Origin of the sequence: Synechococcus sp. MIT S9509, from assembly GCF_047303035.1 — a bacterium.
GTDB lineage: Bacteria > Cyanobacteriota > Cyanobacteriia > PCC-6307 > Cyanobiaceae > Synechococcus_C.
The window spans coordinates 2262165-2319835 of record NZ_CP138940.1 but is presented as its reverse complement, the minus strand read 5'-3'; the positions used below and the strand labels follow the sequence as shown (position 1 = coordinate 2319835).

Genomic DNA, 57671 nt, shown 5'->3' with positions numbered 1-57671 from the left:
GTACTGCTCAGGCGCATGGCCAAGGATCTCGAAGAGCCAGCCGAGATTCAGCAGCCGCCCAAGCGCGAAGGCCGCAACATGATCATGTTCCTCACGCCGCGCAAAACGCCTCTGGCCAAGCAAGACGAAAAAGAGGAAGCAGCCAACAAGGCGGTTCGCACCATCACTGCACCGCCACGAGCCGCGGCCACCAGACAAGTTGGCAAACCGGCCGGTAACGGCTGAGCTTCGCCCTTTGGCGACAGGAGTGCTGGGGATCAGGGCAAGTCGAATGCATTCAAATCATCACGGCTGATCAGACAATCGATCATGGATTTTGAGCTGAATCAAGGACAGTTTTCCCTTGGCTGAAACCAGATTCACCCTTCTCTGGTCATCGAGTGCGTGCTTGAAGCCACACCTGGGAGTTGAGAAACATCCGGTAGAAACACTGGAAATGACGGTGAACACGGTGAGTTAGGGCAATTGGCATAGGGACACTGACCAGCAAGGCAATTGTCACCGCACCGCTGAGTCCTTAAGGTGGCCGCATCTTGATCTGACCCCACCGGCGTGCGATTCCACATCCAACAGGAAAGCGACATCCCGGCATCGACCCAGCTCTACAACCAGATCTGTTTTGCGATAGCAGCACGGCATTACCCGCCCGGCCACCGTCTTCCCAGCACCCGTCAACTGGCGATGCAGACCGGACTGCACCGCAACACGATCAGCAAGGTGTACCGCCAGCTTGAAACAGACGGCGTCGTGGAAGCGATGGCCGGCTCTGGCATTTACGTGCGCGACCAGCAAAAGCCCCGCGAAATCCGAACACCGATCAACATGCGCAACCGCGGGGTCACTGACCTCGACCGAGAAGTGCGTAAGTGCGTGGACGGCCTCCTGAATGCGGGCTGCACTCTCCAGCAGACAAGGGATCTGCTGACCCGCGAAATCGACTGGCGTCTGCGCTGCGGCGCCCGGGTGCTGGTCAGCACACCGAGAGAAGACATCGGAGCCTCAATGCTGATCACAGAGGAGCTTGAGCCGAATCTCGACGTTCCTGTGGAAGTGGTGCCGATGGAGGAACTGGAGAGTGTTCTGGAGAGTGCCAGCAACGGCACCGTGGTAACCAGCCGCTACTTCCTTCAGCCCATCGAGGAGCTGGCCAAGAAACACGGCGTGAGAGCCGTTGCCGTGGACCTCAATGATTTCCGCGAAGAGCTGGCCATGCTCAAGGAGCTTCGCCAGGGAAGCTGTGTGGGCCTCGTCAGCATCAGCCCGGGCATCCTGCGCGCCGCGGAAGTGATCCTGCACAGCATGCGAGGCAACGAGCTGCTGCTGATGACGGCCACTCCCGATGTCGGCAGCCGACTGCTGGCGCTGCTGCGGGCTTCCAGTCACGTGCTCTGCGATCGTCCGAGCCTGCCTCTGGTGGAACAGAGCCTTCGCCAGAATCGATCTCAACTGATGCGCATGCCGCAGGTGCATTGCGCCGAGAGCTATCTCAGCGGTGACACCATTGAGCTGCTGCGCAAGGAAATCGGCCTGCAAAGCGGCTGATGAAAGCCAACTGTCAAAATGGTGCTCTCACGCGTTGAGGTTGCGGCTCCAAGGCATGTTCAATCACATCCGGGCCGACCTGGCGATCATCCGTGAACGAGACCCGGCCGCACGCGGAGCATTGGAGATCCTGCTCTGCTACCCAGGCTTCCAGGCACTGACCCTGCACAGACTGAGCCATCGGCTCTGGCGCTCACGCCTGCCCCTGAAGCTGCCGGCAAGACTGCTGAGCCAGCTGGGACGCGGTCTTACCGGTGTGGAGATTCACCCTGGTGCCACGATCGGCCATGGGGTGTTCATCGACCACGGCATGGGCGTGGTCATTGGTGAAACCGCCAAGGTGGGAGACCGTTGTCTGCTTTATCAGGGGGTCACCCTGGGAGGCACAGGCAAAGACCTCGGCAAACGCCACCCAACACTGGGCACCAACGTTGTGATCGGAGCCGGCGCCAAAGTGCTCGGAGCCATTGAAGTGGGCGCCAACACTCGCGTGGGCGCCGGTTCAGTAGTGGTGCGCAATGTGGAAGCTGACTGCACCGTTGTGGGTATCCCTGGACGAGTGATTCATCAAAGCGGTGCACGGATCAACCCATTGGCCCATTCAGCTCTGCCTGATGCGGAAGCCAGCGTGATCCGCAATCTGATGGAGCGGATTGATCAGCTGGAAGGCCAGGTCAGAAGTCTTCAGGAGAATCTCAAGACCGTGGTCGTCTCGAGCGGTCGCTCACTGGGAGAGATCCGCAGTGGGGAGGCACAGAATCTCAAGGACAGAGAAATTCTTGAATTCCTCGGCGACTGAAGCCGATGAAAAATAAATTTGTATCCCCTGATTCCGCTCAAACCGACTGCGGCTGTGGCTGCGATTGCGGCGGAGCCGGCTGGAACATGAACATGGAATAAATCACATTCCGGCGCATATTGGTCATCATGTCCAGGAACATGTCGTAGCCCTCATTTTTATATTCAATCAGGGGATCTTTCTGTCCATAACCGCGCAGGCCAACGGATTCACGCAACGCATCCATCGCTTGTAGATGCTCTCGCCAGAGCGTATCGATCTGCTGAAGAATGAAGAACCGCTCCGCCTCGCGCATCAATCCAGGACGCTGCTGCTCAATCTGGCCTTCCTTGAGGTCGTAGGCATTACGCAACTGCTCCTGCAGGAAGGCCTTGAGCTCCTCCATCGACAAACCCTGAAGCTGGTCTGGCTTGAGATCTTCAAGCAGATAAACAAACTCCTGAACTTTGCTGACCAGCTGGGCAACGTCCCATTCTTCCGGTGGCAGATCCGGGTTCACATAGGCCTCAACAATCTCATTCATGGTGCGCTCGCCGTAGCCAACCACCTGCTTCTTGAGCTCGCGGCCATCCAGCACGCGCCTGCGTTCCGAATACACCGCCTTGCGCTGATTGTTCATGACCTCGTCATACTCAAACACCTGTTTGCGAATGTCGTAGTAGTAGGTCTCGACCTTCTTCTGGGCTCCCTCCAGGGAACGGGTGAGCATGCCGGATTCAATCGGCATATCCTCTTCAACACGAAACGCATTCATCAGGCCTGCCACCCGCTCACCGCCGAAAATGCGCAACAGGTTGTCGCCCAGTGAGAGGAAAAAACGGGTTGAGCCCGGGTCGCCCTGACGGCCGGCCCGACCGCGCAGCTGGTTGTCAACACGGCGTGATTCATGGCGCTCGGTGCCGATCACATGCAGGCCTCCCGACTCCCGGACCCGGCCCTCTTCCTGCTTCACCACCTCGTCGTATTCAGCCTTCACCATGGCGATCGCAGCCCGCAACGCAGCGATCTGTGGATCATCGGTGGGGGCCTTTTCAGCAGCGGTCGCAATCCTGTCCTCCAGCTCGATCACGCTCAGGGCACGGTCACCCCAGACCTTGACCAACTCTCTGGCGAGCTCGGCAAGAGCCTGATCGGTGGCGTCGGTGAGCTGACAGGGATAGAGGCTGCCGATCGCTTTCGCTTCGCTGGGGGCACTGCCATGGGGCCCGGAAGCTGGAGCTGCTGTGTCAGCGAAGCCATCACCGCCATCGGTGGAGCGTTGCAACGGCACCGGCGGACGATGACCGTCTTCCGGCCGCACGAGCCGGGGCAGCAGCACTTCCCGCAACTTCAAACGTGCCATGTAGTCGCTGTTGCCACCAAGGATGATGTCGGTGCCGCGACCGGCCATGTTGGTGGCGATGGTGACGGCGCCGGAACGACCGGCCTGAGCCACAATCTCCGCCTCACGCTCCACGTTTTCCGGCTTGGCATTGAGAAGGTTGTGAGGAATGTTCTGTTCCGCCAGCAGGGAGCTGAGCAGCTCACTCTTCTCCACGCTCGTTGTACCCACCAACACAGGCCGGCCCTGTTGATGCACTTCGGCGGTCTCCTGGGCCACTGCACGCCATTTGGCCTCTTCGGTCTTGTAGACCTGATCAACCCAGTCCTGACGAGCACGTACCCGGTTGGTGGGCACGATGGTGGTTTCGAGTTTGTAGGTCTTTTCAAACTCGGTTTCCTCGGTCTTGGCCGTGCCGGTCATGCCAGCCAAGCGCGGATAGAGCAGAAAGAAATTCTGGTAGGTGATCGAGGCCAGGGTCTGGGTTTCCGGCTGAACCGCCAGTTGCTCCTTGGCTTCAATCGCCTGGTGCTGACCATCACTCCAGCGGCGACCAGGCATCACGCGGCCCGTGAACTCATCAACGATCACCGCTTCGCCTTCACGCACGATGTAGTTCACATCGCGGGTGAACAGGTCTTTGGCCTTGAGCGCATTGGTGATGTAGTGAGCCCAGGGATCCTGAGGATCAAAGAGATCACTGACGCCGATCATCTCTTCTGCCTTGGCAAAGCCTTCATCGGTGAGGGTGCAGCTGCGCTGCTTCTCATCCACCTCGTAATCACCCTCAGGGTCGATACCGTCTTTGCCCATCTCAGCAGCACGCTGCAGGGCTGCTGCCACCTCAGCAGCTTTCTGATATTTCTCCTGCGGACGCTCGACCTGACCGGAAATGATCAAAGGCGTGCGGGCCTCATCAATCAAGATTGAATCAACCTCATCGATCACACAGTACTGAAACTGGCGTTGAACCACTTCACTGATATCCGCCGCCATGTTGTCGCGAAGGTAATCAAAACCCAGCTCGGAATTGGTGGCATAAGTGATATCGCAGCCGTAGTTCATGCGCCGTTCAGCTGGAGCCATGTCCTGCTGGATCAAACCCACAGAAAGGCCCAGAAAACGGTGCACTTGGCCCATCCACTCGGCATCACGACGAGCCAGATAGTCGTTCACCGTGACCACATGAACGCCGCGACCGGTGAGCGCGTTGAGGTAACTGGGCAACGTCGCCACAAGGGTTTTGCCCTCACCGGTTTTCATCTCACCGATCTGACCCTCATGCAGGACCATGCCACCGATGAGTTGCACATCAAAATGACGCATGCCCAGCACCCGCTTGGCGGCTTCGCGCACCACAGCGAAGGCCTCCGGCAGGATCTCATCGAGAATCGGACGCTGGTTCTCAAGGCTGCCTGCCTCAGCGAGACGCTGCTGAAACGCGGTGGTCTTGGCGCGCAATTCATCGTCGCTGAGAGGGACAACCTCCTCTTCCAACAGATTGATATCTGAGACGATCGGCTGATAGCGCTTCAGCTTGCGGGCATTGGGGTCACCCAGCAGGAGCTTGAGCATGGAAATCGCCAAATCTTCTGCGGCTCAGATTACTGAGAGCAAGGGGAGAGTTCGTGAAAAAGCCCAAACCCGATCGATACACTGCCGCCATGACCCTCTCCATCGACGCGCTTAATCCCGAAGGCATCGCCTTGTTGAGGCGGCACAACCTGCTGCGCACCCTGGTGGAACGGCAGGTGATTGATGAGGCCGTGTGTGATGCAAACCTGAGTGAAGACGAGCAAACAAAAGCGCGCGCGAGCTTTCACCAACGCAATCGCCTGCAAAGCCCTGAGGCCATCGATGCCTATTGCGCCCAGCTCGGCATCACCCCCGAGGATCTCGAGCATCAGATCCTCAGGCCTTATCGGATTCAGAAGCACTGCGAAACAGACTTCCAAGCCAAAGCCGAAGCCCACTTCCTGACCCGAAAAAATCAACTGGATCAGGTTGTCTACAGCCTGCTCAGGGTGAAAGACGCCGCCTTGGCGAAAGAGTTGTATCTGCGGATCGCCAACAGGGAAGCCAATTTCGCTGACTTGGCAGCCGCCCATGCTCAAGGGCCTGAACGCACCACCAAGGGAATCGTGGGTCCTGTGCCGCTAACACAAGCGCATCCCTATCTGGCTGAACGCCTGCGAACCAGCTCGCCAGGGGTTCTTAATGAGCCTTTCCGAATCGATGAATGGTGGCTGGTCACCAGGCTTGAGAGCTACACCCCGGCCAGCTTCAGCCCTGAAATGGCTCAGAAGATGTCGAAAGAGCTCTTTGACATCTGGGTTCGTGAAGCCACCGACAGCCGGATGAGTAAGTTACCCCGGCTCCAGGACTGATGAGCAAGGAACAATCAATAATGATTGGCCACTTCGATGAGGAGTCTGCGCGTCTCTGCCGCTGCAAACACCTATGACCACGACTCCCATCGCAGCGCTCCAACAGCATCCGGCCTTTCGAGGTTTAAGCCAGAATGGGCTGGACAAGCTGAATCAAAGCGCCAAACTGCTGCGCTACCGCATCGGCCAGACCATCACTGATGCCTCCACGTTGCCCGCCAACGTTGTGTTGCTTGTCACTGGCCAGGCACGTTTGCTCGGCCGAGAGAAGGGTCAGCTGGTCACCCTGGCCAAAATGGGACCGGGTTTCGTATTGGGCCTTGCATCCCTGTTGCGCGGCGTGGCCTGTGAAGAGGTGAGTGCGTCCACGGATTCAACAGCACTGGCCATTCCAGACCAGTGCATTGCTGATCTCTATCGCAACGAAGAAAGCTTTCGGACTTGGTGTCAACAGTCTCTCTGGCCAGCAGAACTGACTGCACTGATTCAGGCAATTCAGCAACGATCGGCCCAAAGCGACGGGTCTCTTTTGCGCTGGCTCAAGCCCCTTTCAGAGCAATCCAAGCTCCTTGAACACACTGATCAAGCCCGCCAAAAGGCTGAGACAGAGGGCCTCAATGTGTACGCGCTTGATCACACCAATCCCACTGAACTTGGCGTTGCCATCAATCCCGGCGATCCACTGCCCTCGGGGGCAGCTCCTTTCAAGCCGCGCCTGATTGCGGTGCCGCAGGTTCTGGCTGAAGCAATCGCGGGAGAGGGCTCCTCATCAGCGGTGAATCCTGAGATCGTTGAGGAGAGCAAGCAAGAGTTGCTGACGCTGGAAGATGCTCCTGATCGGCCTGCCGCCAGCGGCCTGCACCAGAGCGGCAACCCGGGTTCCGGCAAATTCCGCCTGGTGCGCGGTCAGGGCCCCTTGCAGGAAACAATGGCCTGCTTCCAGATGATGGCGGCGGTGATGAATCTTCCCTTCCGCAGGGATTCGATCGAGAAAGTGTTGCGCGATGTGGTGCGGCGCGACCAGACACCCAATCTGCAGATTTGCGGGCAACTGGCAGCAGGACTCGGCCTGCATGTGGTGGCGGCCCGCGTACCAGCCAGCGAATCCACACGCCTGAAAACACCATCACTGATGCAATGGGATGGAGGCTTCGTACTGGTGATTGGCAGCAGCAGCAACGGCTTGCTGCTGGCCTCGCCAAGAGACGGTGAAATCAACATATCTCCAGAGCAGATCTCCGATCGTTTCCCGGAGGGTTTTGAGATTCTGTTGGTGGATCGCTCCCACAGCACTCCTGATCAAACCTTTGGCTTCACCTGGTTTTTGCCAGTGCTACGCCGTTATCGCGGCGTGCTGACGCAAGTGTTTGTGGCCAGCTTCGTGGTGCAGCTGTTTGGCCTGGCCAATCCGCTTCTGATCCAGGTCATCATCGACAAGGTGATCAATCAGCGCAGTCTCGACACACTTCAGGTGCTCGGAGTCGCTCTAGTTGCTGTGACCCTGCTTGAAGGGGTCCTCGGCAGTTTGAAAACATTCCTGTTCGCCGAAACCACCAATCGGATCGACCAACGCCTTGGCGCTGAGGTGATTGACCACCTGCTTCGCCTGCCTTTGGGCTATTTCGACAGGCGTCCTGTGGGCGAACTCGGAACACGCATCGCCGAGCTGGAGAAAATTCGCAATTTCCTAACAGGCCAAGCTCTCACAACAATTCTCGATGCCCTGTTTTCGGTGATTTATATCGCCGTGATGGCGCTTTACAGCTGGGTGCTCACCCTGGTTGCTCTAGCGGTGCTGCCGATTCAGGTGGGCCTCACCCTGCTGGGAGCACCGTTGTTCCGTCGCCAGTTTCGCCAGGCCGCTGAGGAAAACGCCAAAACCCAGAGCCATCTTGTGGAAGTGCTCACGGGTGTTCAAACCGTGAAAGCACAAAACGTGGAGATGGTGAGCCGCTGGAAATGGCAGGAGCTTTACAGCCGCTACATCGCCCGCACTTACGAAAAAACAATCACCGGGACAGCCGTCACCCAGGCCAGCCAGGTGCTGCAGAAGTTATCTCAACTTTTGGTGCTCTGGGTTGGCGCCTCAATGGTCCTGAAAGGTGAACTCACTCTGGGGCAGCTGATTGCATTCAGGATCATCAGTGGCTACGTCACCCAACCGCTGCTGCGTCTCTCGACGATCTGGCAAAACATCCAAGAGCTCAAAGTCAGCTTTGAACGTTTAGCCGACATCATCAATACGCCACTGGAATCAAATGAAACGGATCAAGCAAAAATACCCTTGCCACCCATTAATGGCAAAGTGACTTTTGACGATATAACTTTCAGCTTCGATCCATCATCACCTCCTGTTCTTAAAAACATCAGCGTGTCGATTGAAGCCAACAGCTTTGTTGGAATTGTGGGGCAAAGTGGTAGCGGCAAAAGCACATTGGTGAAACTATTACCAAGACTTTATTCACCGAATGCAGGCAGATTATTAGTTGACGAGTATGACATTGACAAGGTTGAACTCTATTCATTAAGAAGACAGATTGGCATCGTCCCACAGGATCCTCTGCTGTTCTCTGGAACAATTTCAGAGAATATTGCTCTTACTCAACCTGATGCAGACAGTGATGACATTGTTGAAGCTGCACGTATGGCAGGTGCACATGACTTCATCATGCAGCTGTCGAGTGGTTACAGCACCAACGTTGGGGAACGGGGTAGCAATCTCAGTGGCGGTCAACGGCAACGAATTGCAATTGCGCGAACGTTGCTGAGTAAACCAAAATTGCTGGTGATGGACGAGGCCACAAGCGCCCTCGACTATGACACCGAACGCCGTGTTTGCAACAACTTACTTGAATCGATTAACAACAGCACGGTGTTGTTTATTACCCATCGGCTGTCTTCGATTCGGCGCGCAGATCGGATTCTGATGATGCACAACGGTGCCTTGGTTGAGAGCGGCACCCATCAGGAATTGATGGATCTCAAAGGTCGTTATTTCGCCCTTTACCGTCAACAGGAGGCAAGCTGATGAGTTGGTTTCAACGCGGACAGAATGTTCTTGAGCAGGCTGTTAAAAGCACAGACCATGACGAGTCAGTGCTCGAGCAACCAAGACAATGGATGCAAGCGATCACCTGGGGGCTGATCGGAACAACCGCGTTTGGGGTGGCTTGGCTCTGCATCGCGAAAACCGAGGAAATTGTGGTGGCCACTGGCAAACTCGATCCCCTTGGAGCTGTAAAAGAGATTCAGATGCCGGTTGGAGGAATTGCCGACAAAATCCTGGTCAAAGATGGCGACCAAGTCAAAGCTGGTCAGGTCTTGATGAGACTTGACACGGAAACAAGCAGCCAGCAATTAAAATCTAATTTGCAAAATATTCTCCTTAAAGAAGAGCAACTCAAATTAAAGCTATCCGAACTCAAACGTTTTCAGGAACAGAATGATGAAGAAGTCAGGATGCTGGAAAGCAACCTAAAGCTTGAAAATGAAATTCTCAGTCGTTTCAAGACTCTTGCAGACCAGGGAGCATCCTCGGATTTGCAGTTTTTACAGCAACGCAACAAAGTGGAAGAGGTGCGCGGCAGGTTGTCGCAGGTGAAAGTGGAGCGTTTGCGTCAGACAGCGATTCTTCAGCAGGGGGTCCAGCAGCTGAAGTCAGAGCTCTCCCAACTCCAGGCCCAACGCACCGAAGCAGAGGTAACGCTCAAATACCAAGCCCTGCGCTCACCAGTTGATGGAGTGGTGTTCGACTTGCAGCCACGCTCTTCTGGCTATGCCGCGCAGAGCACCGAAACAGTGATGAAAATCGTTCCGTTCGACAAGCTCCAGGCCAACGTGGAAGTGCCCAGCCGTGACATCGGCTTTGTGAGGGTGGGAATGCCTGCAGACATCAGCATCGACTCGTTTCCCTCCACTGACTTCGGCGTTCTACAAGGCACCGTGAAATCGGTGGGTTCAGACGCTTTACCTCCCGATCAACAGAAACAACGCGACGAATACCGCTACCCAACAACGATCACACTTTCGAGCCAACAGCTCAAAATCAAAAGCGGACAGCAACTTCCCTTACAAGTGGGGATGAGCCTGACTGCAAACATCAAGTTGCGCAAGGTAACTTACTTACAACTTCTGCTGGGTAGCTTCCAGGACAAGGCTGATTCCTTGAGACAGATCTGATTCAAGAGCTTGTCATTACAAAAAACCCATAATTGCTAATCGTGCATAGGCCAATAGGACTGCAAAAAGCCCAATTCAACTGCTGTCACAACTTCCAGATTTTTCTGTTGACCGGCTGCAAAGCCGACATTATGATCATTGTGTTTCAATTCCAGTAGAACATTGGCCTTCTCCACTGTTGTCGGCTCAGACGGCATCACTTCTCTCGTCGGCACCACTGGCGTCGACGTAGCCTCAATTTTCACATTGCCTGATGAGGTTTTCATCGGTGGAAACACTGGTGATGACTTCGTTCTTCTTGATTTAATTCCTGACGCCGTTGCTTCGGATTATGAGATTCGCATGGGCGGTGGCGATGATGAATTGGACATTGCTGATGGTTTCGGCAGACAAGTCATCACAGACTCATTCATTTCACTTGATGGATTGACTCTGGCCAACGATGGCAAAGACACATTCAACGCCGACATTGTTCTCTTCTCTGAAGTCGTCGGAAGAGGTGGTGATGACACTTTCGATATTCTATTGCTTGACGAATCAGAGCTCAACGGCAACACGGACAACGACACAATCCGGATCGTCGACTCAATTGATTCAGAGATATACGGCGGTCAAGGCAACGACAGAATAAATATTTTTGCTGACTCTGTTGAAACCACAATCTACGGTAACAAAGGTGACGACGTAATCGAGGTCGGCTTTGCAAGCAGCAGATTCGTTGACAGTGCAATCTACGGCGGTCAAGGCAATGACGTGATTGACGTCTTTTCTGACAGTGACATTTTCGTAGTAGGTGATCTTGGATCAGACACCATTACCACTGCAGGCGGCGACGACGATGTAGAAGGTGCTGACGGCAATGACATCCTCGACGCCGGAGCTGGTGATGACGACGTAGAAGGCGGCAAAGGTGATGACACACTGACTGGTGGCCTCGGTGCTGATACTCTGTCCGGTGGTGATGGTACTAACGTCTTTGCTGGTTATGACGTAACTAATGCAGCTGGTGTTGCCGCAACAGGGAACACAGGTTTTGACACCATCACTGACTTCTCTTCTGGAGACACAATCAAACTGGGTGTACAGGGTCAAGTCGTAATTAACCGCGGTACTGTTTCATCTGACTTTGCGGGCAGTCTTGGACAGATCCTGACTGCTGAGTTCACTGGTGCGAATGGCTTCCTTTTTAATGATGATGTAGGCATCATCACCATTACCGCCGGCGCTTCAAATGCAGGTATCGCTGGAAGTTACGTTGTTCTCAACAACGACAATGTTGCTGGCTGGCAGGCCGATTCTGACAATGTGATCAAAATCAACAGCACTAGTCTGTTCACGCCAGCGAACATCGGTAATGTCGTTACTGTTTGATTTTTGTTCGATTTATTTAGCACCTCCTTCGGGAGGTGCTTTTTTTTACTTTTTATTATTCACGTGAATATTCTCTATATCCATCAAAACTTCCCTGGTCAATACAGACACATCAGCAATCATCTCGGACAAAAAAATGGTATCAACCAGATCGCACTGGGCACATACCCGAGCGATGTTGATTTAAGTACAAATATAAAATATTTTCGTTATCCCATCAATCGAGGCAATACGACAGACATTCATCCCTTGGCACTAGAAACCGAAAGTAAAGTCATACGAGCCGAAGCCTGCGCACAAGCTGCCAACAAACTCAAAGACAAGGGATTCTCACCGGATATCATCTGTGCACATCCTGGATGGGGCGAATCCCTGTTCCTGAAAGCAATCTGGCCACAATGCCCGATTCTTCTCTATCAAGAGTTTTTTTACCGTCTTGAAGGATACGATCTCAATTTTGACCCGGAAATACAACCAGCCAAGACTCTCGAAAGCACTTCCAAAGCTATCCTCAAAAACAACACAACACTGTTAGCGCTAGAACACAGCGACTGGAATGTCTGCCCGACACACTTTCAATGCAGCACATTTCCGCAACACTGGCAGCAATCCATCAGTGTGATTCATGATGGCATCGATACAAAGCTCGCCTGTCCGAATCCTTCCGCAGAAGCATTGCAACTTCCTAATGGAACGGAGCTGAAACCGGATACACCAATCATCACGTTTGTGAATCGTACGCTTGAACCGTATAGAGGTTGTCACACCTTCATTCGCGCGATTCCCGAATTACAACGCCTCTGCCCGAAAGCAAAGATTGTGGTTGTGGGTAAAACTGAGGGCGTAAGTTATGGCGCAGCTTGCCCTGATGGAGAGTGGAAAGATCAGTTTTTAAAAGAAATTGATGGTCAATATGATCCAGCGCAGGTTCATTTTACCGGCGCTCTTGCATACGAGCAGTTCCTGCATCTCTTGCAATTAAGCAAGGCACATGTTTATCTCACCTATCCATTCGTGCTGAGCTGGAGTCTACTAGAGGCAATGAGTACGCAATGTGCCGTCGTGGGATCGGCTACAGCACCTGTTCAGGAAGTCATCAAAGACGGCCAAAACGGTTTACTGGTTGATTTCTTTGACCATCAAGGACTGGCCGAAAGCGTTGCTGAACTGCTGAATAATCGCGACTTAGCAGAAACATTGGGCCGCAATGCGCGTCAAACCATCCTCAAAAACTACAGTCTCCAACAGTGTGTGCCGCGTCAGCTGGCGCTGATGAAAATGGTGGCTTGTGGGGCCCTCAGCCGTCGCTAATCAGCATGATGACATCAACAAGAAACGCAGATCATCAAAGCAAATCTTCACCTTAAAGATCAATAATTTCTTATTCAAATCAAATGTTTATTGTTAAGTCAACCAACTGATTCCATAGCATTTTTCCATCGTCCGATAGGTCGACTGAAGCTGCTCACGCAAGCGCAGTCTCAAGGTCTCAGGAACATCGGCTGATTCACCGCGCCCGGCATTGGCCGGTATTGTTCCCTCAGGGCTAGGCAGCGCGTCCAACTCAAGAAAGTTCAGCACACGCTGCCAAACCAGAGCCTGTTTCTCAAACAGATCCTCACTTTTAAGCAGCAGCAGTTTATTGGTTGCAAAACGCCGCTCATAACGAGCCAACTGCTGCTCATAGCGACTGCGGGCAAGGTAACTATGTTCCTGGTGGCTGCGATGAGTCGCACCAACCTCAGCCAGCTTCAGGCCAGCAGCCAACAAGCGATCCTGCTCAGAAGCCAGCGCCTCCTCCAGCCCCAGGTGCTCGAGCCCTAGGCGGCAGGAATGAAAATACTGCGATAAACAACGCTCCACAGGATCACGCAGCAACACGATCAATCGCGCATCTGGCAGTAATTCGGCAATTCGCTGCGGAGCATAGGGGTGAAAAATGTAATAGGGGGTGATGTCACCGCAACATTGATCTGGTGCCGCAGCAGCGAAGCGATCCGAATACCAGCTTGCACCACGCGCATAGTGCAAGCTGAAAAAATGCAGCTCTTTCTCCGGAGGCAACCACACCTGAGGATGCTGCTCCAGCAACCGCTGCAACGTAGTGGTTCCGCCCTTTTGCACCCCCAGCCCCAGGAACTGGGGCAAACGACCAGCGGTGCTTGGCATGTTCACCCTTTCTCCTTCGCACTGGCAGTGCTGGCAGAACGCAATGGCAACGCCCCCAGCTGACTGAGAAAAGAGGGGTGTCCATGCTCCAGGCAGAGGAAATCACGCTCTCGCCAGATCGGCTTGAGAACAGGGAAATGATTCAAAACGGTGCCGGTAGCAGCCGTCTCCAGCGGCCCTACGAATTCAGTGGGCTGCGCCTGGCGCTCCACAAGCATTTTTCGTTGAGCTGCGCTCAAACAGAAACTGCCGGAATGGGGATTGCTTGCAACAGCAAAACCCACGGATCGGCCATCCCAAAAGCTGCCGCGCGCCACTTCTTTTTCCTGATCACTCCAGACAGGCTGCTGTTGCTCAGTGGGCTTGGTTGGCCCGTCAACACATAAACGGATCGGTGCATCTGCAACGCAGTATTCCTGTCGATGGGGCATCAGAACAAATTGATGTTCAGTGCGTTGAGTAAACCAGATCTGTTTATCCACATAGCGCGGATCTTGAATCACAAGATCATCCTCCAAGTAAAGAGAAAGATCAGCAACTTGCTTGTTTTGATGCACAAGCCATTGCGCAGCAGCAAGAGGTAATGAACGCGGATCGTCTAATGCCAAAGCATGCACAGTCAAACGCCCAGTGAATTGCTCCACCACGTCCTTTAGGTAATACTCTCCATTCACAAACACATGGAGATCTATCTTCATGCCTTTCAGTCGCGTGGTGCTGTCATCGAGAGCTGGTGCAACCTCAATCGCCTGCTGAGCATGGTTCAGTATCAAATCCTGAGGCTGACGATTGAGCGCCAACACCCCGGACAGGCAGCGAGCCAATGCCAGTTGGCGTGCAAATCTTGTGCCCGCACGCGTCGAGCCATAGCCCGTTGTTGCAGTACCTTCCTTGTAAAAGTGAGGTACCGCAACCGCGACACGACAAAGTCTCACCCATTCCGCCCAGCTGCAAAAACCTTAAAGGAGGCCAATGGACGTCTTGCCCGCGCTGCCACCAGGCGAATGCATCACCACCCTGCTCGCTGAGGCTGACCGGCTGGGCGTGGATGTCAGGTGGCAACAACAACCTGAATCCGCTCAGCCTTCAGGCACGTATACGGCCTTACCGGGAAAACCTGGTTACGTAACCCTTCAAGCACCCGAGCAACGAGACACCGACCCCAGGGTTTGCAGACTGCTCGCCCATGAAATGGTGCATGTCATCCAGCACTGGCAGGCCAATTTTGTGGCAGTGTTGCCGCTCGGTTGGCCCGTGGACAAGTCACGTCTGCCAAGAGACATGGTATCCATGCATGAAGCAGAGGCCTTCACAGCTCAGTGGCAGCCTCGACGAGTCATCAAAGCGCTCAACGAGCTGGAGCCCCAGCGCGGATTGGCGACCAGTCCATCAATCACCCCCCCTATCGATCGGGGTCACGAAGAATTTCAGAACAAGGAAACAACAAGAGGCAAAGCACCTGGATTGGATTGAATACGCACCATCTGTTGCTGCAGCTAGAGACAGCAAACCGCAGTCATAAGCTGGTGCTCTGAGCAAAGCATTTATGCAGGTTTCCATCCTGGTGGTGTCGCGAACACCGGAGCTGCTCAACCGTTTCTGTGCCAGCTTGAATCAGGCCAGTGGACTCCATCCGATGGAGATGGAGATTCTCTGTTCATGGAACGGCACTGACGCCGAAGAAACGCAGATACACAACACAAGCCGCTACGACCTGCACATCGCCCAACGGGTTCCTTATCACTTCTCCGGAAACATGAATGGACTGGCCGCCAAGGCCGGGGGCGATGTGTTGATGATTGCCAATGACGATCTCATTTTGGATGCGGGCTGCGTGGATGCCGGATTCAACCTGCTCAACAGCAACCCAGAGATCGGCCTCGTGGGAGCACTCCTGCGCGATCAATATGATTTGATCTCCCATGCCGGCATTAATTTCGATTTGCGCTGCTCGAGTTATCACCTGCTCGATCGACTTATGAGCAGCAGCAAACTCTCAGACATCCCCAGCGCGCCCGTTGGAGCTGTGACTGGGGCACTGCAGTGGATTGCTCGTCAGGATTTTCTAGAGCATCCCTTCAACACCGCCTATCGGGTTTGCGGAGAGGATGTTGAACTCTGCATGGATGTGCAGCAACGACTGAAGAAACAAGTGTGGCTGTGCGCAGAAGCCAGTGCAGTGCATGAAGCAGAAACAACACGCAGCCAAGATGAAAGCCAGGCAGGCAACAGTGAAGATCAGATTCGTTTACGGGCCCGGGTTAAAACATTCATCGATCAGGCAAGCAAAAAACAACTCAAGATTCTGCTGATGCAACAACAGCGGGAATCGATGCATCTGCGCGATCTTGTGGCTGATCAAACGAATGTAGAGACACTAAATATTGAACGCAGAGAGCGCTCAGAGCAGGAAAAAGTGTTGCTTGATCTGCGGGAAGAACGGCTTCGCCTCAAACAACAACTTGAACTTGCAGGGGGGCATCAGTGATGAACGCATCGCCCCTCAAAGGCTTACGTCTGGTGGTGTGCGGCTTTGAACTTGAGCAAAGCGAACATCGCGGTATTGCCGTATTCACGAAGAATCTACTGCGCACTCTTAACAAAGCAGGAGCAGAGGTATGGCTTCTAACAGAGTATTCACCAGATATCAAAAAAATCAAAAAAGCCAAACTCCCATCAGCGGTTGGCACAACGATCTTCAGCGCAGAAGTTCTTGAAAAACTCAACACGACTGAAGAAGCGGTAAAGCCACTGGGGCTGTTCAAAAGGTTTTTGCTGAAACTTCCATTTCTTCGCTCATTTGTTTTGCTGCAACATCAGCGGGGAGAACAAGGAATGCAACTCTTGTTCCCTGACAGATCAATCGACGCCAAGTCGCTCAAAATCATCCCCAAAAGTGCACTGGTTAACAGCCCTTATCAGCGAAGCGAAAGACTGTCTTATCTTGCTGATATCGAGGGCTTGATCTGCGCAAAGAACTGCTTTCAATTCAGCATGTCGCTGGCAAAGCGCAGATCAGCAAAACCTTTCAGAATCAACCTTGCAGATTTTGATGGATTGATCAGCACCAGCCCACTGAATCTCGCACCCGAACATTGCTCGCTATTTCTTCAAACTGTTCATGACCTCATCCCGCTTCAATACCAACGCACACGCGATGATCTGCCTTGCTTCACGCGGCGCCTGATCGCCGCGAGCAAAGCCAGGCGCTGGTTTGTCTCCAATGATGCGGAACAGAACTACAACGCCGCGATCCTCAACATCAAACCCAGATCCTACGAGCCACTCGGCACTGTTTTAACCCAACCACCATCCCTTCACTTTCCAGGTGATGCGCTCGATTGGGAAAGCCGAACTGATCAATTGCAAGTACCTTGCCTGGGTCAACAACAGACCCATCGCTTCAGCCCCCTTTCCTATCTGCTCTTCAACTCATCAGTCGCTCCCCATAAAAATCTGCTGTTTGCGCTGAAGTCCTACATGGAATCAGGCATGGAACACCTGGGATTTCAGTTCTGCATCACCGGAAAACCACAACAGGATGAATACAGCAATGAGGTGAAAGCGATCGCCTCCAACAATCCCAATGTTGTCTTCACTGGCTATGTGAATGAAGCAACCAAACGGCAGCTCTACCTCAATGCCTTGGCACTCGTCAGCCCATCGCTGATTGAAGGATTCGGCATTCCAGTGCTGGATGCGGCCTGCCTGGGTATGACAGCCATCGCAAGCCCCCTGGGGTCTCACCGGGAAATTCACAAGATGCATGATTTTGATCAGCATGTGTTGCTGTGTTCCACGCTGGAAACAAGCGACTGGGCAAGCGCCATACGCCTCAGCTGCCAACGCCACCAGCAGAGTTTGACTGGTCAGTCAGAGCGAATGCAGCAACTTGAGTTGAATCAACTGCGGCAAGACCGCATCGTGCGCTACCGGAACTATCAGCGCTTGATTGAACAAGCTTTCAGCCATTCCGTTTGCTCTCTGCTCACGCAGTAATCGCCTGGAGATGACTGCGAATCTCCGCCTGCTGGCGGTCCAAGCTCATCGCCTGGGCCAAGGCATAGCCCCGGGTTGAGAGGTCTAGCCAAGTGGAATCAGCCGAACACAATGCCTTGATATGGCCAGCCAGCGTTTCACCGGTGTCATCAATTGGGAAAAACAGTGAACTGGAGTGGTGAAATTCACGGTGCACGTCAATATCGCTGATCAAAGTGGGAATTCCCTCAGCCTTCGCTTCCAACACCGGGTAATCAAATCCTTCCTCTGTGCTGGCCGACACCAGGGCCAGACTGGAACGCAACCGCTCAATCAGCTGCTCTCGAGTGAGCGATGACAGCCATTCCAGCTGATGGGGTCTGGGCAACTGAGCAACCAGCTGCATCAGGCCTGGTGTGAGGCGCGTTTGGCGGCCCACAATCCGCAGGGTTCCTTGCCATTGCGGGAGCTGTCGCTGTACAGCTGCAAACGCCTTGATCAAAGCTGCCAGATTTTTATTGGCGTCATGGCGTGCCATTACAAGCAAGTCCTGACTGCGTGGCGCCGGCACCGCCGGACGTTCCACGGCAATCCCATTGGGAACCACGACCACATCAGAGGCAGGCGCACCAAACTCAACCAACTGATCGGCCACTGTGCGACTGATCGCAATCAAACGCTTCGCGCAGCGCACATGCCTCGGTTGCCAGAAGCGATAACGCAACCAGGCCTTACGACTGTTCGATTGACGCAACGGTGTGAGGTCATGACAAGTGATCAGTTGCGGGACCTCAGGCCAGCAGAGCAAGGCATCAAAGAAGGGGGAATAAATGCCAGCCAGATCCCCTGGGCTCAAACCATGGCGCTGCAACAGACCGGATAGATCAACACCATGCTGACCAAGGCTGTAGCGCTGCAGCAAACGCATCCGCCGAGATGGTGCCCAGCTGATCAGGTCTGGGCTCCATTGCTCTGGTGGCACCAATGAACCCTTGCCGCCGACATCCAACTGCAAACGCAGGCCAGGGAGTCCTGGAACGACGCGCTTCACATAGCTGCCAAATCCAGAGTGGCCAGGCAGCCATGACAGCAGGTTGATCAGCGTGGTCACACCCCGCCCCTAAATAAGGAAAGGCAGATTGGCACGATCGTGATTCAAGCGCCTCACTGAATACCAAACACCAAACACATTGACCATCAGCAGGATCAGTCCGACACTCCACTGCAATTCGCCCGTCATCAAGGTGTGGCGAATCGGGCTCAACACCCGATAAAAAGGATTGAAATTCGCAATCCAAACACTGGGGCCAAGGTTCTCTTTTTTGTACAGAATCGGTGAAAGCAAAAACACCAATTGCATCACAATCGGCACCAACTGATAGAGATCACGAAAATGCGCACCTAACAAGCAGACCAGCAGCGGAAACCAGAACAAGAACAAAAACAGGTTTAAAATTGGCAGCCAACCACTCACCAGCAAATGCAGAAGTAACGTTTGCTGGAAATAACTCAAGGCAACCACCACCATCAGAAACGACTGCACAAACGTCTGCATCTGAAAAGCCCATTCTTCCAAGGGGTAAAAAATAGGATTTAGATTGGTGTTATGCACATGCGACTGGTTGTATTCAAACAAATTAGGTGCACCAGTCACAGCCGCACTGATGCTGTTCCAGATCACAAGACCGAGGCCTAAGAGCACCACATACTCACTGAAATTCTCCACCTTGAACACGTACCGGTACACCGAAGCCAATACCGCAATCGAAAACAAATTTGAGAGGCCAAGCCAGAAGCTCCCTAACACTGTGCGCACAAAGCGGGCTTTGGTGCGCGCTGTGGCGGTGAACCACCAGACCCGCCTCAACGCCCAGGCCTCATGCAACGTGCGTTTCACGCTGGCGGGTCGAGCTCCCGACAACTGAGGTGGCGCAGAGGACGACATCATGGGTGGTGATAAAAACTGAGCGCTTGATCCAGAGGACCATCAAAGGCAATCGATCCTTCCTGGAACACCAGACCGCGCGTACAGAAGCGCTTCAGCAATTCATCGGAGTGAGAGGCGAGCAGCAATGTTCCCGTCGTCGCCAGAAACCCATGCAGTCGCTCCTGGGCACGCTCATAAAAGCTGCTGTCTCCCGCTCCAAAGCCCTCATCCATCGCCAGACAATCATGGCTGCAGGCTGTCAACAAAGCGAACAACAAGCGCGCCTCCATTCCCTGGCTGTAGGTCTTGATCGGCAAGCGCACAAAGTCCCCCAGACCGGAAAACTCCACAACATCATCACAAAAGGCAGTGAAACCCCGCAGGTTGCCATTCACCATGAGGTAGTGGGCCTTCACCGCCTGCAAGCCACTGAGTTCAGGGCTGGTGATAAAGCTTTTATGAATCATGGGGAAGACGCGCACCTTAGACTCAAAAAAGCCTGAAGTGTGCCTGTAAATTCCGGAAATCATCCGCAGAAAAGTTGATTTTCCAGCCCCGTTATGACCAATCAAAGCAACCCTTTCTCCTTCACGAATAATGCAATTCACGTCCTGAAGTGCGGTGACCACAGCACCACCTCGATGTCGCCTGAGATTTCCCCCTGTCACTGAACGAATCAGGGTCGATTTCAGGCTGCGCGTCTCGTTGGTGAAGACAGGAATATCAAGACGAACATTCTCCAGACGGAGAACCACTGACGATGTTTCCGTGATTGATTGCGGTGCATGGGTCTTCATCAGCGGCAGATTACCGCGCCCTCATCGCATCCAAACTCCTTAGCCAGATCGCGCGTGCAAACCGCTGCAGGTAGCGCTCACGGGCCTGCTCACCAAGCTGCTGTCTCCATTGCGCATCAGCAGCAAGACGCTTCAGCACTTCTGGCAATGCCTGAGGTGTCTGGTCCCACTCCAGGTCAGGCAGGGCCCCAACCCAGCCCATGCCTGAGCGCCGGCGCTGAAAAGCCAGCACAGGCAGGCCCGCTGCCATCGCTTCGAGCTGCACAATGCCGAACGCCTCGTTGCAGCGATCGGAAGGCAGCACCAGAAGCTGAGAACGTGCCAGCAAATCCTGTTTGGCCGACTCATCAACCCGGCCATGAAAATGGACACGCCGGGATTGGCTGTCAGCGAACAGAGCGTTGGCCAGTTCCTGAAAATCACGTCTTCGCGGCCCATCCCCAACCACCTCAAGGCACCAGGGTGAGGGGATCTGCGTCATGGCCTGCAGCAGCCAGTCGAGCCGTTTGTAACTGTCCAGGCGTCCAATGAAAATCAGCGTGAATGGCCGATCCCGATTCAACGGCGCGGCTTGCAGATCAAGGCAGGCCGCTTCCTGCTCTGCGCTGAGAGAACATGGCAGCACCCTGACCCGTTCAGCCGCACAACCGCTTCGGATCAACTCTTCAGCGAGCAAGGGAGAGGTGGTGACCACCTGCGACATCGAGGGAAGCATTCTGAGGGCCAGCCATTGATAAAAGCTGTAGAGGGCACCGTTGAAACTGCCATCAGGCTCGAGAAAACAGTGCCAGTGCGCGGAGACGCAACGCCTGGGCCTGCACAGGCGAGCCAGAAGCAGCAACAGCAGAACACCAGGCGATGGCAGGTGACCATGAAGAGGTGTCTTAGACAGCAACAGTTTCCATAAGCGCCTTGAAGGCAGCGGAAGCCTGAGACGAGCCAGCGCCGGAGTGCAGGGCAACAGCACTCGCTCGTAAGTCACAGGCAGCGCGTCGACTTCAGCGCAGGAGCGCGACTGCACATCAAAGCTATGCACTGTTCCGCCCCATGCACTGGCCAGTTCATGGGCAACCCGTTCGACCCCTCCGTATCCAGGCGGCCATTCCCTGAGGACCTGATCGATGCGTTCAGTCACTGGCCAATGGCAGCTCAAGCCAGGGATGACGATCCTGCAATGTTCGTGAGAGCGATCGTTGCAGGCGGCTGGTGGAATGCATCGTCATCGAATCTGAATGGCTGCGATAAACGGCCTGGATGCTGGGGCACTGCATGCCATGAAAGCCGGATTCCACCAACTTGCACCAGAAGTCGTAGTCCTCCCAGCCGCCCTCGATGTGGGTGTAACCACCCACAGCCTCCCAGGCACTGCGGCGTACGAGCGCCATCGCATCGATGTAGTTGCCAGCGCGAAATCGGTCGTTCTGCCAGGAAGCCAGGCCGACAAGACTTCGCTGCTCATCAGCACGACCCGCTTCAGCCTCAACGGCCACAAGCGGATGCACCACGGCCACTGATGCTGAGCTTTGATCAGCCAGTTCCATGCAGCTCTGGACCGCCTGAGGGAACAGTGCATTATCGGCGTCCAGAACAAAACACCAGGGAGCCTTCGATGCCTGAAATGCCGTATTGCGTGCCGCAGCAAGACCGGCGTTCGTCGCATGCTTCAACAACAGACAACGCTCAAAACGACCGGCATGTCTTTGCATCCAATCGCGCACGATCATCGCGCCTTGATCGCTTGAGTGATCATCAACAACAACCAGTTCCAACGCTTTCTCCGTCTGGCTGGCAACGCTGTCGAGCGCAGCTTCGATCCGTTCTGCGTAATTGAACAGACTCACCAGCACCGCCGCACGCAATAGCAGTGGTGGCGATTCTTCAGTTTGGTCTGATTCGCATTCCGAATCGAACAAGGTCTCGGTAGCTGGGCTGATTCGCTCCTCCGCTGCCACCTTCAGGGGCTCACCTCGATGCAGTGCCCTGAGCTCGGCCGGTGAACTCGGCGGCGCGGCAGCCAGGGGTGGATGCTGATCAATCTCCAGCAAGGTCCATGCCGAAGGAACCTTCTGATCAGGCCAGATCAAACGTTCAGCCTGGCGTGCTGCATGCTGAAGCCAACCAGCCCTGGTCAGACCAGCCTGAGGGCTCGTCACCACAAGATCGGACCAACCCGGCAGGTAGGCCAACGGAGGCAGATCCCCTGCCGCCGTTAACGGACAACCAGCAGCCTCGGCAGCCATCGCCTGATCAAACAATTCCCCGGCATGTCCGAGCAGCAGAAGGCAACCGGATTGAACCGGAGGAAGCCCGAACTGGGCCGACCAGATTGCTGGATCATTGGCATCCGCCTGATCCAGCCAGCCATTGAGTGGCTCCTCGGGGTCGAGCCACCAGGCTTTCAGCCCAAGCGCTCTCAACAGACAGACCCTCGCAGGGTCTGGATCCCAAATGATCTGTTGCGCAGCCAGCAGATTGAGCCAGTGCCAGATGCGATCAGGCTCCGGCAACTCAAGATTGAGTGCCAAATGCTCCGGCCCATCAGGAGCGGCTGCGGATTGCGACACGAAGCAAAGCTGATGATCACCTGATTCCGACCAGTTCAGGCGGCGTTGCGGCAGACCCTGCACCGGCACGTGCTGCCAGAGCAGATGAGGAAGCAACTGATCCCATGCCATCCCGCAACAACTGATGCGCGGCTGGGCACCAAAAGCCAGCGGCCCCACCCAGCGGGGTGCCGGGTAATGGCGCCACATCTCAAGCCATTGGCCCCAGGAACCCGGGTCAGATCGAAGCTGAGCCGCGGATGGCAGCGGGGCTTCCTCTACCAAAAGAGCGCGAGGTGGATCGACAGGAGGCAGACGGTTCCAGGGTCGACGCCCGGATCGAGCAGGCCCTTGCTTCAGCAAGCGAGCATGCAGACGCCGCACCGAGGGCAACACCGCTTGCTGGGATTCAACCGCAGCTGATCCGGTGAGACTGCGTCTGAGCTCAGGGCGAATGCCGGCGAGAGCAGCTGAAACCATCTGATCCGACGGCTGACACTCCGGCAAAGCTTCAAGCAATGCCGTCAGCTGCTGAGCTGGTTGATCGAACCAGCGCCCGTAAACAATCACTGATACTGGCAGCCCGAAGGCTCTGGCTGTGTGGAGCACCTCAACGTTGTGTCGCCACCAAAGTTGCTGCGCCCGGTTGTGATCCATCCCGGTGATCGGCCCATCCCGCTTCACCAGTGAACGCACGACCTCAACCGGATCGCGGACCGCCAGGATCAGACGCAGCGGAAGTTGCAACTCAGACGCCAGGCCAATCCAGAGCGGCAGGAGCCGGCTGGTGCGTGGATCCTTGATGCACCAAGGGGACAACTGATGGTTGATCTGCCGGGAAAGTAGCTCACGCAAAGACAACGACGCTCGAACTGTGGCCGGGTGTTGCAGCCACCCCTCCGGCAGAGGCTGGCAACCCTGCAAAGAAGGCCACCAGCGATCGAGATCAATCAGGAGCCGTTCCTGAATCGAAACCACACGATCCCACTCGTAATAACCGGCTGGGTTGTGTTCATCGGCTGAGACCAGCTCACCCGGGAGCCCGACACCCAATTTCTGAAGAATTCCACCCAGCATTGAAGTGCCGCTGCGATGCATGCCGACAACAAGAACAAGAGGCGAAATACTCATTGGTCAATTAAATTTCAAAAAAGACAAATGGCAGCCAGTTTTCAACATAGACGACATCGATGTTTGCAATCCCAAAGAAAACTATTCTACAGGCGATCTGATCACTCATCAACACGAAAAGCCCTAGAGAAAACTCTTCGAATTCAGATTTTTAATCATGATCGACCCAACATTTGCTGACACCAATCGGGATGATCGAGATACCAGTTGACCGTTTGCCTTAAACCATTCTCGAAGCCAAGCGATGGGCTCCATCCAAGCTCTTTTCTGATCAGTGATGAATCAATTGCATAACGCCGGTCATGGCCGGGGCGATCATTAACCCTAGAAATCAGGCGAGAGTAAGACTCTGCCTGAGGCTGAATCTGATCAAGAATTGCACAGATTGATTCGACCACTTCACGGTTGGTTCGTTCATCACAACCCCCACCTTCACCGCCGCCGCCCACGCAGTAACTGGCTCCGGTTTTGCCTTGACCAGCCACAAGTAACAGGGCATCAACATGATCTTCGACATGCAACCAATCCCTGACGTTCAGCCCGTCCCCGTACAGCGGAATTGGCTTCAATGCCAATGCACTGAGGATGACCACAGGGATCAACTTTTCAGGAAATTGCCACGGACCATAGTTATTACTGCAATTCGTCGTCACCACGGGCAGACCGAAGGTGTGATGCCACGCCTTCACAAGGTGATCACTCGCGGCTTTGCTTGCCGAGTAGGGGCTGCGTGGATCGTAGGGAGTGGCCTCCGAGAAATACCCGGATGCTCCGAGTGAGCCGAACACCTCATCGGTGCTGATGTGCTGGAAGCGAAAGACCTCGCGACGAACAGCAGACAAGGCATCCCAATGGCCGCGGCATGCCTGAAGCAACGAAAAAGTACCTGTGATATTGCTATTCAGAAACGCTCCCGGAGCATTGATGGAGCGATCCACATGACTCTCGGCAGCAAGATGCAGCACCAGATCAGGATCTGCCCTGCGAACAGCTTCAGCTGTTGCCTGTTGATCAACCAGATCAACCTGCAAAAAATGATGTCGCCCTGCTGCCATTCCGCCAAGTTGCTCCACCTCGGCCTGGATGCTGGAGAGATCACTGGCGTAACCAAGCTTGTCTAGATTGAAGACTTCCACTGCGCTGTAGCGCAGAAGGCGACGCACTACAGCCCCGCCGATGAACCCAGCACCTCCTGTCACCAGCACCCGTTGAATCGAGTCAGGCAGACAACTCACCGAACCGCACGCAAAAACCAACTCATCATTACCCAGCTCTTGAGGGCAGTACGGAGAGGTCTGCTGCCTACAAAGCGATCACTCACGAGCTGACTAGGGGAGGGACCAGCCTGGAAGTTTCACCACTGGTGATTTCAGCCAATTATCTGATGCGAAAGTTTCCACCATGATCGCAATCCTCGAGAATTTCATTGGCCAAAAGTCCAATGCCTGAACCTATAAACGGGTCCCTCTTCGACACTGGGGCAATCAATACTGACACCAAAAAACTAAAGATTATCGAATGAATCAAAGCCTTGAATGACAACAACCTTCTTACGATTGGGCCCATCGCGTCAGGAGCCTCAAGGCCAGCCAGGCAGACATTACTCATGCAGATAAAAACTAAAGTCTCACCCAGAACTCAGCGACCTCCTGCCTTAAGAACTGTTTTGATTGTGCGGAACAGAATCACAAGATCAAGCCAGGTGCTGAAGTGCCGCAGGTAATACAGGTCATAGGAAAGCTTGAGATCGGAATCATCGATGCTGCTGGCATAGGGAGCACAGACCTGAGCCCAGCCGCTCAATCCCGGTCGCATCCAATGGCGCTTGCGGTAATGGGGGATGCAGAGCTCCAGGTCATGCTCCAACTCCGGACGTTCCGGTCGTGGTCCGATCAGGCTCATGTCCCCATTCAGCACATTCAGCAGTTGGGGCAGTTCATCGAGGCGCAGCCTGCGCAGCCAACCTCCCACAACTGTGATGCGCTGATCACCGGGCTGGGTCCATTGCGCAGGAGCATCAACAGGCTGCACCGTCATTGTGCGGAGCTTGAGAACCCGAAACGGTCGTCCAAGCCAGCCGCTGCGCTGCTGGACATAAAACACCGGACCTCGATCCTCAATCCAGATCAACAGAGCCGCAGTAAGGATGAACGGAAATGTCAACAGCAACAACGTTGCCGACACGAGCAGATCTGCCATGCGCTTGAGCTGACCCTGAACACTGAACGTTGCCGCCCAGGGCAGATCATCAAATGTCAGGGTGCTTTCGCCCATCAACAAAGGCGGCAAACGCTCCTGCTGCAGTTCAAAAAATTTCAGCAAAGACATACTTCGCACGACTCTTGGGTCGCAGATTTCAAGCCTGTTCAGCACAGGATTGGCTGCTGAATCGCTGCGAACCGAGGAACTGATGGCCACCAGCAGTGGCTGCTCCGGTTGATCCAGACGACGTTGCAATCCCCTCGCATTGACGGGCATCAGAGGTTGACGATGGGGGATGCGCCGCCAGACCTTGAGAACGGTTTGGATTTCATCCCGGTTCGCAAGCAACAACAAACGCGGTGCATCGGGAAACAGCAGACCTCGGCGCAGGGCCAGACGCACCATCAACACCCAACCTGTGAGGGCCGTCATCCACAACAACTGCACCCGTCTGTACACCAGCCAGACCGCATCGCTGGGATTGATCAGCCAACGGGCGATTGCCACCACCATCACACTCACAGCAGCCGTGATCAGAAGTCGCTGCAACAGCACCGGCAACGAAACCCGCCGCCAGCTCAAGACCGTGTAGCTGCCAAACAGCCAACCCAGCAATGGATAAAGCAGCATCGAGAAAATCAGCCAGCCACCCTGTCCGACGAGACTGCTGCCGCCGATGGTCCAATCGAACAAGGAAGGCAGCCAGAGCATCAGCCCAAGGATCAGCAGCTGACCCAGGCCATCGAGCAGCACTGCCCGAAGAATCAGCGTGCGCGGATTATTCGCCCACACGCTGGATCACCTCCTCAAGTGCACAGCGCCAGTGCCTGGGCGCCAAATGCAGTTGCTCACGGGTGTTACCGCAAGCCAACAGCGAATAGGCGGGACGCTTTGCCGGGGTGGGGTAGTCGGTGGTGGTGATCGGAAGCACCTGCGCCGCTTGAGATAAAACACCATGAGAGACCGCCAACTCGCCGATGGCCACTGCGAAGTCATACCAGCTGGCAACACCGGCATCACTCCAATGCAGCACGCCCATCACCTCATGCTGAATCACGGCCCAGCAAGCGGCGGCCAGTCCAAACGTGGAGGTAGGGCAACCAACCTGATCAGCCACTACACGCAATGGCTCTCCGGCTTCCGCCTTGAGGCGATGCAAACGCAGCATGGTGAGTAAAAAATTCCGGCCCACTGGGCCGTACACCCAACCAGTGCGAAGAATCGTGGCCCTGCTCTCAACACCACATCCCAGAATCTCCTCCACAACCTGCTCCCCAGCGGACTTGCTGCGGCCATAAGCCCCTAACGGATCTCGTGGCTGGTCAGGCTGATAGGGATGACCTTGCTGTCCGTTGAACACGAAATCGGTACTCACCTGAAGCAGGCGACCTCCCATGCTGTTTATGGCCTCTGCCAAAGCACGAGGTGCCTCTGCATTGACGGCGCTCGCCAGATCAAACTCCGACTCCGCCTGGTCCACCGCTGTATACGCACCAGCATTCAGCACCCAGTCGGGGCGATGCAGATCAACGATCGTGCGGCAAGCCTGGGGATCCGCCAGATCCAAGTCCTGCCGGAACGTTGCAATCAGTTCAACCCCTTGTGGTGTTGAGCCACGCAAGGCCTGTCCAAGCTGGCCATTGGCGCCGGTCAGCAGAACTCTCAAACAAACACCTCCCCAGCTGACTCCAGGCCCTTGAGCGCGGGAGCCTGCGCATCCTTTTCAGCCAGGAATGGTTCAGTGACCCCCGCCAGATGCAAAGGCCATTGGATCTTCAGCTGCAGATCATTCCAACGCAGGGAACGCTCACAATCGCGATTCCAGAAACCACTGGCTTTGTACTGGACTTCTGCGACATCACTCAGGGTTAAAAAACCATGGGCAAAACCCACCGGCACCCAAAGCTGCAGATGGTTGTCTGCAGAGAGAACGACTCCAACCCACCGGCCGTATGTCGCAGAGCTGCGACGCAGGTCGACCGCCACATCAAAAATCTCACCCGCGCTGCAGCGAACCAGCTTTGCCTGTGGCTCAGGAGGCAATTGAAAGTGAAGTCCTCGCAGAACACCTCGAGTCGAGCGGGAATGGTTGTCCTGCCGGAACCGCAGAGCCTCTGATTCCGTCTGGGGTGCACCAGCGGAGATCAGGTCGTCGCGAAAGCGACGCTCATTCCAGCTTTCAAAAAAGAAACCGCGATTGTCAGCGAACACCTGGGGAGTGATCAGCAACGGCCCATCAATGGGCTCACCGGACACAGCAGAAAGTGTTTCAGCGGGCATCCACAGCATCCTGACGAGGACTCCTGAGATTGCGCTGGAGGAGAGCATGCTCACCTCCGGGTTCGTCCAGCAATCGCAACAGATAGTGTCCGTAACCGCTTTTGAGCAAGGGCTGCGCCAGTTGCTCAAGCTCTGAGCCGTCGATCCATCCCCTGCGCCAGGCCACCTCTTCCGGACACCCCACTTTCAATCCCTGACGTTGCTCAAGGGTCCTGATGTAGGTCCCCGCCTCCTGAAGCGAATCAAACGTGCCGGTGTCGAGCCATGCCATCCCGCGACCCATCAGCTCCACCGTGAGCTGCTGCTCCGCGAGGTAAGCCTGATTAAGGCTGGTGATCTCCAGCTCCCCGCGCGACGAAGGCTCTACCTTTCTGGCTCGCTCGACCACCGTGTGGTCATAGAAGTAGAGGCCTGTAACCGCATAACGGCTGCGGGGATGAGCCGGCTTCTCTTCGATACTCAGAGCTTTTCCGAAGTGATCGAACTCGACCACTCCGTAGCGCTCGGGATCGCGCACCGGATAAGCGAAAACGGTGCCGCCCTCATCACGAGCCATCGCCGCATGCAGCTGGGAGATCAGTTCATGACCATGGAAGAGGTTGTCGCCAAGAACAAGTGCAGCGGCAGAGCCGTCGAGGAAGTCAGCACCGATCAGAAACGCCTGAGCCAATCCCTCCGGTGCAGGCTGCACGGCATAAGCGATGGTCATCCCCCAGGCACTGCCATCACCCAGCAAGCGCTGAAAAGCACCCTGATCATGGGGAGTGGTGATGATCAGCACTTCACGGATGCCCGCCAGCATCAAGGTGCTCAGCGGATAGTGGATCATCGGCTTGTCATAGACAGGCATCAGCTGCTTGCTGACAGCCATGGTCAGCGGAGCAAGCCTGGTGCCGCTGCCGCCGGCAAGGATGATGCCCTTTCGCCTCATCGATGGATTGCCGAGATGACCCGTTTCAGTGTCATTTCAGCATGCAAGGGCTGACTTCATCACCGCGGGACATGCTGTTGCAGGTGAGGCAGAGATTCCCAACAGAAGACCCTCGAGGACAGATGATGAAGCGCTGAATGCCAGAAGCATGGCCCGCATCCATCTGGTTGAACATGCACCAGGAGCTCCAGGACTGCGCCTGATGGGGCTGGGGCCGAACCTACGCCCGACGCGTGGTCTGCTCAAACTTCGGCGCCTACTCAACAAACACGCCTTCTGGGCGCAGGACCGCAGCCGGCAACAACTGGGCAAGATGCTGAAAGGCAGCCAGGTGGTTATAAGCCTCTGGCGCGGCAAACGCATGGTGGGCTTCGGCCGTGCCAGCAGCGATGGGATCTACAGGGCAGTGCTCTGGGATGTGGTGGTGGCCGGCGACCTGCAGGGCCGCGGGCTCGGAAGGCGTGTTGTAGAAGCCTTGCTGGCTTCTGCAAGGGTGCGTGAGGTGGAGCGGGTCTATCTGATGACCACCAACAGCACGGGTTTTTACGAACAAATGGGCTTCAGAGCTGTTGGCAACCAACATCTGCTGATCCGCAAACAGTGAGTCAATCAAGCGGATGAAGAGATTCGAACTCTCGACCCTCTCCTTGGCAAGGAGATGCTCTACCACTGAGCTACATCCGCAGGCCGGCCGGTGTAATTCACCTGACGACTCGAGAAGCATGCATCACAAAGGGGCCGTTGGTCAATGCACCACTCAGGCCGCTGGCAATGCCTTGACCAGGGACCCCATTTCCAGAGCCTGCAAGGCATAGCTCCAGCCCAGATTGCTCTTGATGCCTGCCCGCTCAAGCGCTTGTTGCATCGTGTCGGTTGTGAGCACACCGAAAATCACCGGCACACCGGTATCACGGGACACGGTCGCAATCCCCTTGCTGGCTTCAGCCACCACCACATCGAAATGCGGTGTGTCCCCACGGATGACAGCCCCGAGGGTGATCACCACCTGGTATCGACCGCTGCGAGCCAGCTGCTGGGCCACCAATGGCAATTCAAACGACCCCGGCACCCAGGCCGTATCGAGCTGAGCGCTGTCTGCGCTGGTATCAATCCCGTGACGTCCCAGACAATCGAGGCAACCGCTCAACAATTTGGCGGTCACCAGATCGTTGAATCGAGCAATAACAACGGCGATGCGCAGGCCCTGCACATCAGTGAACCGTCCTTCAAAGGTGGCCATGACGCCTTGATCGGTTCATTCCATGTTCACACCCGACCGGGGCGCAACGGAGAAAAAAGATGCTCGCTGGCCTGGATTTCAGACCACGAAGAAGCTCACGCCCCAGTTGACCAGCACCAGTGCCACCCAGGCGATGCCACCCAGCAGGATGAGTCTGTTGGAGCGGCCACTGTCCTCATTCGAGGCGTAGAGAACAGGCACGGCCACGATCAACGCAAAGGACATCACCACCAATGCCAGAACGGTGAGGGTGTTGAGGATCTGCATGGTGAATCGGTCGACGCCAGGTCGTTCATCGGAGATTCTCACATGTGGGAGAGAGTCGTCTTCGTCGTCTCCGCATCAAGCTTCACAGCTTGTGGTGAACGCCATCGGTACGATCCAGCCACTTTCAGATGTCCCATGCCCCGCTCCTGCCCCCAGCCCGAGGAGCAGTCACTGCAGGGGAATCTGTTCGGAGCCCCGGAGCCGACTGATCAGCCCAAAGCCACCTCAGCCAGAGCGTCTGACGCTTTAGCCGCAGATGCCCTGGCTGAGCTCACCGATGCCAACCTCAGTGCTGATGCCTGCGCACGCCCCAGGCAACGCAAAGGGGGTCGTGATTCAGAGCAGAGCTCCACCCGAGTCGACGAGCTGTCCAGCGCGGAGAGTGATGACAGCGACGCCTTGCCCTGGAGCCACCACAGCCAGGTGAATCAGACCCTGCTGACGCCGATGTTGCGCCATTACGTGGAGCTCAAGGAGGAGCATCCCGAGCGCGTACTGCTGTATCGGCTCGGTGATTTCTTCGAGTGTTTTTTCGAGGACGCGGTCGAACTCTCGCGGGTGCTGGAACTGACCCTCACAGGCAAGGAGGGTGGCAAGGCGATCGGACGTGTGCCGATGGCGGGAATTCCCCATCACGCCGCCGAGCGCTACTGCGCTGAGCTGATTCGTCGCGGTTATTCCGTGGCGCTGTGTGACCAGCTGGAGGCCACGCCTGCAAAGGGCGCTCTGCTCAAGAGGGGAATCACCAGGGTGCTGACGCCGGGAACGGTGCTGGAGGAAGGCATGCTTGCTGCACGCCGCAACAACTGGCTGGCGGCAGTGGTGGTGGAACCTGCCAGCGACAAGCGCCCCTTGCGCTGGGGGCTGGCCAGCGCTGATGTGAGCACCGGAGACGTTGAGGTGCTGGAACGCAGCGGCAGCGAAGCTCTGCATCAGCACCTGGCTCAGCTCGAGGCCTCTGAACTGCTCTGGGCGGCCACGGACAACGACAACGTCCAGAGACCTGCCTGGTGCCCGGAAAGGCTGATGCTCAGCCCGATGGCGCTCACGCCCTTCAGCAGGCCCCAGGCCGAACAGGCCCTGAAGACGCACTACCGGCTGGCCGGACTGGATGGGCTCGGCCTGCAGGAACTGCCCCTGGCCCTACGAGCCTTTGGCGGACTGCTGCAATACGTCAATGACACTCAGCCTCTCGAAGAGAGCACGCGGGTGCCGCTTGATGTTCCGAAGATCCTGCAGGCAGGTGATGCGTTGGTGCTCGATGCCCAGACCCGCCGCAATCTGGAACTGACGGTCACCCAACGCGACGGACAGCTTCAGGGGTCACTGCTCTGGGCCATCGACCAGACCCTCACCGCCATGGGTGGGAGATGCCTGCGTCGTTGGCTGGAAGCGCCGTTGATGGACCTCAGCGTCATCCTGGAGCGGCAAAGCGTGGTCAGCCTGCTGGTGAGCCAGAGGACTCAGCGCCAAGCCCTTCGGCGACTGCTCAGACCCATGGGCGATCTGGAGCGGCTGGCGGGTCGGGCAGGGGCCTGTCATGCCAGCGCCCGCGACCTGGTGGCCATCGCCGATGGGCTGGAACGCCTGCCCCGGCTGGCCAGTCGGCTGGAGGGAACCCTGGAGCAGTGGCCCCAGGTTCTGGAGGCGCTGCTGCAGCCGGATCCTGCGCTTGCTGAGCTGGCCGCCGCCGTTCGCCATGCCCTGGTCGACGCTCCGCCCCTCTCCCTGAGCGAAGGCGGCCTGATGCATGACGGGGTTGACCCGCTGCTCGATGGCCTGCGCAATCAGCTCGATGATCAGGACGCCTGGCTGGCCGAGCAGGAACGTCTTGAGAAAGAGCTCAGCGGCATCAGCAACCTGCGTTTGCAGTACCACCGCACCTTTGGGTATTTCCTGGCGGTGAGCAAAGCGAAGGCTGCCACCGTGCCCGACCACTGGATCCGCCGCCAGACCCTCGCCAATGAAGAACGCTTCATCACCCCTGAACTGAAGGAGCGCGAAGGCCGCATCTTCCAGCTGCGGGCTCGGGCCTTCCAGCGCGAATACGAGTTGTTCTGCAAGCTGCGCGAGCGGGTGGGAGGCATGGCTGCTCCGATTCGCGAGGCGGCCCGGGCCACCGCTGCCCTGGACGCACTCACCGCCCTGGCTGAGACAGCCGCCACCAGTGGCTGGTGCGCTCCTGAGCTCACTGAGGGTCGTGAACTCGCAATCACTGCCGGCCGTCACCCGGTGGTGGAACAGCTTCTGGTGGAGGTTCCATTCACACCGAACGATCTTGCTCTCGGGCACGACACCGACCTGATCGTGCTGACGGGGCCCAATGCCAGCGGCAAAAGCTGCTATCTGCGCCAGATCGGTCTGATCCAGCTGTTGGCCCAGATCGGCAGCTGGGTTCCGGCAGCCTCTGCCCAGATCGGCCTGGCCGATCGCATCTTCACGCGGGTGGGCGCCGTGGATGATCTGGCCGCAGGCCAGTCCACCTTCATGGTGGAAATGGCCGAAACCGCCAACATCCTTCACCACGCCAGCGACCGCTCCCTCGTGCTCCTTGATGAAATCGGCAGGGGTACCGCCACCTTCGACGGCCTCTCGATCGCCTGGGCCGTGAGCGAACACCTGGCGGGCGATCTCAAAGCGCGCACGGTGTTCGCCACCCACTATCACGAGCTGAACAACCTGGCGGAGCAGCGGCCCAACGTGGCCAACTTCCAGGTGATGGTGGAGGAAACCGGTGAGGACCTGGTGTTCCTGCATCAGGTGCAGATCGGTGGTGCCAGCCGCAGTTACGGCATCGAAGCCGCGCGCCTGGCCGGTGTTCCCACCCGCGTTGTGCAACGGGCCCGGCAGGTGCTGGATCAGCTGGCGGCCTGAGATGCTCGGAGCAGAGCATTCGCTGCTGCCGCCACCAAGCCTGCACCACCGCGGGTTCCCTCTAAGCGGATCTGAGCCAGAGACGTTGTCGCCAGACGGCGTTTGCTTTCCGGAACACCCACAAACCCAACCGGCATGCCGATCACCAGCGAAGGTGCAGGGGCCCCAGCCTCCAGTTGATCGAGCAATTGATCCAGTGCGGTGGGAGCACTGCCCACCAGCAGCACCGGCATCGGCTGCGCCTTCGCGCTGGCCATCTGAGTGAGCTCCGGCCAGGCCCTCTGCATCGCCGCGGCGGATCGAGTGGAATCTTGCGGTGAAACCGCAGGAGCCCAGTCGAGCAGGCAGCGAACAGATGTGCCGAGTGTGCGCTCAGCCATCGGCATCACAGCAGCCGCGGCCATGGCCGTATCGGTGAGGATCACTGCCCCGCCCTGCAACGCTGCAAGTCCCTGCTCGCAAGCCCCCTCGCTGAAAAGCAGCAGCGACTGCAGGCCTGGATCTCCGCTGCTGTGCACCAGGCGTTCCAACACCTGCTGCCGTAGAGGATCCAGTCCCGTCTGGCCCAGCAAGGCCCTAATTCGACAGATGCTTTCCGTGAAAATCGGGTGGTCGGTCATTGCTGCACATTGCTCTGACGTGGGCTGCCAGTCAGGGCAGACTTCGATATTGTCCGACGACTCACCTCAATGCCGATCCAGTTGTTCTGGGGGGATGATTCCGCCGCACTGGAACGGGCTGTTCAGGCCTTGATCGAGAAAACGGTGGATCCGAGCTGGGCGAGCGTGAACGTGAGCCGTCTGGATGGCAGCGAGGCGGGACAGGCCAGGCAGGCTCTCGAAGAAGCACGCACACCACCCTTCGGCGCTGGCTCCAGGGTGGTGTTGCTGCAGCGATCTCCCTTCTGCAACGCCTGCCCCAGCGAGCTGGCCGAGCGCTTCGAAGCCTCCCTGGATGGCATCCCTGACAGCACCCAGCTGCTGCTCTGCCATCCCTCCAAACCCGACGGTCGGCTGCGCACCACCAAGGCCTTGATGAAACGCATCAAGGCTGGAGAGGCCAGCGAGCGCAACTTCAGGCTTCCGGCCGTCTGGGACGGGGCCGGCCAGCGCCAGCTGGTGGAGCGCACCGCTGAGGAGCTGAAGCTGAAGCTGGAGCCCGCTGCGGTGGATGCCTTGATCGATGCCATCGGCAACGACAGCGCCAGGCTGGCCATGGAACTGCAGAAGCTGGCGCTTCATGCTGAAAGCAGCGGAGAGACACGCATCAGTGCCAACTCCGTTGACAGCCTGATCGCAGGCCTCAGCACCAACGCTCTGCAGGTGGGAGACGCGTTGCTGGCAGGCGATCCCGGCCAGGCGATCGCCTTGCTGGATGCTCTCAACGATGCCGGCGAACCGGCCCTGCGCATTGTGGCCACGCTCACCGGTCAGATCCGTGGCTGGCTCTGGGTGATGTTGCTGGAACAGCAGGGAGAGCGAGACGTGGGGGTGATCGCCAAAGCGGCGGGGATCGGCAACCCCAAACGCATCTACGTGATGCGCAAACAGCTGCAGGGGCGCTCTCCCCAGCGCTGCCTCAACCTGCTGGGACGCCTGCTGGATGTGGAAGCTGCCCTCAAACGGGGCACCCCGGTCGGAGATGCCTTCCGTGATGGGCTGCTGGGGGCATCACAGTGAGACAATCGCCTGCGACATGAGGCGGCATGGATGGCCCTGCTGGTGCAGAAGTTCGGCGGAACCTCCGTCGGCAGCGTGGAGCGCATCCAGGCCGTGGCAAGGCGCATCGCCAACTGCAAGGAGGATGGACACGATCTGGTGATCGTGGTCTCGGCGATGGGTCACACCACCGATGAACTGACCGCGAAGGCCAATGCCATCAGCAGCAATCCACCCCAAAGGGAGATGGACATGCTGCTGGCCACCGGTGAACAGGTCTCGATTGCGCTGCTCTCCATGGCGTTGCATGAGCTGGGCGTGCCGGCCATCTCCATGACCGGGCCCCAGGTGGGGATCGTGACCGAATCCGCCCATGGCAAGGCCCGCATCCTCGACGTGCGCACCGATCGCCTGCGCAGCCGACTGGACGAAGGCCGTGTGGTGGTGGTGGCAGGTTTTCAGGGAACCAGCCAGAGCAGTGGCGGCACCGCCGAGATCACCACTCTTGGGCGAGGAGGCTCCGACACCTCAGCCGTGGCCCTGGCAGCAGCCCTTGGTGCTGAGGCCTGTGAGATCTACACCGACGTGCCTGGTGTACTCACCACCGATCCACGCAAGGTGGAGGACGCCCAGTTGATGCCGCGGGTGAGCTGCGACGAAATGCTCGAGCTGGCCAGCCTCGGCGCCGCCGTCCTGCACCCACGCGCTGTGGAGATTGCTCGCAACTACGGGGTCACGATGGTGGTCCGTTCCAGCTGGAGCGATGAACCCGGCACAACGCTCACCAGCCGCAACCCAAGACCCATTGGCCGCGAAGGTCTTGAACTGGGACGACCGGTGGACGGCGCAGAACTGGTGGAACACCAGGCGGTGCTGGCGCTCTCCCACGTATCCGACAAGCCTGGTGTTGCGGCCCAGCTGTTCGAAAGCCTGTCTGAGGGCGGCGTGAATGTTGACCTAATCATTCAGGCCACCCACGAAGGCAACAGCAATGACATCACCTTCACCGTGGCCGAAACCGAGCTGGACAAAGCGCGCAGCATTTGTGAATCACTGATCGAGAAGCTGGGCGGGGAGCTGGTCGCCCAGTCCGGAATGAGCAAGCTGAGCATCAGTGGCGCCGGAATCATGGGGCGACCTGGCATCGCTGCCGGGCTTTTCCAGACCCTGTCAAGGGTCGGCATCAACCTGCGGGTGATCGCCACCAGTGAGGTGAAGGTCAGCTGCCTGATCAACGCGGATGTCGGTGGAAAAGCCGTTCAGGCCACCCAGGAGGCCTTTGAACTGGAGACTGGTCAGATCAGCCTGAATCCCAGCGCGAGCGGCGAAGGTGAGCCTGAAGTGCGTGGTGTGGCCCTCGACCGTGACCAGGCCCAGGTCAGCGTGCGGCATGTGCCCGACAAGCCCGGCACCGCCGGAGCCCTCTGCAATGCACTGGCGGACGCTGGCATCAGCCTCGATGCCATCGTCCAGTCGGAACGCCAGCATGCCGATGGCAGCCGCGATATCAGTTTCACGCTCAAACGCGACGACCGCAGTGCCGCTGATCGCGCCCTGAGCGCTCTGCTGGCCCAGTGGCCTGGAGCACAGCTCGAGGATGGACCAGCCATTGCCAGGGTGAGTGCCGTTGGTGCAGGCATGCCGGCCACGGCAGGCACCGCAGGGCGCATGTTCCGTTCTCTGGCGGCAGCAGGGGTCAATATTGAAATGATCGCCACCAGTGAAATCCGCACCAGTTGTGTGGTGGCTGAAGCCGATGGAGTCGCCGCGCTTCAGGCCGTACATGCCGGTTTCAAGCTTGGCGGCAGCACCCGCCATCCCGCTGAGGGAACCGAATCACCTCTGGTGGCTTAGTCAAACTTCAGGAATTCAGCTCTGACCAACCAGTTTCTGACGCAGTTTCTTGATCCGGTCGCGGAGGTTTGCAGCCTCCTCAAAATCTAGTTTCTTGGCCGCATCCTTCATCTTGACTTCAAGCTGATCGATCAGCTCGGGCAAGGCATCAAGGGCCATGCCGTCTGAATCATTTTCGAGTGCCTGCACTGCCTTACCTGCCACCTGCACCAGGTCGGCATCGGGGCCATCAGTCTTGAGTTTGCGAGAGAGCTCCAGAAACGAAAGGATTGAATTGCTGGCTTTTTTACCCGCAGCCGTCGGCACAATTCCATGCTTTTCGTTGTACCCCTGCTGGATCTTGCGCCGCCGTTCAGTCTCCTCGATCGCCTTGGCCATCGAATCCGTCATGTTGTCGGCATAGAGCAGTGCAACCCCCTCCACATGCCGTGCTGCCCGGCCGATCGTCTGAATCAGTGAACGCTGCGCTCGCAGGAATCCTTCCTTGTCGGCATCAAGGATCGCCACAAGACTCACTTCAGGCAGATCAAGACCTTCGCGCAGCAGGTTGACACCCACGAGCACGTCGTACTCACCCAGGCGCAGGTCCTGAATGATTTCGATGCGCTCGATCGAATGAATCTCGGAGTGCAGATAGCGGACCCGCACCTTGTTCTCGGCCAGATAATCCGTGAGATCTTCCGCCATGCGCTTGGTCAGCGTGGTCACCAGCACCCGCTGCTGCTTCTCGGCCCGCGTTCGGATTTCTCCGAGCAAATCATCCACCTGACCTGTGGTGGGCCTCACTTCAACAATCGGATCGAGCACTCCGGTGGGGCGGATCACCTGCTCGGCCACCTGACCATCACTCACCTTCACTTCCCAGTCACCGGGTGTGGCACTGACAAACACGGTCTGACGGGCTTTCGTCCAGAACTCTTCCCCCTTGAGAGGCCGGTTGTCCGCTGCACTGGGCAGGCGGAAGCCGTGATCAATCAGCACCTTCTTGCGGGCCTGATCGCCGTTGTACATCGCCTGAAGCTGTGAACAGGTGACATGGCTTTCATCCACGATCAGCAGCCAGTCATCAGGAAAATAATCAATCAGGCATTCCGGAGCGGAACCGGGTTCACGCCCAGCCAGATGACGGGCGTAGTTCTCCACGCCATTGCAGTAGCCCACCTGCTGCAGCATCTCCAGGTCATAGGTAGTGCGTTGCTCCAGTCGCTGAGCTTCCAGCAGCTTGCCTTCGGTTTGCAGGAACTCAAGCCGGTCCTTGAGTTCGGCGCGGATGTCCTTCACCGCCGAATCCAAACGATCCTTCGGCGTCACAAAGTGCTTGGCCGGGTAGATGTTGATGGTGTCAAGACTCTGCAGGATCTCACCGGTGGTGGGATCGACGTAACGGATTGCCTCCACTTCATCGCCAAACATCTCCACCCGCACCAGACGGTCTTCATAGGCGGGCCCGATTTCCAGCACATCGCCCTTCACTCGAAAGCGACCGCGGGTGATGTCCATGTCGTTGCGGCTGTACTGGTTGTTCACCAGTTCACGCAGGGAGCCGCGCAGATCCAGAGACTCACCCACCCGGAACTGCACGGAAGCCTTCAGATATTCACTGGGAATTCCCAGGCCGTAGATGCAGCTGATCGAGGCCACGACAATCACATCGCGGCGTTCAAATAACGATCGTGTGGCCGAGTGCCGCAGCATATCGATCTCTTCATTGATCGATGCTGTTTTGGCGATGTAGGTATCACTGACCGGCACATACGCTTCCGGCTGGTAATAGTCGTAATAGGAGATGAAGTACTCCACGGCATTGTTGGGAAAGAATTCCCTCAGCTCGTTGCAGAGCTGCGCCGCCAGAGTCTTGTTGTGAGCCAGAACCAGTGCGGGACGACCCGTCTGCGCAATGACATTGGCCATCGTGAACGTCTTGCCCGTACCGGTCGCACCCAGAAGGGTCTGATAGCGACGACCTCCATTCACCCCATCGACCAGCTGGGTGATCGCGGTCGGCTGATCACCCTTGGGGGTATAAGGCGCCGTGAGGTCGTAGGCAGGCATGGTCCTTGCGCTGTGAACCCTGAATGGGCCGTTCACGTTACGAGGCCCATTGATGCGCGCGTGTGCGCGGCAATCAGACCCGGCTGGTGACCTCTCGGCCCAAGGCTTCACGCAGGCCGCGCACCACAGCCACCATGGCCAGCTCATCATCGAGGCGATTCACTGCGGAACCAACGCCCACACCCGCTGCGCCGGCTGCAATCGCCATCGGCACCGTGACAGCGGAAAGGCCAGATGCACACAGCACCGGTGCTGTCTCTCCGGCACTCTGCAGAGCAGCACTGATGCTGTGAACCGCAGCCAGCGTGGGCGCAGCCTTTTCAATCAGGCCGAGGCTGCCGGGGCTGAAGGGTTTGGCACTGGTGCCACCCTCGGTCTGAATCAGATCGGCACCGGCTGCCACCAGATCAACCGCCAGCTGTTCCTGCTGATCCATCGGCAACACATGGGGCACGGTGACGCTCAGAACCACCTCAGGCAACAATCCGCGAGTACGACGCGTGAGATCCAACACCTCTTCCGCTCCGAAGATGCGTCCCTGGGGATAAAAGCTGTCGAAATTTCCGATCTCCACCATGGCCGCACCTGCAGCCACGGCGGCCGGAAACTGCTCGGGTTCCACAGAGGACACGCAGACCGGTACCCCTCCAGATGCCTCAACCGCCAGCCTGACCAGCTCCGCATCACAGGCCACATCGATCACATCGGCCCCGCCAAGGCCGGCTGCCCGCGACACGCGTGCGACGGAGTCCGCATCGAAATTCATCAGACCGGCAATCACCTTCAGCGCGGAACGCTGTTCCAGGCTGCGGCGAAGAGCAGCGGGCAGCAGAGAAAGGCGGGACATCAAGCTGATATCGGATCCGATCATTGTCCCACCGCGCGAACAGTCAGGATCAAAGCGAGATTCAGCAAAAGCGATGACAGTCGGCGAGCCTTGGCTGAACTGGCACGACCGGCTCCACCGCCGACTTCTAGGCAATCCCCAGTTGCTGCCCAAGGGGGCAACACTTCTGCTGGCGGTTTCCGGGGGCAAGGACTCCATGGCTCTGCTGGGGCTGCTGCGGGACCTTCGCCGACAACATCACTGGACCCTGCAGCTCTGGCATGGAGACCACGGCTGGAATCCAGCGTCCAAGAGCACTGCCATTGAACTGGCCAGCTGGTGCAGGACGCAACAGCTGCCACTGCAGATCAGCACCGGCACAATCAGCATCACCGGCAGCGAGGCCAAAGCCCGTGAATGGCGCTATGCCCAGCTCCGTCAGGCCTGTGATCAGCTCAACCTCAACAGAACTGGCAACCGTTGTCGGACAGTCGTGACCGGACACACCGCCAGCGATCGAGCCGAATCGCTGCTGTTGCAACTCAGCAGGGGAACAAATCTGGCCGGGCTTGGCAGCCTGCGTTGGCAGAGGACCCTGAATGCCTCGGAAACAGACGAGATCCAGCTCGTAAGACCACTGCTGCATTTCAGCCATGACGACACGGCCGCAATCTGCCAAGAACTGCAACTGCCGATCTGGCAGGACCCAAGCAACAACAATCCACGCTTTGATCGCAACCGCATCCGTCAGGAGGTCCTGCCGGTGCTGGAGGCCCTGCACCCCGGCTGCAGCAGACGGATGGCTGAACTGAGCGAACGAATGTCCCAGCTGCAGGACACCCAGAGCGCGCTGGTGGCCCTGACTCTGAAAAACCTGAAAAGAGAGGACGGTGCGTTGAAGCGACCGTCATTGCAAGAGCTCGACGGTTCGGCAAGACGACTGCTCCTGCATGGATGGCTGCAGGCCCAGGGCATGCCAGCACTATCGGCGAAGCAACTTGAAGAACTGAGCACTGCCATTGGTCCATGCCAGCCACCCGGCGAGCGTCACCTGGCCGGTCTGAAGCGACTTCACTGGTGCCGGGACTGGGTACAACTGGAAGACAGGAACTGAACCCATTTGGACGGCGACTTTCAGAGCAACTATCTCGCCGCTGAACAGGCCTATGCAGCTGGGGACTTCCAGACAGCGCGCAGCACCGTTCTGGATCTGCTCGATCAGCTCGAACCTCTTCCAGAGTCAGGCAATGAGCGGCAAGCGACGCTGGCCTGGCGGGCATTCGTTGCTCTGCTGGCAGGCCATATCCATCTGTATGGCCTCAACGAAACAGATCAGGCGCGCGGCTATTACGAACTGGTCCTGGCCAGCAACCCGCAGGACACACTGCGAGATCTAGCCGAGCAGGGTCTTGAACGATCCGGAGAAAACCAGCCAGCTGAGATCCAGGCTGAACCAGGGATTGCAGCTCCAACAAATCCAGACACTGAATCTTCCCCGGTCGCGGGTTCCCCAGAGCTGATTCGTGATCCCTTCCTGAAACAATCTTGCGACTCGAGCCAACCGGATCAGTCAGAGACCGCAGAAGTCTCAACAGCAACTCCATGGCTGGCTGATTCGTCTCACGGGCAAACAGAAACAGTCATCTCAACAACAGCCACCTCAACAAAAGCCATCGCAACGACAGCCGATGCATTAAAAGCCAGTGCATCAACAGCCATCAAAACTGAAGCCATCGAGCACAACTCGCGGCACAAACAAGAGATGGAAATGGGCAACTCCAAGCAGTCTGGTCCGATGCTTGCCAGCTCAGGAGCTCAAACAGAAGCTCAAACCCCATCACCAGAAAAAAATCAGATCGAGCACTCGCAGACTGATTGTGTGGAAGATCCGCTGATCAAGCAGGCACTGAAGCAACGCCTGGAGACGGGCAGGCTGCGCGTCAAGCTGCCCGATCAACCAGCGACTCCATCCAAACGTGATGCGGGCAGCAATGCGGCAAAAGCCAGGTGGGCGTGGCTGCTGGCAGCCTTACGCCGCAGCTGAGCGACGGCGACGGGTACGGCCAGCAGGCATGTTCTCCTGGTCGATTGCTGGAGCTGAAGCTGCTGGTGCAGGAACTTTGGCAGGCGCAGGGGCTTTCGAAGCTGCTGCCACAGGTTCCTTGGCTGGGGCCGACTTGGCCTCCACAGCCGCAGAACGGGCTGTCGTGATCACCCGCGCGGGGGTGGCTTCTCGGTTGCGATCTCGGCCTCCACCGTGTCGACCACCACCATGACCGCCTCCGTGGCGTCCACCACGTCCACGGGGCGCCGGACGATCATCTGGCTCGGCGTCCGCACGACCTTTGTACACAGGTGTTCCACCAGGTGCAGGCTGCACCAGACAGAGAATCAAAGGCTCCACCTGAAGTTCACGGCGCATTCGGCGGCTGAGGCCGACCTCCACCTCTCGCTGCACACCCATCCAGTCGACATCCGGGGCCTTGCCACCGGTGTTGCGGGTGAGTTGCTTCCACCGGTTCTCGAGCACCCATTTGATTTCGCGTTCCGTCCACAGCGACATCTTGCGAGCATCAGCCGTCGTGACGACACCGCGAAGATTCACACGAGGAGGAGCCACCATGGCTCCGTCAGTGCTGATGGCGGCCAGGATTGTGACGATGCCGTCTTCCGCCAGTTGCTGCCGCTCTTTAAGCACGCGTGCATCAACGATGCCGTTGCGCGACTGATCAAGCAGCTCGATCCCGGCCTTCACCGGATCCGACTTGGTAATGGAGTCTGCGGTGAGCTCAACAACATCGCCGTTATCGATGATCAGGGTGTTGTTCTCGGGAACACCCATGGCATGACCGGTCCTGGCATGACGCACCAGCATGCGGTGCTCACCATGCACAGGCACGAAAAATTTCGGTCGGGTGAGAGCGAGCATCAACTTCTGGTCCTCCTGGAAGCCATGGCCTGAGACGTGAATGCCCTCGCCTTTGCCGTAGACCACCTTGGCCCCCAGCATCATCAGACGGTCGATCGTGTTCACCACTGAAATGGTGTTGCCTGGGATCGGACTCGCAGAAAAAATTATCGTGTCTGAGGTCTTGACTCGCACCTGAGGGTGTTCGCCACGGGAGATGCGGCTCAGTGCAGCAAGAGGCTCGCCCTGACTGCCGGTCATCAGCAGCAGGGTTTCGCGGTCGGAGACGTTGTTGATCTGCTTGATCGGCACAAACAGCTCGTCAGGGGCTCGCATGTAGCCCAGCTCGCGAGCCTTGGCGATCACGTTGAGCATGGAACGACCCAGCAAACCAACCTTGCGGCCGTTCTTGAGAGCAAGCTCAAGAATCATCGACACACGATGGATTGAACTGGCGAAAGTGGTGACAATCACTCGGCCTTCGGCCTCGGCGATATGACGGTCAAGATTGGAGAACACAGACCGCTCGGGAGGACAGAAACCCGGCACCTCTGCATTGGTGGAATCGCTGAACAGGCAGAGCACTCCCTTGTCGCCATGGTGAGCCAGACGAGCCAGATCAAAGTGCTCACCATCAACAGGGGTGTGATCGAACTTGAAGTCACCCGTGAAGATGATTGTTCCTACCGGTGTGGAGATGGCCAGCGAAAAGCTGTCGGCCATCGAGTGGGTGTTACGGATGAATTCCACTGAAAAGTGCTGACCCAGCTTCACCACATCGCGAGGTCCGACGGTCTGAAGGGTGGTTCGATCGGCGACGCCAGCCTCATCCATCTTTCCGGTGAGCATCGAAAGAGCCAGGCGCGGCCCGTAGATCACTGGAATGTTGAAGTGCTTGAGATGGTGGGCGATCCCACCAATGTGGTCTTCATGACCATGGGTGACGATCATGCCGCGGATGCGCTTCTGGTTCTCGCGCAGAAAGCTGGTATCAGGCAAAACCACGTTCACCCCATGCATGCCGTCGCTTGGGAAGGCGAGGCCGGCATCAACCAGCATCAGATCATCGCCATACTCAAAAACGCAGGTGTTCTTGCCGATTTCGTGCAGTCCTCCGAGAGGAATCACTCTCAGGGTGGGTTGCTTGGTCTTGGAAGTTGTGACGGTCATGGGATCGCTTGCGTATGGAAAAAATCAATCAGGGAGGCGCATATCAACGCTGTCGGCAGCCTTGGCGTCAGGTCTGACGCAGGGCATCAAGGGCTTCGGACAGTGCAACGCGCATGGCAGGCTCCAGCGGAACGAGGGGAAGTCGGGGAGCACCCACAGGCCAGCCTCCCAACTCGAGAGCGGCTTTGACAGGTATGGGATTGGTGGTGGCAAACAGAGCCTTGAACAGGGGCAGTAACTGCTCATGGTGCGAGAGAGCAACTGCGTTCTGACCAGCCAGGTAAGCCTCGATCATCTTGCGCAGTCGGCGGCCCACCAGATGGCTGGCGACACTGACAACTCCCACGGCGCCCACCGAAAGCATCGGCAGCGTGAGGGCGTCATCGCCGCTGTAGATCGCGAGACGATGACCGCAGGCCTGTCGTAACTGGGAGACTTCTTCGGTGGTTCCACTGGCTGCCTTGAAGCTCACTACATTGGCGCAATTCATCAGCCTGGCAACTGAGGACGGCTGCATGTTGCAACCGGTCCTGCCGGGAATGTTGTAAAGCATCAGAGGCAGGTCAGACGCAGCCTCAGCAATGGCCCGGAAATGGGCTTCAATCCCGTCCTGAGGTGGCTTGTTGTAGTAGGGCACCACCACAAGAGCTCCATCGGCGCCAGCTGCCGCAGCTTCCCTGGTGGCCTCAACAGCCTCGCGCGTGCAGTTACTGCCGGTTCCCGCCAGCACATGCACACCAGAGCCCACAGCCTGCCGCACCGCCTCGAACATCTTCAGTTGCTCGCTCCAGCTGAGCGTGGGGGATTCTCCGGTGGTGCCGCACACCACGAGGGCTTCCGACCCCTCATCCACCAGATGACGCGCCAGACGACCGGCGAGCGCCAGATCCACACCGCCCTCTGAATCAAAGGGGGTCACCATGGCCGTCACTAAACGACCGAAGGGAGTGGGGGAAAGTTCTGCAGCGGTGCTCATGGAGTTCAGGCAGCGGGCAACAGCAGTTCAGCGATCTGGATGGCATTGAGCGCCGCACCTTTGCGGATCTGATCTCCACAAAGCCAAAACTCAAGTGCGTTCTCTTCACTGATGTCCTGTCGAATCCTCCCCACAACAACTGGATCACGGCCGGTCACATCCGTCGGCATGGGAAAGCGATTGCTGGCAGGGTCTTCGAGCAGTTCCACCCCCGGAGCAGCCGCGAGCAGCTCCCGTGCTTCCTTCACCGGGAAAGGCTCTGCGAATTCCACATTGACCGCTTCTGAATGGGCACGCAGAACCGGGACCCTCACACACGTTGCAGTAAAGCGAAGCCCGGGCAAACCCAAGATCTTGCGGGTTTCATGAACCATCTTCATTTCCTCTTCGCAGTAACTGTTGGACTGCAACGGTGAGTTGTGCAGAAAAAGGTTGAAAGCCAATGAGTGGGGAAGAACCTCACTGTTGGGCGTGCCGCCATCGAGAACCACACGGGAGAGGTCCTTCAGTTCCTCCATGGCCCTGGCTCCGGCACCACTCGCTGACTGGTAGGTGCTCACAACCACCCTTTGCATCGAACGCTTCGCAGCAAGAGGGGCCAGAGCCAGCGTGAGCAGGATGGTGGTGCAGTTGGGATTGGCGATCACACCATTGTGCTCAGCAGCAGCCTGCGGATTCACCTCAGGAACCACAAGGGGCACGTCGTCGTCCATGCGGAAGGCACTGGAGTTATCCACCATCACGGCACCAGCGGACACAACCGCTTCACGCCATTGGCGCGACACCGAACCGCCAGCGGATGCGAGAACCAGATCGACATCCTGAAACGAAGACTCGCTGACTTCCTGAACCGCGATCGCCTGTCCGTTCCATTGACAGATCTGCCCGGCGGAACGGGCAGAGGCCAGCAGACGCAGCTCACTAACAGGAAAATTGCGCTCCTGAAGCAGCTGAAGCAATTCCTGCCCAACCGCACCACTGGCACCGAGAACGGCCACAGTCAAAGGTCGATTCGGTAACGGGTGAACTGGGGTCAAACGGACGGGAAACAGAGATAGACGGGCAGGTGGTGCAACCAACGGCTGCAAAAACCCTGAACACTTGAAGCCTGGGTGTGGCTTTTCCTACATATCAGCTTACGCGGGGGTGATGGTCAGGCACTTAATTAATGTGTTGGGCTGCTTGTACCCGTGACCCAGCCGATGAGTGCCGCCAGCCTGAAGGTTTCCACGTCCTCCCGTCCCGGCAGCCGAATGGCTGTGGAGGTCGTTGTTCCTGCGGAACGCTGTGAGGCCAGTTACGAGGAAGCAATCAAGCGACTGAGCCGCACCGTCAATCTTCCGGGATTCCGCAAGGGCAAGGTCCCCCGCACTGTCTTGGTGCAACAGCTAGGCGCTCTGCGGATCCGCGCCACAGCGCTGGAAACACTGGTTGACAGCGTCTGGCGCGATGCGCTCGAGCAGGAAACGATAGAAGCCCTTGGCCAGCCCGAACTGAGCGGCGGTTTCGATGAACTGCTGGAAAGCTTCAAGCCCGGAAAAGGCCTCACGGTGACGTTGGAAACCGATGTGGCTCCGACACCGAAGCTGAAGAGCACAAAGGGTTTGAAGGCTGAAGCAGAGAGCGTCAGCTACGACCCGGCCCGCGTGGATGAAATGCTCGAAGATTCACGTCGCCAGCTGGCCACCGTGATTCCCGTGGAAGGACGCAAAGCGGAGAAGGGAGACATCGCTGTGGTTGGCTTCAAGGGCACCTACAGCGATGACGGCAGTGAAATTGAGGGCGGCAGCTCCGATTCCATGGATGTGGATCTCGAGCATGGCCGCATGATCCCCGGCTTCATTGAAGGCGTGGTGGGAATGGCGATCGGAGACAGCAAAACTGTGGACTGCACATTCCCCGATGACTACCCCAAGGAAGATGCGCGCGGTCGCAAGGCCAACTTCGAGATCGAACTGAAGGACCTCAAGACCCGCGAGCTGCCTGAGCTGAACGATGAGTTCGCCAAGCAGGCCAGCGAACAGGAATCCCTGGCCGATCTGCGCAGCGACCTTGAAAAGCGTCTGAAGGAAGATGCCGAGCGTCGATCACGCAGCAACCGGCACGACGCCCTGCTGGCAGCTTTGGTGGAGCAGCTGGAGGTTGAGCTTCCTGAGAGCCTGATCCAGCAAGAGGTTCGCAATCTGGTGGAACAGACCGCTGGACAGTTCGCCCAGCAGGGAATGGATGTGAAATCTCTGTTCACTCCCGAACTGGTCCGCAACCTGATGGACTCTTCACGGCCAGAAGCTGAGGAGCGCCTGCGCCGAAGCCTTGCCTTAACGGCCCTGGCAGAGAGTGAAAAGCTCACTGTCGAAGACAGTGACATCGACACCAAGCTCGAGGACGTGAAGCAACAGCTCTCCGGCGAGCGCGACATCGACCCCGAGCGTCTGCGTCAGGCCGTGCTTGACGATCTGCTCCAGGAGAAGCTGCTGGGTTGGCTGGAAGAGAACAGCACCGTCACTGACAAGGCTCCAGAAGACTCTGCAAAAGCAGAAAAAGAAACAACAAAGAAGGCCGCGGCCAAGAGCGCCAAACCCGCTGAAAAGAAAAAAACAACCAAGGCGAAAATCGCCAAGAAAGACAGTGATGGCGCCGAAGCCTGATCTTCAGCCATAGATTGCATGCAAAGCCCGCCAGCCGCCGAGTGATCGACGATCGCAGTCACCATCCGATTCAGAACCGCTGGCGGGGCATTCAGCCTGTCTCGCAGCATCCTCAGGCAGCTCCTGGGGTGCTACCGACTGTTGTTGAACAGTCAGGTCGAGGAGATCGAGCCTTTGACATCTACTCCAGGCTGCTGCGCGAGCGGATCATCTTTCTCGGCACCGGTGTCGACGATCAGGTGGCGGACGCCCTTGTTGCTCAGCTGCTGTTTCTGGAAGCGGAAGATCCTGAAAAGGACATTCAGATCTACATCAACTCTCCGGGTGGTTCGGTCACTGCCGGTCTGGCGATCTACGACACCATGCAGCAAGTGGCACCAGACATTGTCACCATCTGCTACGGCCTGGCAGCCTCGATGGGAGCCTTCCTGCTATCAGGAGGTGCCAAAGGCAAGCGACTGGCACTTCCCAATGCACGGATCATGATTCACCAACCCCTCGGTGGTGCCCAGGGACAGGCTGTGGACATTGAAATTCAGGCCAAGGAAATCCTGTTCCTCAAGCAGACCCTTAACGGCCTGATGGCCGATCACACCGGCCAGCCCTTGGAGAAGATTGCCGAGGACACGGACCGTGACAATTTCATGTCTCCAGCAGAAGCCGTCGATTACGGCCTGATCGATCGTGTGGTGGACAGTTTCGGAGACGGAGAAATCGTTACGGAGGGCTGACATCAGCCCGTTCTGTCGCGATCCTCAGTATCTGGGTTGAGATCCTTCCAATCCAGACCCGTGTTCCGACTGACCTGCGAAGCGCCCGATGGCCAAGTTCGACGCCCATCTGAAGTGCTCCTTCTGCGGAAAGTCCCAGGAGCAAGTTCGCAAGCTGATTGCAGGCCCCGGTGTCTACATCTGCGATGAATGCATCGATCTCTGCAACGAGATCCTCGATGAGGAGCTGATTGACGCGCAAGGCGGTGACAGGCAGGGAAGTGAGCCGACGCGAAAGAGCGGCTCAAACCAGACCCGCAAGACCACAAAACCTGCCCCGACCCTCGCCTCCATTCCCAAACCACAGGAGATCAAGGGTTTCCTTGACCAGCAGGTCGTGGGACAGGACGCCGCCAAGAAAGTCATGTCGGTGGCTGTGTACAACCACTACAAGCGCCTTGCCTGGCAGGGCGATGGCAAAGGTGAGACGGAACAGACCGCCACCAGGTTGCACAAATCAAACATTCTTCTGATCGGCCCCACTGGCTGTGGCAAGACGCTGCTTGCCCAGACCCTGGCGGAGATGCTGGATGTGCCCTTCGCCGTCGCCGACGCCACCACCCTCACGGAAGCGGGCTACGTGGGTGAAGACGTGGAGAACATCCTGCTGAGACTGCTGCAGAAAGCCGACATGGATGTGGATCTGGCCCAACGGGGAATCATCTACATCGACGAAATCGACAAGATCGCCCGCAAGAGCGAAAACCCATCGATCACCCGGGATGTCTCAGGAGAAGGGGTTCAGCAGGCACTGCTCAAGATGCTGGAAGGCACCGTCGCCAATGTGCCACCGCAGGGCGGCCGCAAGCATCCGTATCAGGACTGCATCCAGATTGACACCAGCCAGATCCTGTTCATCTGTGGTGGTGCGTTCGTGGGATTGGACGATGTGGTGCAGAAACGCATGGGCCGCAACGCCATTGGCTTCGTGCCCAGCGACGGCCGCGGTCGCGGCAAGGCCACACGCGATCTTCATGCTTCACAGGTGCTGCGTCATCTCGAGCCGGATGATCTTGTGAAGTACGGACTGATTCCCGAGTTCATCGGCCGCATGCCTGTGAGTGCCGTCCTTGATCCACTCGACGAACATGCCCTGGAATCCATCCTCACCGAACCGAGGGATGCACTGGTCAAGCAGTTCCGAACGCTGTTGAGCATGGACAACGTGAAACTTGACTTCGAGGCAGGCGCCATCGAAGCCATCGCTCAGGAGGCGCATCGACGCAAGACCGGTGCCAGAGCCTTGCGCGGCATTGTTGAAGAGCTGATGCTCGATCTCATGTACGAGCTCCCCTCGCGCAAAAACGTGCCGGACTTCACGATCACCCGCGCCATGGTGGAGGAACACACAGGCGGCAAAGTGCTGCCTCTTCCCGGCAAGGATCGCCAGCAGGAGTCAGCCTGATCGGACCCAACCACTGCGGTTCGGAAGACCCCCACTGACTGAGAGGGAACTCCACGACAGACTCAAATGAGCCCGTCATCACGGCCATGGCCACCGCCGACCATCTGAGGGTTCCCCGTCAGCACGGTCTGTTTCTTCACCACGGCATCGATCTTGGTGATGGCACGGTCGCCCACTACCTGGAGGGACGGGAAATCCTGCGCAGCCCCCTTGAAGAGTTCTGCCGAGGGCAGGAAGTGAGCATGGTGAGCCATGAACAGGCATCACCGGCAGGAGTGACCCTGAGAAGAGCCATGAGCAGGATTGGCGAACAGAACTACAACCTGCTGTTCAACAATTGCGAGCACTTCGCCAACTGGTGCAAAACAGGGCGGCACAGGAGCGGACAAGTGGAGGACTGGCTTCATACAGGCAGCCTCGGTGCATTGGCATTCGGCCAGCTGATGCCGGCGGCCCTGCTCACAGGGCTGGGTCTGTTGCTGCGCAAGGGAGTAATCGATGAACAGTCACGTGAACGCGCCCTGCGAGCTCTGGAACAACTACAGAAACTGCGAATCCGTTTGATGCAGAAACTGGACAGCACCCTGGAACAGGCGGAGACCTGGATGCAGGGAATGCCTGGACAGGGGGCAGATGAGCGCGTCGACCGACGCAGCCGGCAGTTGTTGCTTACTGGCAGAAGCATCGCCGATGAACTTGCAGCCGTCGAAGACATGGAAGACAAGCTCCATGCACTGCTGGATGAGACCTCTCGGGAAGAAGACACAGTTTCAGAACCAGAACCTCGGTAGCCTCAACGTCTTGCCGGCAGTGCATGAGCCAGCCGTACCAGCCACTGCATCACAAGTACCGGCCCCAACGGCTTGATCAGCTGGTGGGACAGGAGGCGATCGCGGCGACCCTCGGCCATGCCCTGCGCAGCGGACGCATAGCACCGGCCTATCTCTTCAGCGGCCCTCGCGGAACAGGTAAAACCTCCAGCGCCCGAATCCTGGCCCGTTCACTCAACTGCCTCAGCAACAACGGACCGACGCCCGAGCCCTGCGGCAACTGCGAAGTCTGCAGCTCAATCGCCGCAGGCACAGCGCTCGATGTGATTGAAATCGATGCCGCCTCCAACACCGGCGTTGACAACATCCGCGACCTGATCGAGCGCTCGAGGTTCGCTCCGGTGCAGGCGCGCTGGAAGGTTTATGTGGTCGACGAATGTCACATGCTCTCCACCGCTGCATTCAATGCACTGCTCAAGACCCTTGAGGAACCACCTCCACAGGTGGTGTTCGTGCTGGCCACAACCGACCCGCAGAGAGTTCTGCCCACCATCCTCAGCCGCTGCCAGCGATTCGACTTCAGGCGCATCCCTCTCGATGCGCTGGAGCAACACCTGCACTGGATCGCAAAAGAGGAATCGATCCCCATCCAACCGGAAGCTCTGCATGTGGTGGCCCAGAGAGCCCAGGGCGGCTTGCGCGATGCAGAGAGCCTGCTGGATCAGCTCAGCCTGCTGCCAGGACCCATCGAAGCCGGAGCGGTATGGGATTTGCTGGGAGCAGTTCCTGAACAGGAGCTGCTGGAACTGGTGAAGGCCATGAGCACCAACGAACCGGTGATGCTGCTGGAAGCGAGCAGAAAGCTGCTGGATCGCGGCCGTGATGCGGGCTCGGTACTGCAGGGCCTGGCAGGGATTCTGCGAGATCTCGTGCTCATGGCTGCCGCACCGGACCGCCCTGAGCTGACCGGGGTGTCTCCCCAGTTCCGCGATCAACTACCTGGCCTAGCCAAATCCATTGGCCGTGCCCGATTGCTGCAATGGCAGTCACAGCTCCGAGGTGCTGAACAACAGCTGCGCCAGAGCGTTCAACCGCGCCTCTGGCTGGAGGTGCTGCTGCTCGGTCTGCTGGCTGAACCAGCTGCCGCAACAAGCGCAGCAACCTCATCACCGGCACCAGTTCAAGCGAGTTCAGCAGCTGTTCCAACACCGGCCCCTGCACAGGCACCAGCGGTCGCTTCGGCAGCCAGCGCTGCAACAGGCGTTTCCTCAGTGACCGATGCCTCAACAGCCCAGCCAGCGGTGAGCCTTCCCGATACGTCCAACACCCACTCGCCTCCTTCACAGGAAGCCGCAGCATCCGAGCCCCCAGCTGATGCAGCTGCAAGCACTCCTTCCCCAAGCGAAGACCTTGGAGAGCTCTGGCAACAAATCCTGGCCAGTCTGGAACTTCCCTCCACGCGCATGCTGCTGTCTCAGCAGGCCCGGCTGGTCCGGATTGACAGCCACCGCGCCGTCGTGCAGGTCTCCGGGAACTGGATGGGAATGGTGCAGAGCCGCGCAACCTTGCTGGAAAAAGCGATTGCAACGGCCATGGGAGGTAATCGTCAGCTGGTACTCGAAAACCATGGAGGCGCAGCACCCATGGCCGCCATGCCCCGCACACCTGCACCAAAAACGGCATCACCGCCTGCACCAGCTCCCAGCAGCGGCCTTCAACTGCCTCCACCCGGCCAGTCGCCTACTGAGGTAGCTGACAAAGCAGCATCTCCTGCAAGCCAATCGACCCCAACCTCTGCCCATCAACCGCCGGCTGCTGCAGCTCCCCCAATTGCCGCCAGCCAGGCAACATCCATCCAGCCTGGCACTGGAGCCGCGTCGGCTCAACCAACAACGGCCACCCCGGTGCGCCCCGAACCTTCAGCCATGGATGAAAAGGTCAAGCGCTTCGCTGACTTCTTCAACGGTCAGGTTCTGGACGTGGACCTCAACAACTAGATCCCAGGCTCTGAAGCCCGAAGGGTCTCGTCCTGTCCGCTGTGTGTGGTTTTCGCCCAGACCAGTCGCTTGGGAAGAAACGCCATGCGCAGGGTGACCCAGGGAATCACGAGGAACCAGTGACTGAGATAAGCAATGCCAAGCAGAAGATTGAACAGACCGGGCGAAGGCAGATCAGGCCCCTCACTTGGGCGTCGGCAGCCTCGCCAGTAAGCAACCCCGGACACGCTGAAAGCCACGATCGAGAGCGGCCAGTAAGCCGGCATTGTGCGGCTGATCACACTCGTCAGCAAATCCGCCCACGAGACCACGGGAAGGGCGTACTGAAGCAGAAAGAAACAAGCCATGTCCCTGCGCTGCGCTGGGGTCAGACGCGCAGAAATCAATTCCGGCCAATAGTCAAGAAAGCGTTGCAAGCCTCCTTCTGCCCAACGCTGACGCTGCTTCCAGAGTGCCTGAAGCGACTCAACGGCCTCTTCCTGTACGGGTGGATCCCAGAGGATGCCAATCCGAGCTCCCTGCAGCATCAAGCGAAAACTCAGATCCAGATCGTCGGTCACGGTGTCCTCGTTGAAACCACCGCAGGCCTCCAGCAGATCCCGACGCAATAGCTCACCGTTACCGCGCAGTTCCGCCACACCACCACCTGCAAGCCGTCCGTCCTGAAGCTGGGTATCAAAGGCCATCTCCATGGCCTGAGCACGGGTCAACCAATTGCTGCTGGCATTCGTCACCGCTTTACGCATCTGCACAGCTGACCAATCACCACTGGTGGCAAAGGGCATCAGCCGTTCCAGCTGATCGGAATTCAGCTGTGCATCCGCATCAAGAATCAGCAACCATTCCCCTTGGGTCTGAGCCAGAGCGGCGTTCAGAGCACCTGACTTTCCTCCGCCGGCATTGCGAGGCCGGCTGATCACAAGTAGGGACGGAAAACGGGTCTGAAGCTCGACGAGACAGTCGGAAGTGCGGTCTTCGCTGCCATCGTCCACGACACACAAGGTCAGACGACCATCCGGGTAGCGCAACGCACTGAGTCGCTCCACCAGGCGTGTGACAACCGCTTCCTCGTCACGTGCAGCAACCACCACATCCACTGTGGGGAACACCTCCACTGACATGGACGGGGAATCATTCGATTCGCTGCCGTTGTTCTGCGTGGTCTGCTGATCAGGACCTCTCATCAGGGTGCGCAGGGCATACCCCCCGAGCAGCATCGCCAGAGTGAAGGCAGGGATCAGGCTCCGGGATGGATCCAGCCAATGGGGCATCGCACCAGCCCAGCCACAGGCGGCAAGGAAGAAGACCGTCTTGCCGCGTCGGTGATCTCCAATCCCTGCGGCCACAGCCCTCCCACCACGACGAAACAAAGGGACTTTAAGGGGCCTCAGCAGCAGCGGACCCGGCAGGCACTGAGAATCGTCCCAGCTGAGTTCCCGGGTAATAGTGCTGAAGGATCCGCTGAGCACTCCAGCCTCGATCGGCCAGATCGATCGCACCTGCCTGGGACAGCCCCACTCCATGGCCGAACCCCCCGCCTTGGAAACGCCAGACACCCATGCCTTCAGCTTCAACAACAAACAACGTGCTGGGCAAGCGGCGCAGGGTGCGCCGGATGGCGTCCAGCTTCAACACCACAGGAGCTGCTCCACGATCGCGGTCGATCTCAAGAGCAAGGACCCGTCCGCTGGGCCCCCGTTTCTGCACATTCATTGATGTCGGGGCGGCATCTCCCTGGCCGGCGGCGACAAGTGCCTGAGCCAGCTGGCCTGCGGTGTAGACACGGCTCCAGCGAAAACGGGGATGGCTCGCTCCATAGGCACCACTCCCGCCATTCAGCAGAGACTGCACATCCTGGGTACCGCGCAGAGGCAGGGAAATCGACTGACCCCAAGCGGACACACCATCCGCCTGCACCTGCACATAGGGAAGCGGCTCCATCGCCCAGGCTTCCTCAGCGTGCGCACTCACCCCGCCATTGCTGGCGTGATAGACCGCATGAATCGGCAGTCCATTCCACAACAACACTTCACCGGAAGTGGCACGAATGGCCTCTCGAACTGCTGGGCTTGCCAGCCGTGGATCGCTGTACACCTGGCATTGGGTGTCACTGCAGAGGTGATATCCATCCAGCGCAAAACGATGGCTGTTGGCCAAAGCCCAGGTGCGAGCCAGCACAGCCTGAGCCTGCAGAGCCGCCGCTGGGGATCCCGCTCCGATCTCATGGGGCACAACCCCCTCGAGATAACGCTCCAGCGGAAGCTTCTCCAGCAGCGTCCAGCTGCCGTAGGCATCAGGCTGAAGACGGAAAGGACCGCGCAGCACACCACCTTTCCAGCGCATGCCATCGGGAGCATCCACCCGCAGAGAACCCTTGAGGGTGCGGCCTCCAGTGGGCCCTTCGAGCACCGGCATCACAACAGTGCTGATGCGTTCACTGACCTCGCGCAGGGGGACATCAGCCAGATCCGGCGCATCAGCAGAAGCCCAGACTTCCCAATCGCCTGGATGAGCCACCTGAGCCTTGACCCCCTGATCTCGCCAGCGCTCAGCAATCCGATCGGCAGACTCGAAACTCGCGAACGGTCCAGCAACACGCCGGGCCACATCGAGTGACTCCTGCAGTGGAACCCTGCGCCAGCTGAAACGCAACCTGTCAGATGACAGCAGAACGTTTCCGTCCTGGTCCTTGAGCTGCAAAGGGGCAGTCCCTGCGCTGACCAGGGTCACCAGAGGAGCCGACCGACCCTCAAGCGTTCCTGCGCCGAGATGATCGTCAAGAGACACCCAGAGAACGGAATTCTTCGCTGAAGGCGGCAGTGGAACCCCGCGATGTGTCGGCACAGCCAACGCGCCGGACTGAGGCGCAGGCGGATGGATCACCTGGGCCTGACAGCCAGAGGCAACCCAGGCAGGAAGACAGATCCAGGGAACTGCCCTCAGCACTGCACCTGAACAGGAAAGGGGCATTGCCACGAACCGGACAGCTGAACTGAACATGAACTTGAAGAAATCGTTTGGCTGAAGGGAGGTTGAGGTTCTATGTTTGTCGTTTGTGCCACGCGCTGCCAGAGAAATGCCCAAGCTCAAGACCCGCAAAGCAGCCGCCAAGCGGTTCAAAGCAACAGGCACTGGCAAATTTCTGCGACGTCGCGCCTTCCACAATCACTTGCTGGACCACAAAAGTCCGAAATTGAAGCGTCATCTGAAAACCAAAGCCGTTGTTGACCGCACCGATGAAGAGCGTGTGGCTCTGATGATGCCTTACGCATGAGCCGCGTCATGCTCATTGAGCAGTGACGGATTCGATCACATTTTTCTTACTTCAATTTTTCCAGACCCATGGCACGCGTCAAAAGAGGCAATGTCGCCCGCAAGCGTCGTAACAAGATTCTCCGCCTGGCTAAAGGCTTTCAAGGCAGCAACGGAACCCTCTTCCGCACCGCCAACCAGCGGGTGATGAAGGCCCTCTGCAATGCCTATCGCGACCGGCGCAGGCGCAAGCGCGATTTCCGCCGTCTGTGGATTGCAAGAATCAATGCAGCGGCACGCATGAACGGGGTGAGTTACAGCCGCTTGATCGGTGGCCTCAAAAAAGCCGACGTGCGTCTCAATCGCAAAATGCTGGCACAAATGGCTGTGGCAGACCCCTCCAGCTTCGCCAGTGTGGTGAATGCAACTCAGGGTTGAATAGCGTCCCTGCTCGGGATCTCATTCAGCTCTCATGAATTCCTTCCTTCCGCAGACCTACCTGCTAGGGCTGATCGGCTTGCTCGCTATTGCCGCGTTTATTGCAGGCAGGCAGCTGCTGCGCGTTCGTCGTGATGAACTAGAGCTGAGCCGTCTCGAGCAATCCGGGGCTGCATCGTCCAAGGACGCTGGTGATCTGTATGAGCTGGCCAGTGTTCAGCTGCGCAAACGTCTTTATCCCAAGGCGACAGCAACATTGCGTCAGGCTGTCAAACGCCTCGACAAGGAGCCATCTGAAGCAAGGGCATTGATCCAGAACGCTCTGGGATTTTCTCTCGCTGCTCAGAAGGATTTTTTAGGAGCTGTACGTCATTACAAGTTCGCTCTTCAAGCGAAGCCTGACTATCCGGTGGCTCTGAACAATCTCGCGTTCGCTCAGGAGCGACTGCTCAACAGAGAGGAGGCCGCGGACCTCTACCGAAAAGTGCTTGAACTTGAGCCATCGAACAAAACAGCCAAAAACCGACTCAAACGTCTTGAAAAGGCAGTAAAAAGACGAAAGTCCAGCTCATTCATCGAATCGAGAAACAACAGCTCACCAGAGAGCTCTGACGGCAGGGGCTTCTGATCCAGGGCAGCTTGGAGACAGACTGAGACTGCCACCGCGATTGGTGAGTCGTGGGGCCTGCCAGCTCGCAAGAGTCATTCCTTGCAGAGCGAGGTAATTTCCACCAGGTTCAAGGTCATTGGTGAGTTGACCGGAAAGCGGCAAGAGATCAACCTGATCAGATGAGGCATTGAGATTGCCCTGCACGGGCGTGCTGATCTCACCGATCTGCATGTTGCCTCTGAGGTCAACCATCTGTCCGATGGGCTGAACACTTGCCAGGGTGAGTTTCACATCGACGCTGTTTCCGCTTGTGAACGACATGTAACTGCCGCACCACTCTCTGGGCATCGACGTTGCGAGACTGGCAGCCCTTGCGATCGGGTCAAAACGCTGAACCGA

49 protein-coding genes and 1 tRNA gene (2 of these 50 cut by a window edge) are annotated in these 57671 nt (G+C 57.6%); 25 read left to right on the top strand and 25 right to left on the bottom strand.

Features of this window, described 5'->3' with window-relative positions; all coding sequences use genetic code 11:
- From infC to cysE, 3 genes are all read left to right on the top strand, one after another.
- Positions 1-225 carry the end of a translation initiation factor IF-3 gene (infC, locus tag SIB73_RS13060; protein WP_413404469.1) on the top strand. Its footprint begins 438 nt before the window's first position, so the window shows 225 of its 663 coding nt (coding positions 439-663); the start codon falls outside the window, past its left edge; the stop codon is at positions 223-225.
- Positions 226-552: 327 nt separating this feature from the next.
- On the top strand, positions 553-1542 hold the full coding sequence (locus SIB73_RS13055) for a GntR family transcriptional regulator (RefSeq protein WP_413404471.1): 990 nt from the start codon (positions 553-555) through the stop codon (positions 1540-1542).
- 10 nt (positions 1543-1552) lie between these two features.
- Positions 1553-2341 (top strand): serine O-acetyltransferase, encoded by a 789-nt coding sequence (cysE, locus tag SIB73_RS13050; RefSeq protein ID WP_413406169.1) that lies wholly within the window; start codon positions 1553-1555, stop codon positions 2339-2341.
- Positions 2342-2378: 37 nt separating this feature from the next.
- Here cysE and secA read toward each other — a convergent pair whose 3' ends face one another.
- On the bottom strand, positions 2379-5237 hold the full coding sequence (secA, locus tag SIB73_RS13045; RefSeq protein ID WP_413404473.1) for a preprotein translocase subunit SecA: 2859 nt from the start codon (positions 5235-5237) through the stop codon (positions 2379-2381).
- An 89-nt stretch (positions 5238-5326) separates the two neighbouring features.
- Here secA and SIB73_RS13040 point away from each other — a divergent pair, with 89 nt between their 5' ends.
- The 5 genes from SIB73_RS13040 (at position 5327) to SIB73_RS13020 (ending at position 12910) form a co-directional block, all read left to right on the top strand.
- Positions 5327-6049: a peptidylprolyl isomerase gene (locus SIB73_RS13040; protein WP_413404475.1), complete on the top strand. Its 723-nt coding sequence runs from the start codon at positions 5327-5329 to the stop codon at positions 6047-6049.
- Positions 6050-6122: 73 nt separating this feature from the next.
- On the top strand, positions 6123-9077 hold the full coding sequence (locus SIB73_RS13035; protein WP_413404477.1) for a peptidase domain-containing ABC transporter: 2955 nt from the start codon (positions 6123-6125) through the stop codon (positions 9075-9077).
- A complete protein-coding gene (locus SIB73_RS13030) occupies positions 9077-10228 on the top strand; it encodes an HlyD family secretion protein (RefSeq protein WP_413404479.1) in 1152 nt (383 codons plus the stop codon). Before SIB73_RS13035 ends, SIB73_RS13030 begins: the two co-directional genes overlap by 1 nt.
- 162 nt (positions 10229-10390) lie before the next feature.
- Positions 10391-11599 carry a calcium-binding protein gene (locus SIB73_RS13025; RefSeq protein ID WP_413404481.1) on the top strand — a complete coding sequence of 403 codons (1209 nt, stop codon included), beginning with the start codon at positions 10391-10393 and terminating at the stop codon, positions 11597-11599.
- A 63-nt stretch (positions 11600-11662) separates the two neighbouring features.
- Complete coding sequence (locus SIB73_RS13020) at positions 11663-12910, top strand: glycosyltransferase family 4 protein (protein WP_413404482.1); 1248 nt, start codon at positions 11663-11665, stop codon at positions 12908-12910.
- Positions 12911-13003: 93 nt separating this feature from the next.
- Here the strand turns inward: SIB73_RS13020 and SIB73_RS13015 are convergent, their stop codons facing one another.
- The gene (locus SIB73_RS13015) at positions 13004-13768 is read right to left on the bottom strand and encodes a sulfotransferase family protein (RefSeq protein ID WP_413404484.1); all 765 of its coding nucleotides are present in this window, start codon (positions 13766-13768) and stop codon (positions 13004-13006) included.
- 2 nt (positions 13769-13770) lie between these two features.
- Complete coding sequence (locus SIB73_RS13010; RefSeq protein ID WP_413439620.1) at positions 13771-14703, bottom strand: hypothetical protein; 933 nt, start codon at positions 14701-14703, stop codon at positions 13771-13773.
- A 37-nt stretch (positions 14704-14740) separates the two neighbouring features.
- Between SIB73_RS13010 and SIB73_RS13005 the strand changes: the two genes are divergently transcribed.
- The 3 genes from SIB73_RS13005 to SIB73_RS12995 all read left to right on the top strand — a co-directional run bounded on the left by SIB73_RS13005 (position 14741) and on the right by SIB73_RS12995 (position 17767).
- Complete coding sequence (locus SIB73_RS13005) at positions 14741-15241, top strand: hypothetical protein (protein WP_413404488.1); 501 nt, start codon at positions 14741-14743, stop codon at positions 15239-15241.
- 73 nt (positions 15242-15314) lie between these two features.
- Positions 15315-16256 (top strand): hypothetical protein, encoded by a 942-nt coding sequence (locus tag SIB73_RS13000; protein ID WP_413404490.1) that lies wholly within the window; start codon positions 15315-15317, stop codon positions 16254-16256.
- A gap of 569 nt (positions 16257-16825) precedes the next feature.
- A complete protein-coding gene (locus tag SIB73_RS12995) occupies positions 16826-17767 on the top strand; it encodes a glycosyltransferase (protein ID WP_413404492.1) in 942 nt (313 codons plus the stop codon).
- On the opposite strand, the gene SIB73_RS12990 is transcribed toward SIB73_RS12995, so the two are convergent.
- From SIB73_RS12990 to rfbA, 10 genes are all read right to left on the bottom strand, one after another.
- Complete coding sequence (locus SIB73_RS12990; protein ID WP_413404494.1) at positions 17757-18857, bottom strand: glycosyltransferase family 4 protein; 1101 nt, start codon at positions 18855-18857, stop codon at positions 17757-17759. The genes SIB73_RS12995 and SIB73_RS12990 overlap by 11 nt on opposite strands.
- Positions 18858-18866: 9 nt before the next feature.
- Positions 18867-19691 (bottom strand): ABC transporter permease, encoded by an 825-nt coding sequence (locus tag SIB73_RS12985; RefSeq protein WP_413439619.1) that lies wholly within the window; start codon positions 19689-19691, stop codon positions 18867-18869.
- A complete protein-coding gene (locus SIB73_RS12980) occupies positions 19691-20428 on the bottom strand; it encodes an ABC transporter ATP-binding protein (protein ID WP_413439618.1) in 738 nt (245 codons plus the stop codon). Before SIB73_RS12980 ends, SIB73_RS12985 begins: the two co-directional genes overlap by 1 nt.
- 52 nt (positions 20429-20480) lie before the next feature.
- Positions 20481-21605, bottom strand: a complete 1125-nt coding sequence (locus SIB73_RS12975; RefSeq protein ID WP_413404499.1) for a glycosyltransferase — start codon at positions 21603-21605, stop codon at positions 20481-20483.
- Complete coding sequence (locus tag SIB73_RS12970) at positions 21598-24144, bottom strand: glycosyltransferase (RefSeq protein WP_413404501.1); 2547 nt, start codon at positions 24142-24144, stop codon at positions 21598-21600. The genes SIB73_RS12975 and SIB73_RS12970 overlap by 8 nt, the downstream gene beginning before the upstream one ends.
- 155 nt (positions 24145-24299) lie before the next feature.
- The gene (rfbB, locus tag SIB73_RS12965) at positions 24300-25400 is read right to left on the bottom strand and encodes a dTDP-glucose 4,6-dehydratase (RefSeq protein ID WP_413439617.1); all 1101 of its coding nucleotides are present in this window, start codon (positions 25398-25400) and stop codon (positions 24300-24302) included.
- Between the two features lie 382 nt (positions 25401-25782).
- Positions 25783-27138 carry a sugar transferase gene (locus SIB73_RS12960; RefSeq protein WP_413404505.1) on the bottom strand — a complete coding sequence of 452 codons (1356 nt, stop codon included), beginning with the start codon at positions 27136-27138 and terminating at the stop codon, positions 25783-25785.
- On the bottom strand, positions 27125-28012 hold the full coding sequence (gene rfbD / locus SIB73_RS12955; protein ID WP_413404506.1) for a dTDP-4-dehydrorhamnose reductase: 888 nt from the start codon (positions 28010-28012) through the stop codon (positions 27125-27127). The genes SIB73_RS12960 and rfbD overlap by 14 nt, the downstream gene beginning before the upstream one ends.
- Entirely contained in the window at positions 28009-28626 is a 618-nt protein-coding gene (rfbC, locus tag SIB73_RS12950) for a dTDP-4-dehydrorhamnose 3,5-epimerase (RefSeq protein WP_413404508.1), read from the bottom strand. Before rfbC ends, rfbD begins: the two co-directional genes overlap by 4 nt.
- Positions 28616-29557, bottom strand: a complete 942-nt coding sequence (gene rfbA / locus SIB73_RS12945) for a glucose-1-phosphate thymidylyltransferase RfbA (protein WP_413404510.1) — start codon at positions 29555-29557, stop codon at positions 28616-28618. The genes rfbC and rfbA overlap by 11 nt, the downstream gene beginning before the upstream one ends.
- Positions 29558-29705: 148 nt before the next feature.
- On the opposite strand from rfbA, the gene SIB73_RS12940 reads away from it, so the two are divergent.
- Positions 29706-30161: a GNAT family N-acetyltransferase gene (locus SIB73_RS12940; protein ID WP_413404512.1), complete on the top strand. Its 456-nt coding sequence runs from the start codon at positions 29706-29708 to the stop codon at positions 30159-30161.
- Positions 30162-30169: 8 nt separating this feature from the next.
- On the opposite strand, the gene SIB73_RS12935 is transcribed toward SIB73_RS12940, so the two are convergent.
- The 3 genes from SIB73_RS12935 to psbZ all read right to left on the bottom strand — a co-directional run bounded on the left by SIB73_RS12935 (position 30170) and on the right by psbZ (position 31064).
- A tRNA-Gly gene (locus SIB73_RS12935) sits at positions 30170-30241 on the bottom strand.
- 73 nt (positions 30242-30314) lie between these two features.
- Complete coding sequence (gene ribH / locus SIB73_RS12930) at positions 30315-30797, bottom strand: 6,7-dimethyl-8-ribityllumazine synthase (protein WP_413404514.1); 483 nt, start codon at positions 30795-30797, stop codon at positions 30315-30317.
- 78 nt (positions 30798-30875) lie between these two features.
- A complete protein-coding gene (gene psbZ, locus SIB73_RS12925; RefSeq protein WP_115071274.1) occupies positions 30876-31064 on the bottom strand; it encodes a photosystem II reaction center protein PsbZ in 189 nt (62 codons plus the stop codon).
- A gap of 135 nt (positions 31065-31199) precedes the next feature.
- Here psbZ and mutS point away from each other — a divergent pair, with 135 nt between their 5' ends.
- The gene (gene mutS, locus SIB73_RS12920) at positions 31200-33938 is read left to right on the top strand and encodes a DNA mismatch repair protein MutS (protein WP_413404516.1); all 2739 of its coding nucleotides are present in this window, start codon (positions 31200-31202) and stop codon (positions 33936-33938) included.
- Here the strand turns inward: mutS and SIB73_RS12915 are convergent.
- The gene (locus SIB73_RS12915) at positions 33923-34558 is read right to left on the bottom strand and encodes a precorrin-8X methylmutase (RefSeq protein ID WP_413404518.1); all 636 of its coding nucleotides are present in this window, start codon (positions 34556-34558) and stop codon (positions 33923-33925) included. The genes mutS and SIB73_RS12915 overlap by 16 nt on opposite strands.
- Positions 34559-34627: 69 nt before the next feature.
- On the opposite strand from SIB73_RS12915, the gene holA reads away from it, so the two are divergent.
- Complete coding sequence (holA, locus tag SIB73_RS12910) at positions 34628-35617, top strand: DNA polymerase III subunit delta (RefSeq protein WP_413404520.1); 990 nt, start codon at positions 34628-34630, stop codon at positions 35615-35617.
- Between the two features lie 30 nt (positions 35618-35647).
- Entirely contained in the window at positions 35648-37450 is a 1803-nt protein-coding gene (locus SIB73_RS12905; protein ID WP_413404522.1) for an aspartate kinase, read from the top strand.
- Between the two features lie 15 nt (positions 37451-37465).
- Here SIB73_RS12905 and uvrB read toward each other — a convergent pair whose 3' ends face one another.
- Together uvrB and SIB73_RS12895 are read right to left on the bottom strand one after the other, a co-directional pair.
- The gene (gene uvrB / locus SIB73_RS12900) at positions 37466-39502 is read right to left on the bottom strand and encodes an excinuclease ABC subunit UvrB (RefSeq protein WP_413404524.1); all 2037 of its coding nucleotides are present in this window, start codon (positions 39500-39502) and stop codon (positions 37466-37468) included.
- Positions 39503-39575: 73 nt separating this feature from the next.
- The gene (locus tag SIB73_RS12895; RefSeq protein WP_413404526.1) at positions 39576-40349 is read right to left on the bottom strand and encodes a DUF561 domain-containing protein; all 774 of its coding nucleotides are present in this window, start codon (positions 40347-40349) and stop codon (positions 39576-39578) included.
- A 73-nt stretch (positions 40350-40422) separates the two neighbouring features.
- On the opposite strand from SIB73_RS12895, the gene tilS reads away from it, so the two are divergent.
- Positions 40423-41442, top strand: coding sequence for a tRNA lysidine(34) synthetase TilS (gene tilS, locus SIB73_RS12890; protein ID WP_413404527.1), 1020 nt, complete (start codon positions 40423-40425; stop codon positions 41440-41442).
- A gap of 6 nt (positions 41443-41448) precedes the next feature.
- Positions 41449-42372 carry a hypothetical protein gene (locus tag SIB73_RS12885; RefSeq protein ID WP_413404528.1) on the top strand — a complete coding sequence of 308 codons (924 nt, stop codon included), beginning with the start codon at positions 41449-41451 and terminating at the stop codon, positions 42370-42372.
- On the opposite strand, the gene SIB73_RS12880 is transcribed toward SIB73_RS12885, so the two are convergent.
- The 3 genes from SIB73_RS12880 to SIB73_RS12870 form a co-directional block, all read right to left on the bottom strand.
- Positions 42358-44406, bottom strand: coding sequence for a ribonuclease J (locus SIB73_RS12880; RefSeq protein WP_413404530.1), 2049 nt, complete (start codon positions 44404-44406; stop codon positions 42358-42360). The genes SIB73_RS12885 and SIB73_RS12880 overlap by 15 nt on opposite strands.
- Before the next feature lie 67 nt (positions 44407-44473).
- On the bottom strand, positions 44474-45382 hold the full coding sequence (gene dapA / locus SIB73_RS12875; protein ID WP_413404532.1) for a 4-hydroxy-tetrahydrodipicolinate synthase: 909 nt from the start codon (positions 45380-45382) through the stop codon (positions 44474-44476).
- Between the two features lie 5 nt (positions 45383-45387).
- Positions 45388-46386 carry an aspartate-semialdehyde dehydrogenase gene (locus SIB73_RS12870; protein ID WP_413439616.1) on the bottom strand — a complete coding sequence of 333 codons (999 nt, stop codon included), beginning with the start codon at positions 46384-46386 and terminating at the stop codon, positions 45388-45390.
- A gap of 198 nt (positions 46387-46584) precedes the next feature.
- On the opposite strand from SIB73_RS12870, the gene tig reads away from it, so the two are divergent.
- The 5 genes from tig (at position 46585) to SIB73_RS12845 (ending at position 52972) form a co-directional block, all read left to right on the top strand.
- Positions 46585-48030 (top strand): trigger factor, encoded by a 1446-nt coding sequence (gene tig / locus SIB73_RS12865; RefSeq protein ID WP_413406171.1) that lies wholly within the window; start codon positions 46585-46587, stop codon positions 48028-48030.
- Positions 48031-48071: 41 nt separating this feature from the next.
- Positions 48072-48761, top strand: coding sequence for an ATP-dependent Clp endopeptidase proteolytic subunit ClpP (gene clpP / locus SIB73_RS12860; RefSeq protein WP_413406173.1), 690 nt, complete (start codon positions 48072-48074; stop codon positions 48759-48761).
- A gap of 88 nt (positions 48762-48849) precedes the next feature.
- Entirely contained in the window at positions 48850-50205 is a 1356-nt protein-coding gene (clpX, locus tag SIB73_RS12855; RefSeq protein ID WP_413404537.1) for an ATP-dependent protease ATP-binding subunit ClpX, read from the top strand.
- Between the two features lie 86 nt (positions 50206-50291).
- A complete protein-coding gene (locus tag SIB73_RS12850) occupies positions 50292-50996 on the top strand; it encodes a lecithin retinol acyltransferase family protein (protein ID WP_413404539.1) in 705 nt (234 codons plus the stop codon).
- Between the two features lie 23 nt (positions 50997-51019).
- Positions 51020-52972 (top strand): DNA polymerase III subunit gamma/tau, encoded by a 1953-nt coding sequence (locus SIB73_RS12845; protein ID WP_413404541.1) that lies wholly within the window; start codon positions 51020-51022, stop codon positions 52970-52972.
- Here SIB73_RS12845 and SIB73_RS12840 read toward each other — a convergent pair.
- On the bottom strand, positions 52969-54318 hold the full coding sequence (locus SIB73_RS12840) for a glycosyltransferase (RefSeq protein ID WP_413406174.1): 1350 nt from the start codon (positions 54316-54318) through the stop codon (positions 52969-52971). The genes SIB73_RS12845 and SIB73_RS12840 overlap by 4 nt on opposite strands.
- A gap of 31 nt (positions 54319-54349) precedes the next feature.
- Positions 54350-55972 (bottom strand): SpoIID/LytB domain-containing protein, encoded by a 1623-nt coding sequence (locus tag SIB73_RS12835; protein ID WP_413439615.1) that lies wholly within the window; start codon positions 55970-55972, stop codon positions 54350-54352.
- Positions 55973-56048: 76 nt separating this feature from the next.
- Between SIB73_RS12835 and rpmI the strand changes: the two genes are divergently transcribed.
- From rpmI to SIB73_RS12820, 3 genes are all read left to right on the top strand, one after another.
- Complete coding sequence (gene rpmI / locus SIB73_RS12830) at positions 56049-56246, top strand: 50S ribosomal protein L35 (RefSeq protein WP_066908876.1); 198 nt, start codon at positions 56049-56051, stop codon at positions 56244-56246.
- A 68-nt stretch (positions 56247-56314) separates the two neighbouring features.
- On the top strand, positions 56315-56662 hold the full coding sequence (gene rplT / locus SIB73_RS12825) for a 50S ribosomal protein L20 (RefSeq protein ID WP_413404545.1): 348 nt from the start codon (positions 56315-56317) through the stop codon (positions 56660-56662).
- Between the two features lie 34 nt (positions 56663-56696).
- Entirely contained in the window at positions 56697-57290 is a 594-nt protein-coding gene (locus SIB73_RS12820; RefSeq protein ID WP_413404547.1) for a tetratricopeptide repeat protein, read from the top strand.
- Here SIB73_RS12820 and SIB73_RS12815 read toward each other — a convergent pair.
- Positions 57258-57671, bottom strand: partial view of a hypothetical protein gene (locus tag SIB73_RS12815; RefSeq protein ID WP_413404549.1) — the 3' portion only. The gene runs 90 nt beyond the window's last position; 414 of the gene's 504 nt are visible here — the last part of the coding sequence; its start codon lies off the right edge, out of view; it ends in the stop codon at positions 57258-57260. The genes SIB73_RS12820 and SIB73_RS12815 overlap by 33 nt on opposite strands.

What these genes read in the sequence shown, in the direction of transcription:
- tilS (WP_413404527.1), top strand. Translation starts at nt 40,423, where the DNA reads ATGACAGTCGGCGAGCCTTGGCTGAACTGGCACGACCGGCTCCACCGC.
- SIB73_RS12940 (WP_413404512.1), top strand. Translation starts at nt 29,706, where the DNA reads ATGGCCCGCATCCATCTGGTTGAACATGCACCAGGAGCTCCAGGACTG.
- SIB73_RS12850 (WP_413404539.1), top strand. Translation starts at nt 50,292, where the DNA reads ATGGCCACCGCCGACCATCTGAGGGTTCCCCGTCAGCACGGTCTGTTT.
- ribH (WP_413404514.1), bottom strand. Translation starts at nt 30,797, where the DNA reads ATGGCCACCTTTGAAGGACGGTTCACTGATGTGCAGGGCCTGCGCATC.
- SIB73_RS13035 (WP_413404477.1), top strand. Translation starts at nt 6,123, where the DNA reads ATGACCACGACTCCCATCGCAGCGCTCCAACAGCATCCGGCCTTTCGA.
- SIB73_RS13015 (WP_413404484.1), bottom strand. Translation starts at nt 13,768, where the DNA reads ATGCCAAGCACCGCTGGTCGTTTGCCCCAGTTCCTGGGGCTGGGGGTG.
- SIB73_RS13005 (WP_413404488.1), top strand. Translation starts at nt 14,741, where the DNA reads ATGGACGTCTTGCCCGCGCTGCCACCAGGCGAATGCATCACCACCCTG.
- SIB73_RS12905 (WP_413404522.1), top strand. Translation starts at nt 35,648, where the DNA reads ATGGCCCTGCTGGTGCAGAAGTTCGGCGGAACCTCCGTCGGCAGCGTG.
- SIB73_RS12985 (WP_413439619.1), bottom strand. Translation starts at nt 19,691, where the DNA reads ATGTCGTCCTCTGCGCCACCTCAGTTGTCGGGAGCTCGACCCGCCAGC.
- SIB73_RS12835 (WP_413439615.1), bottom strand. Translation starts at nt 55,972, where the DNA reads ATGTTCAGTTCAGCTGTCCGGTTCGTGGCAATGCCCCTTTCCTGTTCA.
- SIB73_RS12820 (WP_413404547.1), top strand. Translation starts at nt 56,697, where the DNA reads ATGAATTCCTTCCTTCCGCAGACCTACCTGCTAGGGCTGATCGGCTTG.
- SIB73_RS12915 (WP_413404518.1), bottom strand. Translation starts at nt 34,558, where the DNA reads ATGACCGACCACCCGATTTTCACGGAAAGCATCTGTCGAATTAGGGCC.
- SIB73_RS12970 (WP_413404501.1), bottom strand. Translation starts at nt 24,144, where the DNA reads ATGAGTATTTCGCCTCTTGTTCTTGTTGTCGGCATGCATCGCAGCGGC.
- dapA (WP_413404532.1), bottom strand. Translation starts at nt 45,382, where the DNA reads ATGAGCACCGCTGCAGAACTTTCCCCCACTCCCTTCGGTCGTTTAGTG.
- rpmI (WP_066908876.1), top strand. Translation starts at nt 56,049, where the DNA reads ATGCCCAAGCTCAAGACCCGCAAAGCAGCCGCCAAGCGGTTCAAAGCA.
- tig (WP_413406171.1), top strand. Translation starts at nt 46,585, where the DNA reads ATGAGTGCCGCCAGCCTGAAGGTTTCCACGTCCTCCCGTCCCGGCAGC.
- rplT (WP_413404545.1), top strand. Translation starts at nt 56,315, where the DNA reads ATGGCACGCGTCAAAAGAGGCAATGTCGCCCGCAAGCGTCGTAACAAG.
- psbZ (WP_115071274.1), bottom strand. Translation starts at nt 31,064, where the DNA reads ATGCAGATCCTCAACACCCTCACCGTTCTGGCATTGGTGGTGATGTCC.
- SIB73_RS13000 (WP_413404490.1), top strand. Translation starts at nt 15,315, where the DNA reads ATGCAGGTTTCCATCCTGGTGGTGTCGCGAACACCGGAGCTGCTCAAC.
- mutS (WP_413404516.1), top strand. Translation starts at nt 31,200, where the DNA reads ATGCCCCGCTCCTGCCCCCAGCCCGAGGAGCAGTCACTGCAGGGGAAT.
- rfbC (WP_413404508.1), bottom strand. Translation starts at nt 28,626, where the DNA reads ATGCCCGCTGAAACACTTTCTGCTGTGTCCGGTGAGCCCATTGATGGG.
- rfbA (WP_413404510.1), bottom strand. Translation starts at nt 29,557, where the DNA reads ATGAGGCGAAAGGGCATCATCCTTGCCGGCGGCAGCGGCACCAGGCTT.
- holA (WP_413404520.1), top strand. Translation starts at nt 34,628, where the DNA reads ATGCCGATCCAGTTGTTCTGGGGGGATGATTCCGCCGCACTGGAACGG.
- secA (WP_413404473.1), bottom strand. Translation starts at nt 5,237, where the DNA reads ATGCTCAAGCTCCTGCTGGGTGACCCCAATGCCCGCAAGCTGAAGCGC.
- SIB73_RS12845 (WP_413404541.1), top strand. Translation starts at nt 51,020, where the DNA reads ATGAGCCAGCCGTACCAGCCACTGCATCACAAGTACCGGCCCCAACGG.
- uvrB (WP_413404524.1), bottom strand. Translation starts at nt 39,502, where the DNA reads ATGCCTGCCTACGACCTCACGGCGCCTTATACCCCCAAGGGTGATCAG.
- SIB73_RS12895 (WP_413404526.1), bottom strand. Translation starts at nt 40,349, where the DNA reads ATGTCCCGCCTTTCTCTGCTGCCCGCTGCTCTTCGCCGCAGCCTGGAA.
- SIB73_RS13040 (WP_413404475.1), top strand. Translation starts at nt 5,327, where the DNA reads ATGACCCTCTCCATCGACGCGCTTAATCCCGAAGGCATCGCCTTGTTG.
- SIB73_RS12880 (WP_413404530.1), bottom strand. Translation starts at nt 44,406, where the DNA reads ATGACCGTCACAACTTCCAAGACCAAGCAACCCACCCTGAGAGTGATT.
- SIB73_RS13030 (WP_413404479.1), top strand. Translation starts at nt 9,077, where the DNA reads ATGAGTTGGTTTCAACGCGGACAGAATGTTCTTGAGCAGGCTGTTAAA.
- clpX (WP_413404537.1), top strand. Translation starts at nt 48,850, where the DNA reads ATGGCCAAGTTCGACGCCCATCTGAAGTGCTCCTTCTGCGGAAAGTCC.